This is a genomic window from Brevundimonas sp. M1A4_2e (assembly GCF_053345555.1).
In genome coordinates this window covers 390478-445089 of record NZ_JBKFAI010000003.1, presented here as the reverse complement: position 1 = coordinate 445089, position 54612 = coordinate 390478, and the positions used below count along the sequence as shown (strand labels likewise).

At 69.4% G+C, this 54612-nt stretch carries 54 protein-coding genes (2 of these 54 cut by a window edge); 24 read left to right on the top strand and 30 right to left on the bottom strand.

Annotated features, from left to right (window positions below):
* Both ACLBV5_RS09090 and ACLBV5_RS09085 read right to left on the bottom strand, forming a co-directional pair.
* Positions 1–1462, bottom strand: the 5' portion of a protein-coding gene (locus tag ACLBV5_RS09090) for a M20/M25/M40 family metallo-hydrolase (protein ID WP_447605457.1). It extends 425 nt beyond the left edge of the window; 1462 of the gene's 1887 nt are visible here — the first part of the coding sequence; the start codon lies at positions 1460–1462; the stop codon falls past the left edge of the window.
* Between the two features lie 111 nt (positions 1463–1573).
* Positions 1574–3820 (bottom strand): TonB-dependent receptor, encoded by a 2247-nt coding sequence (locus tag ACLBV5_RS09085; protein ID WP_447605456.1) that lies wholly within the window; start codon positions 3818–3820, stop codon positions 1574–1576.
* A 284-nt stretch (positions 3821–4104) separates the two neighbouring features.
* Here ACLBV5_RS09085 and ACLBV5_RS09080 point away from each other — a divergent pair, with 284 nt between their 5' ends.
* Positions 4105–5496, top strand: a complete 1392-nt coding sequence (locus ACLBV5_RS09080) for a metallophosphoesterase (protein WP_392354731.1) — start codon at positions 4105–4107, stop codon at positions 5494–5496.
* Positions 5497–5512: 16 nt separating this feature from the next.
* Here ACLBV5_RS09080 and ACLBV5_RS09075 read toward each other — a convergent pair whose 3' ends face one another.
* From ACLBV5_RS09075 to chpT, 3 genes are all read right to left on the bottom strand, one after another.
* Complete coding sequence (locus tag ACLBV5_RS09075; protein WP_134582034.1) at positions 5513–6325, bottom strand: CheR family methyltransferase; 813 nt, start codon at positions 6323–6325, stop codon at positions 5513–5515.
* Complete coding sequence (locus ACLBV5_RS09070; protein ID WP_029972356.1) at positions 6322–6714, bottom strand: response regulator; 393 nt, start codon at positions 6712–6714, stop codon at positions 6322–6324. The genes ACLBV5_RS09075 and ACLBV5_RS09070 overlap by 4 nt, the downstream gene beginning before the upstream one ends.
* A 69-nt stretch (positions 6715–6783) precedes the next feature.
* The gene (gene chpT / locus ACLBV5_RS09065; RefSeq protein WP_447605482.1) at positions 6784–7488 is read right to left on the bottom strand and encodes a histidine phosphotransferase ChpT; all 705 of its coding nucleotides are present in this window, start codon (positions 7486–7488) and stop codon (positions 6784–6786) included.
* Between the two features lie 77 nt (positions 7489–7565).
* Here chpT and cysQ point away from each other — a divergent pair, with 77 nt between their 5' ends.
* Positions 7566–8375 (top strand): 3'(2'),5'-bisphosphate nucleotidase CysQ, encoded by an 810-nt coding sequence (gene cysQ / locus ACLBV5_RS09060; protein WP_303684181.1) that lies wholly within the window; start codon positions 7566–7568, stop codon positions 8373–8375.
* 10 nt (positions 8376–8385) lie between these two features.
* Here cysQ and ACLBV5_RS09055 read toward each other — a convergent pair whose 3' ends face one another.
* The 5 genes from ACLBV5_RS09055 to map are packed head-to-tail and all read right to left on the bottom strand — an operon-like array spanning position 8386 to position 11720.
* The gene (locus tag ACLBV5_RS09055; RefSeq protein WP_447605455.1) at positions 8386–9273 is read right to left on the bottom strand and encodes an aldo/keto reductase; all 888 of its coding nucleotides are present in this window, start codon (positions 9271–9273) and stop codon (positions 8386–8388) included.
* Positions 9274–9276: 3 nt separating this feature from the next.
* Positions 9277–9519: a BolA family protein gene (locus ACLBV5_RS09050; RefSeq protein WP_303704973.1), complete on the bottom strand. Its 243-nt coding sequence runs from the start codon at positions 9517–9519 to the stop codon at positions 9277–9279.
* 55 nt (positions 9520–9574) lie between these two features.
* Positions 9575–10141: a GNAT family N-acetyltransferase gene (locus ACLBV5_RS09045; protein ID WP_447605454.1), complete on the bottom strand. Its 567-nt coding sequence runs from the start codon at positions 10139–10141 to the stop codon at positions 9575–9577.
* Entirely contained in the window at positions 10138–10872 is a 735-nt protein-coding gene (gene radC, locus ACLBV5_RS09040) for a RadC family protein (protein WP_447605453.1), read from the bottom strand. The genes ACLBV5_RS09045 and radC overlap by 4 nt, the downstream gene beginning before the upstream one ends.
* Positions 10873–10898: 26 nt before the next feature.
* Positions 10899–11720: a type I methionyl aminopeptidase gene (gene map / locus ACLBV5_RS09035; RefSeq protein WP_025976539.1), complete on the bottom strand. Its 822-nt coding sequence runs from the start codon at positions 11718–11720 to the stop codon at positions 10899–10901.
* A 149-nt stretch (positions 11721–11869) separates the two neighbouring features.
* Here map and ACLBV5_RS09030 point away from each other — a divergent pair, with 149 nt between their 5' ends.
* Positions 11870–12640, top strand: a complete 771-nt coding sequence (locus ACLBV5_RS09030) for a competence/damage-inducible protein A (protein WP_447605452.1) — start codon at positions 11870–11872, stop codon at positions 12638–12640.
* Between the two features lie 180 nt (positions 12641–12820).
* Positions 12821–14122, top strand: coding sequence for an OmpP1/FadL family transporter (locus tag ACLBV5_RS09025; protein ID WP_447605451.1), 1302 nt, complete (start codon positions 12821–12823; stop codon positions 14120–14122).
* Positions 14123–14200: 78 nt separating this feature from the next.
* Here ACLBV5_RS09025 and ACLBV5_RS09020 read toward each other — a convergent pair whose 3' ends face one another.
* Together ACLBV5_RS09020 and ACLBV5_RS09015 are read right to left on the bottom strand one after the other, a co-directional pair.
* A complete protein-coding gene (locus tag ACLBV5_RS09020) occupies positions 14201–15016 on the bottom strand; it encodes a siderophore-interacting protein (protein WP_447605450.1) in 816 nt (271 codons plus the stop codon).
* Positions 15013–15588: a PadR family transcriptional regulator gene (locus ACLBV5_RS09015; RefSeq protein WP_447605449.1), complete on the bottom strand. Its 576-nt coding sequence runs from the start codon at positions 15586–15588 to the stop codon at positions 15013–15015. The genes ACLBV5_RS09020 and ACLBV5_RS09015 overlap by 4 nt, the downstream gene beginning before the upstream one ends.
* Positions 15589–15734: 146 nt before the next feature.
* Here ACLBV5_RS09015 and ACLBV5_RS09010 point away from each other — a divergent pair, with 146 nt between their 5' ends.
* Complete coding sequence (locus ACLBV5_RS09010) at positions 15735–16478, top strand: dienelactone hydrolase family protein (RefSeq protein WP_447605448.1); 744 nt, start codon at positions 15735–15737, stop codon at positions 16476–16478.
* 1 nt (position 16479) lies between these two features.
* Here the strand turns inward: ACLBV5_RS09010 and ACLBV5_RS09005 are convergent, their stop codons facing one another.
* The 9 genes from ACLBV5_RS09005 to ACLBV5_RS08965 all read right to left on the bottom strand — a co-directional run bounded on the left by ACLBV5_RS09005 (position 16480) and on the right by ACLBV5_RS08965 (position 28618).
* A complete protein-coding gene (locus tag ACLBV5_RS09005; RefSeq protein WP_447605447.1) occupies positions 16480–16944 on the bottom strand; it encodes an OsmC family protein in 465 nt (154 codons plus the stop codon).
* The gene (locus tag ACLBV5_RS09000) at positions 16941–17666 is read right to left on the bottom strand and encodes a GNAT family N-acetyltransferase (RefSeq protein ID WP_447605446.1); all 726 of its coding nucleotides are present in this window, start codon (positions 17664–17666) and stop codon (positions 16941–16943) included. Before ACLBV5_RS09000 ends, ACLBV5_RS09005 begins: the two co-directional genes overlap by 4 nt.
* Before the next feature lie 100 nt (positions 17667–17766).
* Entirely contained in the window at positions 17767–18804 is a 1038-nt protein-coding gene (gene trpS, locus ACLBV5_RS08995; RefSeq protein ID WP_447605445.1) for a tryptophan--tRNA ligase, read from the bottom strand.
* Between the two features lie 173 nt (positions 18805–18977).
* The gene (gene murJ, locus ACLBV5_RS08990) at positions 18978–20675 is read right to left on the bottom strand and encodes a murein biosynthesis integral membrane protein MurJ (RefSeq protein ID WP_447605444.1); all 1698 of its coding nucleotides are present in this window, start codon (positions 20673–20675) and stop codon (positions 18978–18980) included.
* 30 nt (positions 20676–20705) lie between these two features.
* On the bottom strand, positions 20706–23408 hold the full coding sequence (gene glnD / locus ACLBV5_RS08985) for a [protein-PII] uridylyltransferase (protein WP_447605443.1): 2703 nt from the start codon (positions 23406–23408) through the stop codon (positions 20706–20708).
* A gap of 150 nt (positions 23409–23558) precedes the next feature.
* Positions 23559–26255: a DNA mismatch repair protein MutS gene (gene mutS, locus ACLBV5_RS08980; RefSeq protein ID WP_447605442.1), complete on the bottom strand. Its 2697-nt coding sequence runs from the start codon at positions 26253–26255 to the stop codon at positions 23559–23561.
* Positions 26256–26350: 95 nt separating this feature from the next.
* Complete coding sequence (locus ACLBV5_RS08975) at positions 26351–27250, bottom strand: aldo/keto reductase (RefSeq protein ID WP_447605441.1); 900 nt, start codon at positions 27248–27250, stop codon at positions 26351–26353.
* A 70-nt stretch (positions 27251–27320) separates the two neighbouring features.
* A complete protein-coding gene (gene maiA / locus ACLBV5_RS08970) occupies positions 27321–27968 on the bottom strand; it encodes a maleylacetoacetate isomerase (RefSeq protein ID WP_303683295.1) in 648 nt (215 codons plus the stop codon).
* Complete coding sequence (locus tag ACLBV5_RS08965) at positions 27965–28618, bottom strand: fumarylacetoacetate hydrolase family protein (protein WP_303683294.1); 654 nt, start codon at positions 28616–28618, stop codon at positions 27965–27967. Before ACLBV5_RS08965 ends, maiA begins: the two co-directional genes overlap by 4 nt.
* Before the next feature lie 137 nt (positions 28619–28755).
* On the opposite strand from ACLBV5_RS08965, the gene ACLBV5_RS08960 reads away from it, so the two are divergent.
* The 3 genes from ACLBV5_RS08960 to ACLBV5_RS08950 all read left to right on the top strand — a co-directional run bounded on the left by ACLBV5_RS08960 (position 28756) and on the right by ACLBV5_RS08950 (position 29779).
* Positions 28756–29100 carry a glycine zipper domain-containing protein gene (locus ACLBV5_RS08960; RefSeq protein ID WP_003167924.1) on the top strand — a complete coding sequence of 115 codons (345 nt, stop codon included), beginning with the start codon at positions 28756–28758 and terminating at the stop codon, positions 29098–29100.
* The gene (locus tag ACLBV5_RS08955; protein WP_134582015.1) at positions 29100–29498 is read left to right on the top strand and encodes a hypothetical protein; all 399 of its coding nucleotides are present in this window, start codon (positions 29100–29102) and stop codon (positions 29496–29498) included. Before ACLBV5_RS08960 ends, ACLBV5_RS08955 begins: the two co-directional genes overlap by 1 nt.
* Positions 29499–29599: 101 nt before the next feature.
* Positions 29600–29779 (top strand): DUF1328 domain-containing protein, encoded by a 180-nt coding sequence (locus tag ACLBV5_RS08950; protein ID WP_025976523.1) that lies wholly within the window; start codon positions 29600–29602, stop codon positions 29777–29779.
* Positions 29780–29865: 86 nt separating this feature from the next.
* Here the strand turns inward: ACLBV5_RS08950 and ACLBV5_RS08945 are convergent, their stop codons facing one another.
* Positions 29866–30654 (bottom strand): metallophosphoesterase family protein, encoded by a 789-nt coding sequence (locus tag ACLBV5_RS08945; RefSeq protein WP_447605440.1) that lies wholly within the window; start codon positions 30652–30654, stop codon positions 29866–29868.
* Complete coding sequence (locus tag ACLBV5_RS08940; RefSeq protein WP_447605439.1) at positions 30654–31637, bottom strand: diacylglycerol/lipid kinase family protein; 984 nt, start codon at positions 31635–31637, stop codon at positions 30654–30656. The genes ACLBV5_RS08945 and ACLBV5_RS08940 overlap by 1 nt, the downstream gene beginning before the upstream one ends.
* Positions 31638–31792: 155 nt before the next feature.
* On the opposite strand from ACLBV5_RS08940, the gene ACLBV5_RS08935 reads away from it, so the two are divergent.
* The 4 genes from ACLBV5_RS08935 (at position 31793) to ACLBV5_RS08920 (ending at position 35740) form a co-directional block, all read left to right on the top strand.
* Positions 31793–32146, top strand: a complete 354-nt coding sequence (locus tag ACLBV5_RS08935) for a YMGG-like glycine zipper-containing protein (protein ID WP_447605438.1) — start codon at positions 31793–31795, stop codon at positions 32144–32146.
* Positions 32147–32274: 128 nt separating this feature from the next.
* A complete protein-coding gene (locus tag ACLBV5_RS08930) occupies positions 32275–32730 on the top strand; it encodes an OmpA family protein (protein ID WP_244093251.1) in 456 nt (151 codons plus the stop codon).
* A 105-nt stretch (positions 32731–32835) separates the two neighbouring features.
* Positions 32836–35043: a protein-disulfide reductase DsbD family protein gene (locus ACLBV5_RS08925; RefSeq protein ID WP_447605437.1), complete on the top strand. Its 2208-nt coding sequence runs from the start codon at positions 32836–32838 to the stop codon at positions 35041–35043.
* 22 nt (positions 35044–35065) lie between these two features.
* Positions 35066–35740, top strand: a complete 675-nt coding sequence (locus tag ACLBV5_RS08920) for a thioredoxin family protein (RefSeq protein WP_312444768.1) — start codon at positions 35066–35068, stop codon at positions 35738–35740.
* A gap of 147 nt (positions 35741–35887) precedes the next feature.
* Here ACLBV5_RS08920 and ACLBV5_RS08915 read toward each other — a convergent pair whose 3' ends face one another.
* Complete coding sequence (locus tag ACLBV5_RS08915) at positions 35888–36364, bottom strand: hypothetical protein (protein ID WP_447605436.1); 477 nt, start codon at positions 36362–36364, stop codon at positions 35888–35890.
* A gap of 166 nt (positions 36365–36530) precedes the next feature.
* On the opposite strand from ACLBV5_RS08915, the gene pgi reads away from it, so the two are divergent.
* Positions 36531–38141 (top strand): glucose-6-phosphate isomerase, encoded by a 1611-nt coding sequence (pgi, locus tag ACLBV5_RS08910; protein WP_447605435.1) that lies wholly within the window; start codon positions 36531–36533, stop codon positions 38139–38141.
* An 83-nt stretch (positions 38142–38224) separates the two neighbouring features.
* Here pgi and ACLBV5_RS08905 read toward each other — a convergent pair whose 3' ends face one another.
* Positions 38225–38689, bottom strand: a complete 465-nt coding sequence (locus ACLBV5_RS08905) for a hypothetical protein (RefSeq protein ID WP_312444776.1) — start codon at positions 38687–38689, stop codon at positions 38225–38227.
* A 240-nt stretch (positions 38690–38929) separates the two neighbouring features.
* Here ACLBV5_RS08905 and groES point away from each other — a divergent pair, with 240 nt between their 5' ends.
* From groES to ACLBV5_RS08890, 3 genes are all read left to right on the top strand, one after another.
* On the top strand, positions 38930–39217 hold the full coding sequence (groES, locus tag ACLBV5_RS08900; RefSeq protein WP_024354450.1) for a co-chaperone GroES: 288 nt from the start codon (positions 38930–38932) through the stop codon (positions 39215–39217).
* Positions 39218–39273: 56 nt separating this feature from the next.
* Complete coding sequence (gene groL / locus ACLBV5_RS08895) at positions 39274–40917, top strand: chaperonin GroEL (RefSeq protein ID WP_025976513.1); 1644 nt, start codon at positions 39274–39276, stop codon at positions 40915–40917.
* 277 nt (positions 40918–41194) lie between these two features.
* Positions 41195–42835 (top strand): leucyl aminopeptidase family protein, encoded by a 1641-nt coding sequence (locus tag ACLBV5_RS08890; protein ID WP_447605434.1) that lies wholly within the window; start codon positions 41195–41197, stop codon positions 42833–42835.
* 14 nt (positions 42836–42849) lie between these two features.
* Here ACLBV5_RS08890 and greA read toward each other — a convergent pair whose 3' ends face one another.
* Positions 42850–43332, bottom strand: coding sequence for a transcription elongation factor GreA (gene greA / locus ACLBV5_RS08885; protein WP_447605433.1), 483 nt, complete (start codon positions 43330–43332; stop codon positions 42850–42852).
* A gap of 47 nt (positions 43333–43379) precedes the next feature.
* On the opposite strand from greA, the gene ACLBV5_RS08880 reads away from it, so the two are divergent.
* The 3 genes from ACLBV5_RS08880 to ACLBV5_RS08870 all read left to right on the top strand — a co-directional run bounded on the left by ACLBV5_RS08880 (position 43380) and on the right by ACLBV5_RS08870 (position 47496).
* Positions 43380–44594: an NAD(P)/FAD-dependent oxidoreductase gene (locus tag ACLBV5_RS08880; protein WP_447605432.1), complete on the top strand. Its 1215-nt coding sequence runs from the start codon at positions 43380–43382 to the stop codon at positions 44592–44594.
* A gap of 72 nt (positions 44595–44666) precedes the next feature.
* A complete protein-coding gene (locus ACLBV5_RS08875; protein ID WP_447605431.1) occupies positions 44667–46319 on the top strand; it encodes a M28 family peptidase in 1653 nt (550 codons plus the stop codon).
* 31 nt (positions 46320–46350) lie between these two features.
* Complete coding sequence (locus ACLBV5_RS08870; protein ID WP_447605430.1) at positions 46351–47496, top strand: serine hydrolase domain-containing protein; 1146 nt, start codon at positions 46351–46353, stop codon at positions 47494–47496.
* Positions 47497–47655: 159 nt separating this feature from the next.
* Here the strand turns inward: ACLBV5_RS08870 and ACLBV5_RS08865 are convergent, their stop codons facing one another.
* The 3 genes from ACLBV5_RS08865 to ACLBV5_RS08855 form a co-directional block, all read right to left on the bottom strand.
* A complete protein-coding gene (locus ACLBV5_RS08865) occupies positions 47656–48237 on the bottom strand; it encodes a YybH family protein (protein WP_134582004.1) in 582 nt (193 codons plus the stop codon).
* Positions 48238–48270: 33 nt separating this feature from the next.
* Positions 48271–49275, bottom strand: coding sequence for an EamA family transporter RarD (gene rarD, locus ACLBV5_RS08860; RefSeq protein ID WP_134582003.1), 1005 nt, complete (start codon positions 49273–49275; stop codon positions 48271–48273).
* Between the two features lie 105 nt (positions 49276–49380).
* Positions 49381–50427 (bottom strand): aspartate-semialdehyde dehydrogenase, encoded by a 1047-nt coding sequence (locus ACLBV5_RS08855; protein WP_025976505.1) that lies wholly within the window; start codon positions 50425–50427, stop codon positions 49381–49383.
* A gap of 149 nt (positions 50428–50576) precedes the next feature.
* Between ACLBV5_RS08855 and zapE the strand changes: the two genes are divergently transcribed.
* A complete protein-coding gene (gene zapE / locus ACLBV5_RS08850; protein WP_303704945.1) occupies positions 50577–51689 on the top strand; it encodes a cell division protein ZapE in 1113 nt (370 codons plus the stop codon).
* Positions 51690–52042: 353 nt separating this feature from the next.
* Here the strand turns inward: zapE and mdh are convergent, their stop codons facing one another.
* Positions 52043–53005, bottom strand: coding sequence for a malate dehydrogenase (gene mdh, locus ACLBV5_RS08845; RefSeq protein WP_253120966.1), 963 nt, complete (start codon positions 53003–53005; stop codon positions 52043–52045).
* 141 nt (positions 53006–53146) lie between these two features.
* Between mdh and ACLBV5_RS08840 the strand changes: the two genes are divergently transcribed.
* From ACLBV5_RS08840 to sdhA, 4 genes are all read left to right on the top strand, one after another.
* A complete protein-coding gene (locus ACLBV5_RS08840; protein ID WP_134582000.1) occupies positions 53147–53572 on the top strand; it encodes an HIT domain-containing protein in 426 nt (141 codons plus the stop codon).
* A 128-nt stretch (positions 53573–53700) separates the two neighbouring features.
* Entirely contained in the window at positions 53701–54162 is a 462-nt protein-coding gene (gene sdhC / locus ACLBV5_RS08835; protein ID WP_312444813.1) for a succinate dehydrogenase, cytochrome b556 subunit, read from the top strand.
* Positions 54159–54554 carry a succinate dehydrogenase, hydrophobic membrane anchor protein gene (locus ACLBV5_RS08830; RefSeq protein ID WP_447605429.1) on the top strand — a complete coding sequence of 132 codons (396 nt, stop codon included), beginning with the start codon at positions 54159–54161 and terminating at the stop codon, positions 54552–54554. Before sdhC ends, ACLBV5_RS08830 begins: the two co-directional genes overlap by 4 nt.
* A gap of 6 nt (positions 54555–54560) precedes the next feature.
* A protein-coding gene (sdhA, locus tag ACLBV5_RS08825) for a succinate dehydrogenase flavoprotein subunit (RefSeq protein ID WP_025976499.1) crosses the window boundary here: on the top strand, positions 54561–54612 show its 5' end (the start). Its footprint extends 1733 nt past the window's final position; only the first 52 of its 1785 coding nucleotides appear in the window; the start codon lies at positions 54561–54563; the stop codon falls past the right edge of the window.

Sequence of the window (54612 nt, the reverse complement as noted above, 5' to 3'; positions counted from 1 at the left end):
ACCAACCGCCCCAGGCCGAACACTCGGCGCGCCCTGACCACAGCGACAGGATGATAGCGGCCACGCCCAGCCCCAGCATCACCGGACTGAACCCGCCGACCAGCAGGACGACGGCGGTCAGGACGGCGAACGCCGCGCCGATCACGCGCGGCCGCGCCCGCCGCGCGCCGGTCAGCAGGACCAAGGCCAGGGCGAGCGCCGCCAGCGCCGCCCCCGCCTCCATCCACGGCAGGCGGCGCAGCAGGGTGTAATAGACGTCGGGCGAGGCGGGGCGGCTCGACATCGGTCCGGCCAGCAGGCGCGTCGCCTGCAGCAGGATGACGCCGCCGGTCAGGAACCACAGCCCGTCCAGCGCGCCCAGACCGACCTGCTTCGCCGTCAGCCCTGCCCCTCGCCGCGCCCGCCAGGCGGCGAAACCGCCCAAGGCCGCCGCCAAAGCCAGCAAGACCCAGCCCGTCGCCTGCTTATGCGCGATCACCCAGCGGCCGAAGATGTCGGCATAGACCAGGTTCTCGCCCCGGCCCGGCAAGCTGGGCGCACGCAGCAAGGCGTCGGCCGCCTCCAGCGCCTGAGAGCCCAGGTGCTGCACCGCGCCCTGATCCAGATTGGCGGGCGTGGCGTTTGCGGCGTGATACTGATCCGGGCGGCCGATGAAGGCCAGGTTCAGGCCGCCGATCCCCCGGTCCTTGGGCACGGTGAAGTCGGTGCCGTTGGGCATCCGCTCATACATGAAGGCGGCGATGGAGGTGGCGGTGGTCCCGCCGTCGGCCTTGGCCGCCGCGCGGCGGAACAGCTGGACCGTCGGCCCGGCCTCGCGCCCGGTCTCGAACATGGCGGCGCGGCCGCCGCCGCCGCGCGCCTCAAGGTTGACCACCGCCCCGATGCGGTCGCGCAAGGGATGGCCGCCGAAGAAGACCCGCGCTCCGTCCAGACCCAGTTCCTCCGCATCGGTCAACAGGACGACCAGGTCGCGCTCGGCCGGGCCGCGCGCCTGGAGCGCCCGCACCGCCTCCAGAATGGCGGCCACCCCGGCGGAATCGTCGGCCGCGCCGGGCGAGCCGACCACGGTGTCGTAATGAGCCATCAGCATGACGGCGGGCTGACTGCGGTCTTTTCCGGGCAGGACGCCGACCAGATTGATCGCCTGATTGTTCGCCGCGCCTGGGTCGCCGCCCGCACGCGCCAGCCGCTTGACCGAGGCGGGCGACAACGGCCCCGCCTGCTCGCTGACCTCCAGTCCCAGCTGCGTCAGCCGTGCGCTCAGATAGGCGCGGACCCGCGCGTGCTCGGGCGACCCGACCGGGTGCGGGGCGCGGGCGATCTGCTCGACGTCGATCATCGCCCGCGCGGCCGAGAAGGCGACGGCGGGCGCGTCCGCCGGTCGGGGCGTCGGCGCCTGGGTGGTCCACACCGCCAGCAAGAAGGCGAGCGTCAGCGATCCGAACAGCAGGGCCAGCCGCATGAGAGATCCTCCCCGATCCGAGCGGCAGTAGGACCAAGCGAACGTCGGATGGCAAGAGGGCGGCGACAGGTCGCCCCGTCGCCGCCCCCCGATGCGATCCGCCTTGGCGGCTTAGAAGCGCTTGGACAGCTCCACGCCGTACATGCGCGGCTCGTTGACGAAGGCCGTCAGGTTGTTGAAGTCGATGGCGCCGATGACATTGGCCTCGTCCGTGATGTTGCGGACATAGGCGGCGGCTTCCAGGCCGCGGTTCAGGTCGCGCCAGCCCGCGCGCAGGCCGCCTTCGAAGTTGGTGTCCTGACGGAACTCGACCGCCTCATAAAGGAAGAGGTTGAAGTCCTTCTGCATCACCCAGTCGGTCGAGGCGAACAGCTCCTGATCGTCGCCGATCGGGCGGACGTAGGACAGGGTCAGGTTGGCCGAATATTCCGGCGCCTGCGGGAAGGGGTTGCCGTCGATGCTGGCGCGGTCGCTGGCGCCCACCTTCACGATGGGATCGGTGATGGTGCACAGGTGGTTGCCGCAGATGGCGACCAGCAGGTCCTTGTCCTTGATCTCGGTGTGGTTCCAGGCCACGCCGCCGGCCAGGGTGAAGCCCGCGCCTAGGTAGATGTCGCCGTCGATCTCCAGGCCGTAGCCCTGGCCCTTGTCGGCGTTGATCAGGCGGTTGGAATTGTCGATGCCGCCGATGGCGGTGAACTGCATGTCCTTGACGTCATACAGATAGGCCGTGGCGTTCAGGCGGGCGCGGCCGTCCCACAGGCGGGCCTTGAAGCCGGTCTCATAGGACATGACCGTTTCCGAATCCGCCGTGGTCAGAACCGGCAGGTTGCGGCCTTGGATCGACGGGCCGCGATAGCCGCTGGCCACCCGGGCGAACAGGTTCAGACTGTCGTTGACCTCATACAGGGCGCTGACGTCCCAGCTGACCTGCTCGTCGCCGACCGAGACCTGGCCTTGCGCATTGGCGGGCGTGCCGACCACGATGCGGCCGTGATAGTCGCGGCTGTCGTCGGTATAACGCAGGCCGCCGGTCAGCTTCAGGGCCTCGGTGACCTGATAGTTGGCCTGACCGAAGACCGACCAGGAGTCCGACTTCTGCACGATGTCGGTGACCTTGGTCGGCATGATGCCGCCGACGCCGTCGAACGTGCCCGAGACCAGGTTGATGCGCTCGTCCCAATAGAAGGCGCCGACCTGCCAGCCCAGACGGCCCGCCCCGTTCGAGGACAGGCGCAGCTCATAGGTGTTCTGCAGCAGGTCGCTGGACAGGGTGCCCGACTCGACCGGGAACGGGGTCTTGTAACCCGCGCCCGCCGGTGCGCCGGCCGAGACGCCGCCGTCGATATCGCCGTCGCCCTGGGACCAGCCCTGGAAGGAGCCGACCACGCCGGTCAGGGTCGCCGGGCCGAAATCATAGGCGACCTGCAACGCCTGGGAGGTGGTCTGCTGCTTCTGGAAGTTGTTGCGGCCGCCGTCATACCAGACCGTCTCGCGGTCGAAGTTGTCGTTCAGCTTGTTCGAGCCCTTGGTCAGGACGTTGGCGCGGTTCATCGTGCCGGTGCCCACATAGTCGCGCGCCTGCAGCGTCAGCAGGGTCGACAGGCGGTCGGTCGGGGCCCAGGCGACGTGGATGCGGCCCGCCACATCATCGAAATTGCCCAGATCCTTGCCGTCCTTCTTGGCGAAGGGGGCGTCATAGGCGTTGTTGATATAGTCGTCGCGGTGGTTCCAAAGGGCGGCGACGCGGACCGACAGCGTATCCGACGCCGGCAGGGTCACAGCCGCCTCGGCCCGGGTCGAACCATAGTTGCCGTAGGTGATCGAGCCGAAGCCGGTGAAGTCATCGCCCGGCTTAACAGTGTCGATCTTGATCACGCCCGCCGGGGTGTTGCGGCCGAACAGGGTGCCCTGCGGCCCGCGCAGCACTTCCAGCTGCTTCACGTCGAACAGGGGGAAGCCCTTCAGATAGACGCTTTCCAGAACCAGTTCGTCCATCACCATCGACACCGGCTGAGACGCCGTGAAGTCGAAGTCCACATTGCCCAGACCCCGGATGTAGAAGCGCGGGGCGTAGCGGCCGTTGGAGCTTTCGACCTGCAGGCTGGGCACCCGGCCCGACAGCTGCAGGATGTCGCCGCCGCCGGCGTTCACGGCGTTCAGCGTCTCGGTGTTCATGGCGGTGACGGCGAAGGGCACGTCGCGGATGCTTTCGCTACGGCGCTGGGCGGTGACGACGATGTCGCCGACCGCGGCGGCCTGCTCGGCCTGAGCGTCGGACGATTGGGCCAAAGCCGGCGTGGAAAGCAGCAGAGCCAAGCCGCTGGCGGAGGCGGCGAGAACCGAGAGACGCGTCATCGAGATATCCCCTTCTTGATGATCTTGGGCGGGTTAATTCGCCGCAGCCCCTAGGCCCGAAGCCGAGCTGTTTCCAGCCCAGAAGCCCCGCCCCGCATGAACCTTTCGCGACAGGGACACAGGCCAAGGGAAACCGGCGTTCAATTCCTTCCCGACCCGGTTGCGACATTGAGCCCCGCGGCAGGACATGCAAAGCAGATCGGCTGCGCCCGACCCTTGCTGAACGCCGCAGGAAAAGCAGATCGGCTGCGCCCGACCCTTGCTGAACGCCGCAGGAGACGCTCATGCCCCCCGTCGCCCCCTCCCGCCGACGTTTCCTCGCAAGCGTCGCCGCCCTGCCCCTGATCGGCGCAACGCCCGCGTTCGCTGGCGATCAGTCCGCCCCGGATGTCGGCCGCGCGCGCGCCCGGGTTGTGGCCCGAGTGTTGGCCATGTCCGACCTGCATTCGGCCTATGAGCGCAGCGCCCAGGTTCTGGCCGCCCTGCGCGCCGAAGTCCGCCGCCAGTCGGTTCCGCACCTGATCGCCCTGGACGGCGACATCTTCGAGCACGGCAACGTCGTCTCGGTGCGGTCCCAAGGCGCGATCGACTGGGCGTTTCTGGCCGCCTTGCCATCCATCGCGCCCACGGTGGTCAATCTGGGCAACCACGACAATGATCTGACGCCGGACTTGCACGCCGTGGTCGCCCGGATGCAGGGCCTGGGGATCAGCGTCATCAGCAACATCATCGACGCGCGCACCGGTCAGCCCTACGCCCGGGCGGCGACCGAGATCGCCTTGGGCCAGCGGCGCCTGCGCATCATCGGCTTCGGCACGAATTCGCTGAACACCTATCCCAAGGACAGCCGCGACTGGCTGTCGATCCCCGATCCGACCGACTGGGCGCGCGCCCACCTGCCGCCGCTTCTGGACGGCGCCGACCTGACGCTGGTGATGAGCCACGCCGGGGTGGCGGGCGACCGGGGGATGCTGTCCGCCCTGCCCGACGGCGCCCTGATGATCGGCGGACACAACCACCTGCTGTTTCAGGAGCCGCTGGGCCGCGGCCTCTACGCCCACACCGGATCGTGGAACAACGCCTATACGGCGGCCGATTATCTCAGCGATGGAAGCGTGCGGGCCCAGTCGCGCAGCGTCGCCCTGGACGGTCCCGCCGACCCGGCTCTGGCCGCCCTGATCCGCGCGACGCTGGCGCAGCATCTGAGCGCGCAGGAACGCGCCGTCCTGGGGAGCAGTCCCGCCGCCCTGTCGCTGGGCGACACCGGCCGCGCCGTGGCCGCCGCCTTCGCCCGCTTCGCCGGAGCCCAGGCGGGCTTTATCGGCCATACGACTCTAGGAACGGGCCTGCCCGCCGGGCCGATCAGCCGCTACGCCTTCGACGCCGTGGTGCGGTTCGACGGCAAGCTGATGGCCGCCGAGGTTCCGGCCGCGCGTCTCAGCGAACTGACCGCCCTGGCCAATCAGGACCGCGTCATGCCGTTCGCGCGACGCACCGGCGACTTTGTCTATGGCGCGGTCCAGGGCGACGAGAAGCGCGATACGATCCGCATCGTCACCACCGACTGGTGCGCCCTGAACCAGCAGGAGTATTTCGGCGTGGCCGATCTGGATTTCACCGAGGTCCCCGGCCCCGGCGTCAAGGCCGTCGCGGCGCAGGGCCTGCTGCAGGCCTGAGCATCATTCCTGAACGTCAGGCCGCCCGGCGATAGGCCGAGGGCGACTTCACATAGAGGCCGCGCCGCCCCGCCACGGGCCTGAAGGCGACGCTATCGCCGTCGGGGCGCTCGTCCGCGCCCAGGAAGAGGCAACCGTCATCGACCAGCCCACGCTCCAGCCCGTCCAGCAGACGCGGCCGGCGCTCCGGCGTCATGTCGCCGAGCACGTGGCGGCAGAAGATGATGTCGAACCGCCCTTCGTCAGCCGGCGCGTCCAGCAGATTGGCGCGCTTGAAGGTGACGGCTGCGCGCAGTTCCGGCCGCGCCCGCCAGTGATCGTCCACCTGTTCGAACCAGCGCAGCATGGTCCGCGCCGACAACCCCCGCTGGATCTCGAAGGAGCTGTAGAGGCCCGACAGGGCCTTCTCGATCGCCTGACGCGACAGGTCGGTGGCCAGCACCTCGACCCGCGCCCCGGCCTCAAGGGCGGCGATGGCCAGCGAATAGGCTTCCTGACCCGATCCGGCGCCCGCCGACCAGATCCGCACCGGCCCGCCGCGCGCCGCCGTCAGGGCGGGCAGCAACTCGCGCTCCAGCACCTCGAACGCCGCCCGGTCGCGCCGGAACCAGGTCTCGGCGTTCAGCAGGGCTTCGATCACCCCCCAGCCGAGCGACGCCACCGGGCGGCTCCACAGGCTGGCCAGCATGGCCTCGACGTTGTGATAGCCTTCACGACGCGCGACCGGTCCCAACCGATGCTCGGCCAGCTGCATCCGCTCTCGCGACAGGCGGTATCCCGCGCGCGAGGCCAGCAGAGCTTGAAGGCGGTCGAAATCCTCCGGCGTCATGACGGCGTCTGAATCGCTCCCACTTCGGCGAGCTTGGACTGCAGGATGTCGCCGTCGAACGGCTTCATAACATATTCGTCCGCCCCGGCGGACAAAGCTTCGGCGATGCGGTCGGCGCGCGTCTCGACCGAACAGAACAGCACCTTGGGCTCCCGCCCGTCCGGCAGGGCGCGCAGACGGCCCAGAAAGGTCATCCCGTCCATGATCGGCATCTGCCAGTCCAGCAGCACCACGTCCGGCATGGCGCCGACGCAGGCCTCCAGCGCCTCGGCGCCGTCAGCCGCCTCCTGCACCTCGAAAGCGAGGTCTTCGAGGATGCGACGGGCCACCTTGCGGATGATCCGGCTGTCATCGACGATCAGACAGGTCTTGGCGTCCACGGGACTCATTCTCGCAAAAAGCGAATAACGACGATATTCACGCCAGAATGGTCTGACGCCGGTTAACGGAAGGTTGGCTTAGTCCGCCAGAGGCAGGCGGGCGATCAGGGCGACGCGGCCGTCCTCGACCGTCGTCTCCAGCCGCCCCCCGGCGTCGCAGGCCGTCAGCCACAGCCAGTAGGGCTGAATCCACTGCCCGGCGAGACCCTCCGTCAGACGCTCGCCCTTCAGCCCGGTCAGGGCCTCGGCCTTGAGCCGCGCCCGTGCGCCCTCGGCCGAACCGATCAGGATCAGCTGTCCGCCTTCGCGACGAACGGCGACCGTGGCCGCTCCGCCCATCGGCAGGGCGCCGACCGTCAGATAGGCCAAGTTCAATAGGGCGCGCGCCTGAAGCTTGGTGAAGACCTCCTCGCCGACGCGCCAGTCCAGCGTCGCCCGCCCGCCGTCGGTCAGGCCCGTCAGCAGACTGTGCAGCTCCGCGCCCGAAAACTGTTCGCTGGAGGTCGCCGCCCCAAAGGCCACGCGGGCGAAATGGACCAGCGCCACCATCTTGGCCGCGCTCTGGCGGATAAGCCCCAGGGCGTCGTCGCGCATGTCCTGGGCGCTGGGGTCGTCCAGAAGGTCCAGACCCGACATCACCGCGCCCGCCGGGCTGATGAAGTCATGGCACAGCTTGGCCGCGATGAAGGCGGCCAGCTCCGCCCCATCGACAGGCAGGCTGGCGACGGGCAGGTCGGCGAGGGAGGGCGATGAAGTCAGGTCGGACACGGCGTTCGGCGGCAAGGTTTGCAAATGGTTAAGGCCAAGGTGGCCTGATTTGCCGGTTCTTGAAACCGGCCGCATGGGTTATCGGGTGCGGCATGACTGTCCCCGCCTCCCCCTCCGCCTTCGCCGAACTTGAAGACGATCTCGTCTCGGGACGGCTGACCGACGCCCTGGCCGACATCGCCGAAGAGGCGGCCCAGCTGATCCTGCCCTACTGGCGCGCCGGGACGACGGCCGAGATCAAGGCCGACGACAGCCCCGTCACCGCTGCCGACCGCGCCGCCGAGGCGCTGATCCTGGAACGTCTGACCGCCCGTTGGCCCCAGGTTCAGGCCGTCGCCGAAGAGGCCGCCGCCGCCGACGGCCTGCCCCCCTCGGTCGGCCAGTGGTTCTGGCTGATCGACCCGCTGGACGGCACCAAAGGCTTCATCCAGGGACGTGAAAGCTACACCGTCAACATCGCTCTGGTGCGCGGCGACGCCGTGGTCGCCGGCGTGGTGACGGCGCCGGCTCTTGCCCTGACCTGGCGCTCCGTGGCGCCGGGCGAAGGCGCCCAACGCCGCGCCTTTGGCGAGGCCTGGAAACCGGCGCGCGTGCGCGAGCGCCCTCAGGACGCCACCGCCCTGGTCAGCCACAGCATCAGCGACGAAGACGCCGAACGCCTGGCCGGCCGCAACGGCTGCCGGCTGTGGCAGGGCATGGATTCCTCGTTGAAGTTCTGCATGATCGCCGAGGGCCGTTACGACGCCTATCCTCGCACCGGCCCGACCTGCGAATGGGATACGGCTGCGGGCCAGGCGGTGTTGGAAGCCGCCGGCGGCCGCGTCGTGGCCGAGGACGGCCGCCCCCTGGCCTACGGCAAGCCGGGCTTTCTGAACGGCCCCTTCTCGGCCATCGGCGCCTGAAGGCGCGGCGTCAGACCAGAGCGTCGACGCGGGCCATCTCGATCTGGGCCGACAGACCGGCCGGCAGGTCGCGCTCCGGCGTCGCCGCCAGCGTTTCCAGTTCCGCCCGGTCGCGCGGTCGGATCAGGACGCTCGACACGCCCGGGTCGGTCAGGGCGTAGGCCAGGCAGATGGCCTCGGCGGTCCAGCCGCGCGTCTGGTGCAGGAAGGCGAAGGAGCCGCGCTGCGTCTCCTCGACCGGCGCCCGCCCGCCCAGGCCGAACAGGCCGCGCTTCTTGGGGGCCCCAGCCTCGGCCGCCTTTCGTTCGGTCGACAGGCTGTCGGGGAAATAGCCGTAGACGAACAGGCTCATCTGCCGCTCCAGCGCGGCCCGCATCCGGGCGCGCACCCGCCATTCGATATTGGCGTGGAAAGGGGTGAACAGGGCGTCGAAGGCGCCGGTCGAGACATAGAGGTCGCTCACCGCCTCATCGCTCGACACGCCCAGCATCCGCACATGGCCCGCCTTACGGATCGCCTTCAGCGCGGTGAGGGCGGCTTGCGGCAGCTCATTCTCGCCGGGGCGGTCGAGCACGGCCAGATCGAACCAGCCCAGCCCAGAGGCGTGCAGTCCCTGCTCGATCTCGCGCCCCAGGCTGATGGGCGAGAAATCACGCCCGACGCCCAGGCTCACGCTGGCGATGACCAGACGGCGCTCGACATGGCCCAGCGCCTCGCCCGCCGCTCGCAGCAGCGCCGGATCGGCGCTGTCGAAATGGTAGGCGTTGATGCCCGCCTCCAGCGCCGCGAAGATCATCTGGCGCACATGCGCCCCGCCGCGCGCCGCCGCATCCGCCCCCAGGCACAGGGTCAGACTGGAGACAGCCGCCCCCGAGACGCCGAAGGGGCGATAGCGCATGGGTCAGCCCGCCTCGGTCGGGGTCGAGGTCTCCAGCGCCAAAGCGTGCAGTTCGCCGCCCATCTTGCCCTTCAACGCCGCATAGACGAGCTGGTGCTGGCGCACCCGGTTCAGACCGCGAAACGCCTCGGACACGATGCGGGCGCGATAGTGGTCGCCGTCGCCGGCCAGATCCTCGATGGCGATGTCCGCGTCGGGGAAGGCCTCGGTCAAATGGGCGCGAAGATCGTCGGCGGACATGGGCATGGGAAAAGCACTCCGGAAGGCGACGGGGCGGCGAACCGGCCCGAGAATGTAAAGCTTACCCGGCCCCGCCGGTCCTGTCAGCCGCCCCTCCGACCGCCTCGGTCGGCCCGCCTTTGACCCGCTCGAACAGGGTGACGACCGAGCCCTTGTAGTCGGCATGGCCATAGGGGCGGTAGCCGACCCGTTCCGCCAGACGGATGGAGGCGGCGTTGTCGGGGGAGATCATGCAGACGGTGCGCGGCTCAGCCCTGTGCTCGTCCGTCCAGGCCAGCGCCGCCTGCAAGGCCTCGCGCGCCATGCTGCGCCCCTGAAAGGCCGGCGCCACGCCCCAGCCGAGCTCCGGCGCATCGAACGGCGGCGTCATGTCGCGACGATAGTCCAGCACGCCGACGCTGCCGACATAGGCGCCCGTCGCCGTCTCGCGGATCGACCAGTTGCCATAGCCCTTGACCTGCCAGTGGCCGACATCGCGCAGCAGGCGGAACCAGACCTCCTCCTCCGACAGGCCGCGCCCCATGATATGGCGGGTGAAATCGGCGTCGGCCCACAGGGCGGTCAGATCGTCCATGTCGCCCACGGCGACCGGCGTCAGCGTCAAACGCTCAGTCGAAAGCACAGTCACATCAGTCCCAGTTGCTTGAAGCTGGCCACGCCTTCGCGGCCGACGATCAGATGGTCATGCACGGTGACGCTGAGGGCGCGCGCCGCTTCGATCACCTGTTTGGTCATGTCGATGTCCGCCCGGCTGGGCGTCGGATCGCCCGAGGGGTGGTTGTGCACGATGATCATGGCGCTGGCCGACAGCTCCAGCGCGCGGCGCACCACCTCGCGCGGATAGACGGGGGCGTGGTCGACCGTGCCCCGGTTCTGGATTTCGTCGAGGATCAGCTGGTTCTTCTTGTCGAGGTAAAGGACGCGGAACTGCTCGCGCGGTTCATGCTGCAGCGACAGGCGCACATAGGCCAGCAGCGCCGTCCACGACGAGATGACGGTGCGCCGGTTCGCCTCCTCCTTGGCCACCCGGCGCGAGACTTCATGCAGGGCGGCCAGGTCCAGCGCCGTCTCGGCGCCCACCCCCTTGGCCCGACCGCGCGAATCCTCGGCCTTGACCGTCATCAGATCCTCGACCGAGGCCGCCAGCACCGCCGCCAGCGATCCGAACCGGGTCAGCAGGGCCTTGGCCACCGGCTTGACGTCGCCCTGCGGCTGGCTGCGGAACAGGAACAGCTCCAGCAGCTCATAGTCGGGCAGATGATGCAGGCCCGCCGTGTGCGCGCGCTCGCGCAGCCGCTCGCGATGACCGGCGTGGTGCGGCTTGGCCTTTGGTTGTTGTTTCGGCGGTTGATCGAGCATCAGCCTCCCCCGAGGGGGAGACTAGCTCAGAATTTCGGGCGGAACAGGCCCTTGGGCGAGGCGGTGAAGATTTCCAGCCCGTCCTCGGTCACGCCGATCGAGTGTTCGCACTGCGACGACAGCGATTTGTCGCGGGTCACGGCGGTCCAGCCGTCCGACAGCACCTTCACCGCCGGCTTGCCCAGATTCACCATCGGCTCGACGGTGAAGAACATGCCCGGCTTCAGCACCGCGCCCTCGCCGCGACGGCCGTAGTGCAGGACGTTGGGGCTGTCGTGGAAGACCCGGCCGATGCCGTGGCCGCAGAAGTCGCGCACCACGCTCATGCGCTGGGCCTCGACGAATTTCTGGATGGCGAACCCGATGTCGCCGAAGGTGTTGCCCGGCTTGATCTGGGCCAGGCCGAGATCCAGCGAGTCATAGGTGACGTCGATCAGCCGCTTGGCGCGGGCGTTGATCTCGCCGACCGCATACATGCGGCTCGAATCGCCATGCCAACCGTCGACGATGACGGTGTGGTCGATGTTGACGATGTCGCCTTCCTTCAGGACCTTGTCGCCGGGAATGCCGTGGCAGACGACGTGGTTGATCGAGGTGCAGACCGTCTTGGTGTAGCCCTTGTAGCCGAGGCAGGCGGGCGTGCCGCCGTTGTCAAGGGTGAACTCGCGCACCAGATCGTCCAGCTCGCCCGTGGTCACGCCCGGCTTCACATGCTCGCCGATCATGTCCAGCGCCTCGGCGACCAGGCGGCCGGCCTTGCGCATGCCCTCGAACCCTTCCGCGTCATAGATGCGGATTTCGTGGCTGCGGACGAAGACGTCGGTTTCCAGGTCGGGGGTCTCGTACATGCTTGGCTTTCGGGGAGGCGCGCTCCGCAATCAGGCGGACCGGGCGAAGAAACGGCTTTCAGGACTTCAGATGGTCAGACTAGCACAAAACCTCAAGCCCGTCAGGATTCGCCGCTGACGCAGGGGCCTTCGTTTCCTATCTAGGGGCCATGTCCAATCTCTCGCCCTCTCCAACCGCCGCCGTCCTGATCATCGGCGATGAAATCCTGTCAGGCCGCACCCGTGACAGCAATATGAACACCCTGGCCCGCTTCCTGGCCCCGCTGGGCGTCGATCTGATGGAGGCCCGGGTGGTCGGCGACCGTCAGGACCAGATCGTCGCGGCCCTGAACGCCCTGCGCGCCGCGCACGACTATGTCTTCACCACCGGCGGCATCGGCCCGACCCACGACGACATCACCGCCGACGCCGTCGGCGCGGCCTTCGGCGTGCCGGTCAGCGAACACCCCGAGGCGCTCGCCATCCTCGAGCGCCGCTATGCGCCCGGCGAGTTCAACGCCGCCCGCCGCCGCATGGCCCGCGTGCCCGAAGGCGGCGTCCTGATCGCCAATCCGGTCAGCGGCGCGCCCGGCTTTCAGGTCGACAACGTCTTCGTCATGGCGGGCGTGCCCAAGATCATGGAGGCCATGCTCGACGACGTGGCGCCGCGCCTGAAGACCGGCTCTCCGGTGCATAGCCGCAGCCTTCGCGTCACCGGCGCGGGCGAAGGCGCGGTGGCCGACATCCTGCGCGCCGCCGCTGAGGCGCGGCCTCACCTGTCCTTCGGCTCCTACCCCTTCGGCTTCAGCGGGGACCATAAGCCCAGCGAGATCGGCACCCAACTGGTCATCCGCGGGAGGAACCAGCCCGAAGTTGACGCGGCGGAACACGATTTATCCGCCGACCTGCGTTCGGCAGGCATCGAAATTGCCCCTACGTAACCTCACTAAGGTGTGAAATTGCGCACCTTTTGCGCCACGCTTTTGCCGGGAAGCCGTCCGACACCAGCCTTGGACGCAACGCTTTCATGACACGGACGCTGTGATGGCGGCGTGGCGGCTCTCCCCGAACAAAGGCCGTCCGCTTTTCAATGGCCGGCCCTCGACATAGGTGAAGCGTAAATGACCCCCAGGAACATGGCCCGCCTCGGCGGCCTGGCTCTGACCACCGTCCTGATGACGGGCGTGGCGGCCCCGGCCCTCGCCGGCTCCTTCTATCTGCAGGAACAGTCCGTGCGCGGCGCCGGCCGCGCCTTCTCCGGCGAGGCCGCCGATCGCGGCGTCGGCTCGCTGTGGTGGAACCCCGCCTCGATCGCGCGCAGCGGTCGCGAACTTTCCGTCGGCCTGCACGCCATCAAGATCGACTCCGAGGTGCGCAACACCGGTTCCTACGTCACCTATCCGGGCGGCGTGGACGTGCCGGTGGTCAACCCGCGCAACACCGAGGTCGACCCGATCGAAAGCGGCCTGGTCCCGAACTTCGCTTTCGCCACCCCGATCGGCGACCGCCTCGCCCTGGGCGTCTCGGTGGCGGCCCCGTACAACTTCACCACCAAGTACGAGCAGGGCTCCTTCGCGCGCTATGACGCCCTGACCTCGGAGCTGCGTTCGGGCGACGCCAGCCTGACCCTGGCCTATCAGGTCAACGACTGGCTGGACGTCGGCGCCGGGTTGAACGCCCAGTACGTCAAGGCCAAGCTGACCTCCGCCATGCCGTCGGTCTCGCCCCTGCTGCCGGACGGCTCCTCCTCGCTGGAAGGCGACGGCTGGGACTTCGGCTGGAATGTCGGCGCCCAGGTCCACAAGGGCCCGTGGGACTTCGGCCTGTCCTACCGCTCCAAGATCGAGCACGAACTGGACGGGGATATCGCCATCGCCCTGACCGGCCCCCTGGCGCCCAACAGCGTCACCACCAGCGGCACGGCCAGCTTCAACACCCCGTGGTTCGCCTCGGCCTCGGTCCGTTACGCCGTCAGCGACAAGCTGACGCTGAACGCTCAGGTCAACCGCATCGGCTGGTCCGAGTTCCAGGCCATCACCGTCGAATATCCGAACGGCGGCGACGTCATCCATCAGAACTACAAGGACGTCACCACCGGCGCCATCGGCCTGGACTACGCCCTCAGCGACAGGACCACCCTGCGCGCCGGCGTCGGCTATGACCCGACCCCGACCCGCGACAGCCTGCGCACGGCCCGCATTCCGGACGCCGACCGCTGGCTGTTCTCGGTCGGCGGCTCGACCGAGGTGACGCCGGGCGTGACCTTCGATGCAGGCCTGACCTACATCGCCTTCAGCGACTCGACGATCCGCGACGACCGCGCCTTCTACGCCGGCACCCCGGCGGCCGTGACCTCGCACCTGCGCGGCGAGGCCGAAGGCTCGGCCCTGGTGGCCTCGATCGGCGCCCGCTGGGCCTTCTGATCTTCGCCTGAGCGCGTTTCACGGCGCCGCCGCCCCCTCCCCCCGCTGCAGGGGGGAGGGGTTTTTTGTGTCTGGCCTTCAGTCCTCGATCACATCGTTCGAGCCGACGCCGCCCAGCCGCCAGTAGCCGGCGACCTTCATCCATTTCGGGTTGAACGGCCGGGCGGCCAGCAGCGCCGCGCGCATCGAGCGGGCGACCGAGGATTCGCAGGCGACCCAGACATAGGCATCGGCCGGGTCGATCCGTTTCGCCGCCGCGACCGCCGCCGCCGTCAGCGCTTCGGCGCGGCCGCGCGGGCCGCCCTTGCGGTGCACCCAGACGATCTCGACGTCCGCCGGACTGGGCAAGCCCAGTTCGCCGGCGACATCGTCGACCTCGATGCAGGCGATCGCGCGCGCGCTTTTCGGCAGTTCCTCCAGACGGCGGGCGATGGCGGGGATCGCCGTCTCGTCGCCGACCAGCAGGTGCTCGGCGAAGCTGGTCGGGACCAGGAAGGATCCGCGCGGCCCGCCCAGGCCCAGCTCGTCGCCAGGCTGCGCGTCCTCGGCCCAGGCGGTGGCCGGACCGCCGTGGCCGACAGCGAAGTCGATAGTCAGCCGACGATTGGCGGCGTCGAACGCGCGCGGGGTGTAGTCGCGCGCCACGGGGCGGGGGTCCGGGAACACCGGCCCGTCTGGCCCCGACGTCGGCAGCGCCAACGGCTCGCCGCGCGGCACGGGGAAGATCTTCACGTGGTCGTCGAAACCGGGGCTGAAGAAGCCCTCCAGCTCGTCGCCGGTCAGCACGACGCGCTTCAGGACCGGGGTCAACTGCTCGACGGCTTGGACACGGGCGCGGCGGAATTTCAGCTCATGCCGCACGCGGCGCGGTTGTCTCAACAGGGCGTTGCTCATGCCTGTCTCACCTTTTCGGCTGCGGCTTCGATCATGTCGGCAAGAGCCTCGACCTGGGCTTCGCTGAGCGGCGGCTCCTGGGTCAGGCGATCATGCATCGCGGCGCGGAAGGCCTCGATAGCCTGGGCGATGCGCGCCGGCCGGTCGGCGCGGCCGCCCAAGGCCTTCATCTTGCGCTCGGCGTGGGCCAGGGCCTCGGCGTTTTCAACCAGCAGGCGACGGCCTTCGTCGGTGACGGCGTAGCGCTTCTTGCCGCCGTCGGCGACGGCGTTCACGGCGCCCATGTCTTCCAGCAGCGCGAGGCTGGGATAGATGACGCCGGGGCTGGGCGCATAGGCCCCGCCCACTCGCGCCTCGATGGCCTTGATCAGTTCATAACCGTGGCTGGGCTTGTCCGCGATCAGCGACAGCAGCACCCAGCGCAGGGCGCCGTGTTCGAACATGCGGCCGCCGCCGCGACGGCCGTGACCTTCGCCGCGCATTCGGCCCTCGCCCGTCCGCCTGGCTTCCGGGCGCATCGTCCGGCCGTAGCCGCCGCAACCCAGGCCGCGCTCAGGTCCGTGCTGGCCCATGCCGTGGCCGCGCCTTCCGATCCTCTTGGATCCTCTCATCTCTTCTTTTCTCTCATTTAGATATATCGGACTGGCAAACAGATATATCTAAATGAGCCAAGCGCAAGACCCCTTCCCTGAAAAGAACGGCGCCCTAGATTGCAGGGATGGACACCATCGCCGCCCGCTGGGCTCGGTTGCAGCCGCATGTGCAGATCGTCGGGCCTGACGACGACCGCCCGCGCCCGATGGTCCTGCTGTTCCACGGTTGCGGCGGTCTGCGCAGCCATCTCCCGCGCTATGCCGAGGCGGCGAAAGCGGCCGGCTGGCGCGCCGCCATCATCGATTCCTATGGTCCGCGCGGCTGGGGCCGGGCGTTGACGCTGACCATGGTGTGCACCGGCGTGCTGTTCCGGGGCTATGAGCGGGCCGGCGATGTCCTGGCCGCCATCCACGGCCTGTCGCAGCGGCCGGACGTGGACGCTTCCCAACTGGCCCTGGCGGGCTGGAGCCACGGCGGATGGGCCATCATGGAGATGATGAGCGAGACGCCCGCGCCGCGCCGCATGGGCGTCGCCGATCCGGGCGCCGTCGACCTGTCAGGCGTCAAGGCCGTGTTTCTGGCCTACGCCTATATCGGCCCTTGGGCCTTCAACCGGATGAAGCCGTGGCGCCGTCACCCGCGCGTCCTGGCCCTGACGGCGGGGCGCGATCACCTGACAACGGTGCGCAACGCGGAACGGGTCAATGCCATGATCCGCGCGGGCGGGGCGCAGGTCGAAAGCTGGGTCGCCGACGGCACCCACGCCTTTGACGAACCGACCAACAACGGGCCGATGCGCCACCACCCCGACCTGACCGAGGAGGCCCTGCGCCGGTTCGGAGCCTTCCTGCAGCAGACCGCAGCCTAGGTCAGCGCGGCTCGATCCTGACCTCGGCGCGGATCGAGTTGGCGATGTAGCAGCTGTCGTGGGCGCGATGGTGCAGCTCGGCGAGGGCTTCCGCGTCCGGCGACGTGTCGCCTGACCAGATGACGGAGGGGCGCAGCGTCACCTCTGTGATCGACACCCTGCCGCGCTCGTCCTGGCCCAACGTCCCCTCGGCGTCGTCGCGATAGCTGTCGACGATGAAGCCATCCTTGCGGGCGTAGGCCAAGAAGAACAGCATGTGGCAACTGGACAGGGCGGCGACCAGGGCTTCCTCTGGATCGACCGCCGTCTCGTCCGACAGGGGCGGCGGCAACAGGGCCGACGGCGCGGACGAACCGCGCACCACGGCCCCGCCGTCGAAGCGCCATTCATGGCCGCGACCGTATTTGTTGTCGCTGAACGGCTGCTCGCCTCGGCGCCATTCGACCGTCGCCCGATGCACGCTCATGTCCGCTCCTCCTGAGCCTCGCCCAGCAAGGTATAGGTCATGCGCGCCCGGGCCTGAAATCCCAGTCCGCGATAGAAGGCGATCGTCGCCTCATGCTCCGCGAAGGCGTGCAGGAAGGCCGCCTCGCCCGAGGCCAGGATCTCGCCGACCACCGCGCGGGACAGAGCCGCCGCATAGCCTTGGCCGCGATGATCCGGGTGGGTGCAGACGCCGCTCAGTTCGGTGAAACCGTCCACCCGCAGCCGCCGCCCCGCCATGGCGACCAGCTGGCCCTCGCGCTTGACGCCGATGAACGGGCCCAGCTTGCGCGTCTGCGAGCGGAAGGGACCGGGCCGCGTCAGGGTCGCCAGCGCCAGCATCGCCGGCGCGTCAGCCTCGTCCAGCACCTCGATGACGTCGTCCAGCCGCGGGCCTTCCAAGCCGAGGGGCGTCAGGGCCGTCGCCGTCATCTGCACCAGGCCGACCCGCGCGGCGATCACGGCGCCGTCGGGCAGGACGTCGACCATCGGCCCGTCCTCGCGCTCGACCAGCCCCCCGCCGGGATGGCGGCGGTCCAGCTCGGTCAGCGCCCGGCGGCTGTCCGGCGTCGCGTCGGCCACCGCCAGGAACACCCCGATCTCAGGGTCGATGCGCACGGCGGCCGCTCCGGAATTCGGCGTGACGAAAGGCGACAGACGCGTGGTCAGGGCGTTGAACACCGCCCGATCGAGAGTATGGCTCATGCCTCGACGCTCTAGGCGCGAAGACGCGGCGACGGAAGCGAGACTCGCATCGCCGCGTCCGAAACCCGCCGCTCAGCCCAGAAGCATCAGCCCAGAAGCATCAGCCCTGCCAGAAGCCGACGATCTTCTTGACCTCGGCGATGGTCGGCTCGGCAATCTCGCGCGCCTTTTCGGCGCCGGCGGCCAGGGCCCGGTCGATCTCGGCCGGGTCGTTCATCAGACGGCGCATTTCGGCGGTGACGTCGGCCATCGACGACACGGCCAGTTCCGCCAGTTTCGGCTTGAAGGCGCCGAAACCCTGGCCCGCGAACTCGGCCAGCACCGCCTCGCGCGTGGTGTCGGCCAGGGCGGCGTAGATGGCGACCAGGTTCTTGGCCTCAGGCCGCCCCTCCAGACCCTCGAGCGTTTCCGGCAGCGGCTCCATGTCGGTCTTGGCCTTGCGGATCTTGTTGGCGATGGCGTCGGCGTCATCGGTCAGGTTGATGCGCGACAGGTCCGACGGATCGGACTTGGACATCTTGGCCGCGCCGTCGCGCAGGGACATCACCCGCGTCGCCGGCCCCTGGATCAGCGGCTCGGGCAGGGGGAAGTAGCCGGGCGCGCCAAAGTCGTTGTTGAACTTCTGGGCGATGTCGCGGGTCAGCTCCAGATGCTGCTTCTGGTCCTCGCCCACCGGCACCTCGGTCGCCTTGTAGAGCAGGATGTCCGCTGCCTGCAGCACCGGGTAGGTGTACAGGCCGACGCTGGAGCGTTCCTTGTGCTTGCCCGACTTCTCCTTGAACTGGGTCATCCGGTCCAGCCAGCCGAGGCGGCCGACGCAGTTGAAGATCCAGGCCAGCTCGGCGTGGGCCGGCACAGCCGACTGCGGGAAGATGACGGCCTTGGCCGGGTCCAGGCCCGAGGCCAAATAGGCCGCCGCGATCTCGCGCGTCTGGGCGGCCAGCTTCTCGGGCTCCTGCCAGACGGTGATGGCGTGCATGTCGGCGACGAAGACGAACAGGGGCGCGCCCGTCTCCTGCAGCTCGGTGAAGCGCTTCAGCGCGCCCAGATAGTTGCCCAGGTGCAGGGCGCCGGAGGCCTGGATGCCGGACAGGATGCGGCGCGGGCCGGTGTATTGGGCCGGGGTCTGGTCAGTCATGATAGCGGATCTCGGAAATCGAAAGGCGGATGTCGGCGCACGGTTTCGCGTGCGAAAGGCGGGCGTGCGGACGCCCGGGGCGGCGGATCAGCCGCGCCATCGTCCGTGAGCGAGAAATCGTCCCGAAAGCGCCATGCCCTCGCGCTTATCGGTTCGGGCTGCGAAGGGCAAGCTCACCGCGACCGCCGCACCAGGCCCTTGACCTCGGCCATCGTCACCGCGCGCGTCAGGAACGCCAGCGCGACATAGGCCAGGCCGCCCGCCGCCACGACCAGCAGCAGGGTGATCTCCTTGGCGCCGTGGCTCGAACCCGCCATCGCCAGCAGGTCGGCGACCGGCGCCTGCAGCATGGGCCGCGCCCACGACGCCGCGCCGACCACCGCCGCCAGCCCCGCGCTGGCCAGGGCGATGCGGCCCAGACGCGAGACGGCGCGCGGGCTGGGCCGGTAGTGCTCGCGCCGCCACAGCGTGGCGCCCAGCAGCAGCACATTGGTCCAGGCCGAGGCGCTGACCGCCGCGGCGATGCCGGACACCCCCATGCCCAGGTTGAACAGGCCGATGGCCAGCACGGCGTTCACCGCCACCGAGATCAGGGCGAAGACCATGGGCCGACGCGTATCGCCCCGCGCAAAGAAGGCCGGGGCCAGGATGCGGATCAGCACGAAGGCGGGCACGCCCCAGCCGAAATGCAGCAGAGCGTGAGCCGTGTTGACGGCGTCGACCTGCAGGAAGGCGCCGCGCGTGAACAGGGCGTCGATCAGGAAGTAGGGCATGGCCATCAGGGCCGCCGCCGCCGGCAGAGTCAGGGCCATGGACAGGATCAACGCCTCGTCCATCGACGCCTGCTGCTGAGCGTGGTCCTTGGACGCCACCGCCGACGACAGCTTGGGCAGCAGGGCGATGCCGATCGCCACCCCGACCAGACCCAGCGGCAGCTGGTACAGCCGGTCCGCCGTCGCCAGCCAAGTGCGCCCGCCGTCGACGAAGCTGGACAGGTTGCCGGAGATGAAGACGTTGATCTGAGTGGCGCTGTTGCCGATGGCGGCGGGAACGGCGGTGATGATGATGGCCTTCACCGCCGGCGTCATTTTCGGCAGGCTGAGGCGGATATTCGCCCCCGCCTTGCGCGCCGCCCACCAGCACAGACCCGCCTGGGCCACGCCCGCGACCAGCACGGCCCAGGAGGCGGCGTAGGCGGCCTCGATCTGATCGCCCTTCACCGGGATGACGGCGGCCAGCATGATCAGGTTCAGCAGGATCGGATAGGCGCCCGAAACGATGAACCGCCCCCTCGCGTTCAGCACCCCGCTGAGCAGGGCGGCGATGGCCATGCAGGGCAGGTAGGGCATGGTGATCTGGGTCAGGATCACCGCCAGCTTGAAGCGGGCCGGATCATCCAGGAAACCGATGTTGATGACCATCATCAGCCACGGCATCGCCAGCTGGGCGACCAGGGTCAGGGCCACGGTGACGGCGGCCACGGCGGCCAGGGCGTCGGTCGCCACCTTGTCGGCCGCCGCCTCCCCCTCGCTCTTCAGCGTCTTGGCGTAGGCGGGCACGAAGGCGGCGGCGAAGGCCCCTTCGGCGAAGATGCGCCGGAACAGATTGGGGAAGTTCAGCGCCGTGTAATAGGCGTCGGCCGCCGGGCCCGCCGAGGCGCCCAGCGCCGCCGTAATGACCAGATCGCGCGCGAACCCGGCCAGACGGCTGAGCAGGGTCATGGCGCTGAAGATGGCCGAGGAGCGCGCCACCCCGCCCGCCTTGGGCTTGGCCGTCGCAGCGGAGGCGGGCGGCTGGACCACCGGCTCGACCGTGGCGTTTGCAGCCGAGATCGGCGCGGCCGGTTCGATGGGGTCGGTCTTGTCGTTCACGGCTGTTCCTGCGCTCGGTCCCGAAACGCCTTAGCGCGCCTGCGAGCCGCTGGATACGGGCGAACGGCCCAGCGCGCCCTCCAGATCCGACACATCGCGCACGCTGGCGCGCACAGGGGTGATGCTGCGCCCGGCGGGGCCTTGCGGCGCGCGATCCAGCACCTCCAGCAGGTCCGCCTTCAAGGCCTCCAGCTTCGCCTTGTCCTTGGGTTTTCGGCCGTCGGCGTCGGTGATGTAGAAGCCGTCCACCGCCCGCTCGCCGAAGCTGGCGACGTGGGCCGAGCGGGTCGAATAGCCGTGCCCCGAGATCGTCCGCGCCAGATCGGCCAGCAGGCCGGGCCGGTCGGCGCCGGACACCTCGACCACCACGGCGCTGGTCCCGGTGTCGGCGTCGATACGCACCACCGGCCGCACATCGAAGACGGCGCGGCGGGCGCTGACGCGCGGCGGCTGCATGGCCGAGGTCCGTGCGCCCTTCAACACCGCCCGCTCCATCGCCTTGACCAGAATGGCCAGCCGTCGCGGCTCGCGCCCGCCATAGGGTTCGCCCGCCCCGTCCTGAATCTCGAACACGTCCAGCGCCATCCCGTCCTCGGCCGTGGCCAGCCGCGCGCCCACCACGTCGGCGCCGGCCATCGACAGCGTGGCCGCCAGATCGGCGAACAGTCCGGGCCGGTCGCGCGCCGCCACAGCCACGCGGGCGGTGGATTCCAGCGGCCCTTCGGCGGGCAGGGCCTCGACCGCCGCCCCCTCGCGCCGCGCCCGTTCGACCAGGGCGGGGTGGTCGGCCAGAGGGTCCTCGCGCGTCACGGCGTCGCCCCGGAACAGGGCCTCGGTCGCCTCGAACAGGGCGCGCATCAACTGCCCCTTCCAGCCGTTCCACACCCCCGGCCCGACGGCGCGGATGTCGGCCACGGTCAGCACCATCAACATGCGCAGGCGCTCTGGATCTCCCACCGCCTCAGCGAAGGCGCGCACGGTCGAGGGATCGGACACGTCGCGCTTCTGGGCGTAGTCGCTCATCAGCAGATGATGGCGCACCAGCCAGACGACCAGCTCGATCCGGCGCGGATCGACGCCCAGCCGCTCGCAGGCCCGGCGCGCGGCGATGGCCCCGTCCTCCAACTGGCCTCGGTCGCCGCCCTTGCCCACGTCGTGCAGCAGCATGGCCAGCATCAGCGCCTCGATATCGGCGATGTGCGGGACGATGGCGGTCGAGGCCGGGTGGTCCGCCTTCAGCTTGCCGCGCGCGATGTCGTTGATGACGCCCACCGCCTGCAGGGTGTGCTCGTCCACCGTATAAGCGTGGTACATGTTGAACTGGGTCTGGCCGACGATCCGCCCCCATTCGGGCAGGAAGCGGCCCAACAGCCCCGTCTCGTTCATGATCGACAGGACACGGTAGGGCCGCTGGCCGTGGGCCAGCACCGTCAGAAACGCCTCGGCCGCGCGCGGGTCGCGGCGCAGGGCGGGCGTCACCAGCGTCAGCGAGCGGATCACGGCGGCGAAGGCGTCGGGGTGCAGGTCCAGGTCCAGCCGGTCCGCCTCGACGAACAGCATCAGCAGCCGCGCCGGATCGCGGGCGAAGACATTGGCCCCCGTCACGGTCAGCCGCCCCTCCTCCACCGCCAGGCCGTCGAAGGCGAGCCTGACCCGGCGGCGGCGGATCAGCCGCGACAGGCCGCGCGCCAACCCTTCCGCCTTCTTCTGCTGGCGCGCCTCCAGCTGGGCCGAGACGGCGCGGGTCAGGGCGCCGACCTCGCGCGCGACCTGGAAATAGCGGCGCATGAAGCGCTCGACCGCCAGTTCGTCGCCGCGCCCGCGCCAGCCCATGCGCCGGGCGATCTCGGGCTGGACGTCGAAGGTCAGCTTTTCCTCAGGCCTCCCGGCGACCAGATGCAGCAGGATGCGCACCCGCCACAGGAAGCCGATCGCCTCGCGGAAGCTGCGCAGCTCGCGCGCGGTCAGCAGGCCCTCCAGCGCCGCCTGCCCTCGCTCGCTGTCCGGCGCCAGCGAGCGGGCGATCCAGAACAGGGTGTTGAGGTCGCGCAGCCCCCCCTTGCCGTCCTTGATATTGGGCTCGACGCGGTAGCGGACGGCGCCGGTTTTCTGCAGGCGCACGTCGCGCTCGGACATCTTGGCGGCGATGAAGGGCCGCGGGTCGGCGCGGGCGACTTCGCTGCGGAACCGTCTCAGCAGGCTTTCGCCCAGGCCTGCATCCCCCGCCAGCACCCGCGCCTCCAGCAAGGTGGTGCGCACCGTCATGTCGTCGCGCGCCAGAGCCAGAGTCTCGCCGATGGAGCGGAAGGCCGAGCCGACCTTCAACCCCAGATCCCACAGGACATAGTGGACGAACTCGACCACCGCCTGGGCGCGCGGACTAATCGCCTGCCCCGGCCGGAGAAACAGCAGATCGAGGTCCGAAAGCGGAGCCAGCACCCCGCGTCCGTAGCCGCCGACCGCCAGCAGGGTCAGCCGCTCGTCCGGGGCCGGATGGACCTGTTCCGTCGCGAACCGCCACAGGGTGGTCAGCAGGGCGTCGGCGGCCTCGGCGTAGAGGCGCGCCGCCTCGGCGCCGTCGGTCGCGCTTTCGGCGCGGCGGGCGGCGCGGGCGCGGTCGGCCTCGAAGCTTTCACGCAAAAGCGCGGTGACGGCGGCGCGCGGGTCCGGCGCCGAGGCGGCGTCGAGAACGGCGGGGGGGAGCGGAGGCGGGGCGGTCACGGCGGGAAGCATAGCACGCCCTCTTATTCCCGCTCATCCCGGCGGACGCCGGGATCCAGTCCTTTGGCTTTAGGCGCGCGCTTAGACATGGGCCGCTCCAGCCTTACCGATGGAGGACGAAGCTCTCACTGGATCCCGGCGTCCGCCGGGATGAGCGGGGTTCTAGCCCTTCGCCATCCCCTTCAGCCGATACAGCGCCTCCAGCGCCTCGCGGGGGGTCAGGTCGTCAGGGTCGATGGCGGCGACGGCCTCGTCCAGCTGGGACCTCATCGGCGGCGGGGGCGGTTCAGCGGCGGCGGCGAACAGCGGCAGGTCGTCCAGGCGGGCGGTCGCCGCTTTTTCATTCTCCAGCCGCTCCAGCACCTCGCGAGCGCGGCCGACCACCGCCGTCGGCACACCCGCCAGACGCGCCACCTGCACGCCATAGGAGCGGTCCGCCGCGCCGGGCGCCGCCTCGTGCAGGAAGACCAGCTCGCCGTTCCACTCGCGCGCCTTCATCGACAGGTTGCAGACGTGGTCCAGCCGCTGCTCCAGCTGCGCCAGCTTGTGATAGTGGGTGGCGAACAGGGTCCGCGCGCGATTGGTTTCGTGCAGGGCCTCGGCCGTGGCCCAGGCGATGGCCAGGCCGTCATAGGTGGCGGTGCCGCGCCCGATCTCGTCCAGCACGACGAAGCTGCGCTCGGACGCCTGGGTCAGGATGGCGGCCGTCTCGACCATCTCCATCATGAAGGTGGAGCGGCCGCGCGCCAGATCGTCGCCCGCGCCGACTCTGGAGAACAGCCGGTCGACCACGCCCAGCTTCATCGACCGCGCCGGCACGAAGGCCCCCGCCTGGGCCAGCACCACCAACAAGGCGTTCTGGCGCAGGAAGGTCGACTTGCCTGCCATGTTCGGCCCGGTGACGATGGACAGGCGCGAGGCCCCGACGCCGTCGCCCGCCAGCGCGCAGTTGTTGGGGGTATAGGGCAGGCCTTGCGCCTTCACCGCCGCCTCGACCACCGGGTGGCGGCCCGCCTCGACGGCGAAGCACAGGCTGTCATCGACGCTGGGGCGCACGGCCCCGACCTCTTCGGCCCATTCGGCCAGGGCGGCGTGGGCGTCCAGTTCGGCCAGAGCCTCGGCTGCGCCCTGCAGCGGCCCGGCCAGACGCGCCACCTCGCGGCGCCAGCCCTCGAAGGTCTCGGCCTCGATGGCCAGGGCGCGGTGCCCGGCCTGGCTGATCTTAGCGTCCAGCTCGGACAGCTCGACCGTGGTGAAGCGCACCTGATTGGCCAGGGTCTGGCGATGGATGAAGGGGCTGTCCGGTCCCGCGCGCAACAGGCCTTCGGCCGCCTTGGCGCTGGTCTCGAGGAAATAGCCGAGGACGGCGTTGTGGCGCACCTTGAAGGCGACGCCGCTGTCGGCGACCGCCTTGGCTTCCAGCTCGGCGATGATCTTGCGGCTGTCGTCGCGCAGGGTGCGGGCGGCGTCCAGTTCGGGCCGATGGCTGGGGTTCACATAGCCGCCGTCGCGCGCCAGATGCGGCGGCTCGTCGATCAGGCCGTCGGCCAGTTCGGCCAGCAGGTGCGACAGCTCGCCCTCAAGCGCCAGTTGGTCGAGGCAGGCCGTCACCCGCGCGGGCGGCCCGGTCAGCGGGTCGTTGGCGCAGGCGGCGAACAGGGCGCTCAGGCCCTGCGCCGTCGTCAACCCCGAGCGGATCGCCGCCAGATCGCGCGGCCCGCCGCGGCCCAGAGCCAGACGCGAGGTCGCCCGCGCCACATCGGCCGAGGCGCGCAAGGCGTCGCGCAGGTCGCGTCGCAGATCGCGCCGCTCCAGCAACCACTCGACCGCATCCAGCCCGGCGTTGATCGCCGCCGGATCGCGCAAGGGCCGCGAGATGCGTTCGGCCAGCGCCCGCGCCCCGCCCGAGGTCACGGTGCGGTCGATGGCGTGCAGCAGACTGCCGTCGCGCTCGCCCCTCTGGGTGCGGTCGATCTCTAAGCTGAGGCGCGTCGCCGGATCGATAGCGAGAAAGCCGCTCTCGCCCGAGCGGCGCGGCGGGGTCAGGGCGGGAATCCTGCCCGCCTGCGTCGTCTCAAGATAGGCGGCGATCAGGCCCAGCGCGGAAACTTCCGCCTCTTCAAAGGCGCCGAAGCCGTCCAGCGCCGAGACGCCGTAGAGGCGCTGCACTCGGTCGCGCGCCCCGACCGGCTCGGCCAGGGCCTGGGGCATAGCCTGAACCACCCCGCCCGAGCCGTCCAGCGCCCCCTTCATCGTCTCGTCCGAGAACAGGCGATCGGGGACCAGCACCTCCGACGGCCGGAACGCCGCCAACGCCGCGCCCAGATCGTTGAGGTCGCAGGCGACCGAATCCACCACGCCCGCCGACAGTTCGACCACCGCCACGGCGGCCCTGCCCTTGCGGATCGCCACGGCCGCCAGCCGGTTGGCGCCGCGCGCGTCCAGCAGCGTGTCCTCGGTCAGGGTGCCGGGCGTCACCACCCGCACGATGTCGCGGTGGACCACAGCCTTGGAGCCGCGCTTCTTGGCCTCGGCCGGGTCTTCCAGCTGTTCGCAGACGGCGACCTTGAAGCCCTGGCGGATCAGCCGCGCCAGATAGCCGTCCATGGCGTGGACGGGCACCCCGGCCATGGGGATGTCCTCGCCCTGGTGCTTGCCGCGTTTGGTCAGGGCGATGCCCAGCGCCGCCGCCGCCTTCTGCGCGTCCTCGAAGAACAGTTCGTAGAAGTCGCCCATGCGGAAGAACAGCATGGCTTCGGGCTGTGTAGCCTTGACCGACAGGTATTGGGCCATGACCGGCGTGGTGCCAGCGTCGGGCTTGAGGTCGGCTTTGGGCGGGTGGAAAAGCGGCGCGTTCATCTGACCCGCAGGGTGGCGGATCGGGACGGCCGCCTCAAGCGCGGGCGGCGCCCCTCATGCACAGGCGAAGGACCGCCTGTGGACAGCTTTGTGGATCAGGCCGCGCTGACGAGGCGCAGGCGCGGGCGCGAGGCCAGGGCGGCGGGGGTCTCGTCCAGCGCCAGGGCGTCCCAGTCGATGTCGGGGCGCGGGGCGTGGGAGGCGGCGATGATGGCGCGCAGTTCGGCCGATGAGGCCACGCTGGCGATGACCGAGGCCACCCCCGGCAGGGTCAGGGCGTAGGCCAGGGCCGCCTGCATCGGATCGACCCGCGCCTCGGCCAGACGGCGGCGCGTGCGGGACAGGGCCATGCCGTGGGCGGCCAGTTCGGGCGGCAGGCTCTCGCGGTTGGCGAACAGCAGGCCCTGCGCAAAGACCGAGGCCAGATGCACTTCAATCCCTTGGCTGGCCAGATCGGCGATGGCGCCGGAACGCGCCGCGCGCTGATCCAGGATGTTGCAGGTCAGTTGCACCACGTCGGGCTGGAAGCGGCGCGCCAGCAAGGCCGGGCCGTCCTCGACCGTGGCGATGAAGCCGACCTTGCGGAAGACGCCGCGATCCTTCAGCGCCTGAAGGCGGTCCCACAGGGCGCGCCCCTCGGCGCCCGCCAGATCGGCGGCGTTCTGCACCAGAACGGCGTCGCCGCGCGGCAAGCCCATACGCTCCAGCGAGCGGCGGGCGCGCGCCTCGACCCGGTCCAGACCGTCGGCCAGGGGCACGGTGCGGACGGTGACGCGGAAGGGCGAGGGGAAGGGCCAGGCCTGGCCCAGCATGCGCTCGACATCGCCTTCGGGCCGGGTGGCCACCCGGCCGATCCCGGCGTCGCCTGCGGTCTGCAGCAGATGGCGCGTCGCCTCCTCCCGCTGGCCGGGCGGCAACGGGCGAGACCGATCAGGCTCGACCACCAGGGCGATGGCGAGTTTGTCGGCCGGAGAGGGCGGAACGGCGAATCTCACGACCCCGATCATCCGTCTCAAAGCTTAAGGGAGATTGACCGAAATCAAGGTCGTTGGTGAACGAAGACGCTTAATCCGCATCCGGCTGGTTTTCCGGCAGGGCGGCGATGAAGGCGGGGTGGACCTCGGCCCGCGCCTCGATCTCCAGCAAGCGGGGGAAGGCCGCCAGATCGACGTGGAACCGCCGCGCCGAATAAAGCTGCGGGATCAGATAGCAGTCCGCCAAAGTCGGCGCCCCGCCGAAGCACCAGCCGTCGCCGTGGCGCACGACCAGGGTCTCGAGCGCCGTGAAGCCGTCGATGATCCACTGACCGGCCCAGGCGTCCACGCCCGCCTGATCGGCGCCCATTCCATCGGAGGTCAGGCCTCGCACCGCCTTCAGAACCCGCAGATTGTTGAGCGGATGGATGTCGCAGCCGATCAACGCCGCCATCGCCCGCACCTGCGCCCGGCCCGCCGCGTCCGACGGCAGCAGGGGCGGCTCAGGATGGGTTTCCTCCAGCCACTCCAGAATGGCCGGGCTCTGGGTCAGCACCAGCCCGTCGTCGGTTTCCAGCGCCGGGACCAGCCCCTGCGGATTGAGCCTGAGGTAGGCCTCGGACTTCTGCGCGCCCGTGCGCAGGTCCAGCGGCGCCTGTCGATACTCCAGCTTTTTCAGATTGAGGGCGATGCGGGTGCGGTAGCTGGTGCCCGAGCGCCAGTAGCCATGCAGGATCATGATTGCACCGTGAAGCTGAGCGGGGGCAGGCCCGCGATGACCGCCTCGACCCGATCGCCGGGGGTCAGGGGACCGACCCCTTCGGGCGTTCCGGTGAAGATCAGGTCGCCGGGTTTCAGCGTCCACAGTTCGGCCGCCTTGGACAGGACGCCGTCGACGTCCCAGATCATGTCCGACAGCCGACTGGACTGACGCACCGCGCCGTTGACCTTCAGCTCAATGACCGCATCCGGCGCGGGCGGCGTCAGACTTAGGGCGCCGCAGGGCGCCGACTGGTCGAAGGCCTTGCCCGCCTCCCACGGCCGCCCCTTGGCTTTCGCTTCCGCCTGAAGATCGCGCCGGGTCAGATCGACGCCGACGGCCCAGCCGATCGGCCGGGCGTCTTCGCCGAGCGCCACGACCAGTTCGACTTCGTAATGCAGGTTCTGCGTCGCCGGCGGATAGGCCGGGTCCGCCCCGTCCGCGACCAGGGCGTCGCTCGGCTTGGCGAAGAAGAAGGGGGCGGGCTTGTCCGGGTCGGCCCCCATCTCGCGGGCATGGGCGGCGTAGTTTTGGCCGACGCACAGGATGCGCCGCACGGGCAGGCGGCGCGCCTCGCCGTCGATCGGCAAGGAAGGCGTCGGAGCGGGAGGGAACAACCATTGGGTCATGGCGCTGTTCTAGAAGCGTGGCGCGCGGCGCGCCAGATGGGAAGCCGCGCTGCAGGAACCTTGATCGTCGGTGTGGCGTTCCGGGCAGGGCTTCTCTATTTAATCGTCAAGCTTACACAAGGAGCGGAGCGCGCATCATGGCCACGTCCAAGGCTCGTGAAGACATCAAGAACGACCTCAAGACCCTTAAGGAGGACCTCAAGGCCGGCGCCCGTGAGGAAACCCAGCGTCTGAAGGAAAAGGCCTCCGAGGCCGAGGCCCGCCTGCGCGAGCAGGGCGAGGAACTGCGCGAAAAGGCGCGCGGCTACTACGACGACGCCAAGGTGCGCGGTCGTGAATATTACGACGACGCCGCCGAGAAGTTCGACGAGGCCCAACGCTATGTCGTCGAACGGGTGCAGGAGCGTCCGATTCAGTCGACGGCCATCGCGCTGGGCGTCGGCGTCGTGCTGGGCTTGCTGCTGGCCGGGCGTCGGCGCTGATGATCGGCCGGGGGCTCATCAACCGCGCGGTGGCGACGTTCGTCGCCGCCGGCGCGGCCTTCGTGTCCATGGTCGCCGTGGGGGCCACGGTCTACTACCTGCTGTTGCTGGTCGTGATCCCTGTGATCGCCGCCGCCCTGACGGCGTTGCTGTTCGCCCTCATCGCGGCGATCGTCGCCCTGGTGTTCGTGCGCCGCGCCCGCGGCGACGACGATGATGAGGAAGACGCAGAGCCTGAGGGCTTGGGCGCTCGCGCCCTGCATCTGTTCCAGCAGCGTCCGGTTCTGGGCGCCGTCGCCGCCCTGGCCGGCGGCTTCATCTTCCTGCGAAATCCCGCGCTGGCGACAATGGTGGCGGCCGCCTTTACCGAAAAAAGCAGGGTTCGCCGTCGGCGCTAACGGAACAGCCAAGCCTCCGCCGCGTTGTTTCAAGCAAGCGGCGCTGACGACGGGAGTGGTCGAAAGCTCGCTCCCGTCAACATCTTAAGGAGGGTTCGCCTATGCTTCGCTGGGCTATTATTTTCTTCATCATCGCCTTGGTCGCAGCCGTTCTCGGCTTCGGCGGCATCTCGGGCATGTCGTTCGAAATCGCCAAATTCATCGCCATTATTGCGGTGATCCTGTTCGTCGTCTCCCTGGTGGTGGGCGGCATCAGGGGCCGCGGCGGACCGCGCATCTAGCGCCCGCTGCTGCTAAAGAAAATCAGGGCCGCGACCTTGGCGTCGCGGCCCTTTTTCGTGGCTGGACAAGCTTCAGAACTAGAACTTCAGGGGCGACGACGCGGCAGGCGCCAGGTCTGATGATCGGCGAACCGCCGCCCGTCCCAGGCCACGGCCGACACCGTCACGGCCTCCTCATCCCATTCGATTCGGTTGAAGCTGGGCGGCGCGCCGCGCTCCCGATGCGACAGGGTCCCGCAGCCGACGGCGTAGGAGCAGTTGTCGCCCACGTCGACCGGCAGGGCGAACGGCACATGGACGTGGCCGGTCACGATCAGGTCGACGCCTGCGTCGGCGAAGATGCGGGCCGCCCGCTCGCCGCGCTTGACCTCGCCGGTCATCGGCGCGCCGATCATTTCAATGAGCGGGTGGTGACAGGCCAGCACCCGCAGGGCGCCTGGCGACGCCTGGCGCAGGGCGTCCGCCGCTCGGCGCGTCTGGTCCAGGTCGATCACCCCCTTGGACCAGTTAAGACGGGCCTGCCAGCCGCGCGCCGTGGTGACCCCGCGGACCATCAGGCGGTCGGAACGGAACTCATGATCGTGCGCAGGGTGGCCCGTCGCCTGTTCAAACGCCCGCCAGGGCCAGAACAGCCGCGCCATCACGTCCCAATAGGGCACGTCGTGATTGCCGACGGTGACGAAGACCGGCTTGGGCAGCGCCCGGATCCATTCCCCGGCCGCCGCGAACTCGGCCGGATAGCCCTTTTGCGTGATGTCGCCGGTGATCAGGGTCAGATTCGGCGCGACAGCGTGGGCGTAATCGGCGGCGGCGGCCACCGCATGTTCATGCTCGCAACCGAAATGAATGTCGGAAAACTGGAGGACGACCCCCACTAGACGCTATCCTCGGCGGCCGCAGGCTTGGGCGCCAGCGCCATGAAGGCGCGCGGCAGGAAGCGCACCGCCGCCTCGCGACCCAACAGCATGGGTTCGCCGTCGATCACCGCCGGGACGCGCGAACGGGCCTCGACCACGATGCGGCGCGCCGGGCGCGTGGTGACGTTGGGATCATGACGCCAGTCGTCGAACAGCGCATGGGCGGCCAGGCGGAAGGCCTGGGCCGCGTCCCCCGTATTCATGGCCGCAGCCTCCAGCCCGTCGTTCTTCTGCATCGCCTTGGAGATCAGCGGACTGATCAGCACCAGCGCCTCGGCCTTTTGTTTCTGGCCGCCGTCCAGGGCATAGCGCACCCGGCCGGAAAAAGCCTTCTTCAGCGCCCGCCGACCATAGGTCCACGCCATCTTCAGCTTGCCCTCGCGAATGGCCTCGCGCGCCGGGGCCCACAGGGCGGGCGAGCCCAGGATGGCCGCGCAATAGAAGGCCTCGCCCTCGACCTCTCCGCCCGCCACAGCCAAAGGCGCCCCTTCCTCCAGCGCCAGGCGCAGCGCCTTCTTCCAGTCGCCGGTGCCGTACAGAGCCTTGGGCAGCATGTTCATCGTCCCGCCCGGCAGGGGCGCGATCAGGGGGCCGTCGGCGCTGGCTCGGGCGGCGACAGACCGCGCCGTCCCGTCGCCCGCCAGGATGAACAGCACGTCCGGCTTGGCCGCCAGCGCTTCGGCGATCTGCTCGGCGATGCGCGCGCCCTCCAGCACCACCACCTCGGCCTCGAGGGGGTATTCGGCCAGGATGGCGCCGGCTTCTTCGGCCGCCTGACCTCCAACACCGCCCGACAGCGGATTGACCAGGATGACGACCCGCTCCAGCCGGGCATCCCCCGTCAGCGGCCGCCGCCCCTGCGCCGCATCGCCGGGCGGCGGCGCTCCGGTTTCAACCGCGTTCGGCGCAGGCGAGGCGTCGTTCTGAGCGTCAGTGTTCATGGGCGGCGAACGCCTGCGCACAAGGGCGGTTCCCCTTCGGCGACCCCACGCCGCGATTCAAAGTAAAGCTTACGCCGTTCGGCCTCGGAACCGCCTTGTTCGCCCTGCGTTATCGAAGCTTCAGGGGTGCCCCCTAAGGGATGAAGGACAGAACCATGAACAAGGCGATCATCGCCATCGCCGGCGCCGGACTTCTGGTGACCGCGTGCGCCAGCGATCCGTACTACGGCGGCGGCGCCGGCTCGAGCCAGGCCGTTCGTCAGGGCGCCGTCGGCGCCGGTCTGGGCGCCGTGGCCGGCGCCATCATCGGCAACAACGTCGGCGGCGGCAACGCAGCGACGGGCGCAGCCATCGGCGCCCTGGCCGGCGGCGCAGCAGGCGCCATCCGCGGCTCCAGCCAGGACCGCAACAACCAGCAGCGCTACCGCGACAATCAGGGCCGCTACTACTACTGCTACGACAACCGCCAGAGCGAGTGCTACTGGGAGAACGGCCAGCGCCGTTACTGAGCCCGGCGTATAGCCTCTGGCGCCCGAAGCGTTTTCGGGACAATCTTGAAAGGGCGATCCGCACGGCGCGGGTCGCCCTTTTTTGCTGAAGGCAGCGCACGCCGCATGGCGCGCGCGAGGGGGCTGAGATGAAGCGTGTTTCCGCAGTCGTTATGATGGCCCTGGGCCTGACCGCCGCCGGTTGCGCCGCCACCAGCGGTTATAAGCAGCGCAGCGATCTGGTCAGCGACCCGTCGGCCTGCGCCGACAGACGGTTCGAAGTCTATTTCGTCCCCGATCAAGCCACCCTGACCGACGCCGCCCGCATGGCCATCGGCATGACGGCGACCCAGCTTCAGGGCTGCCAGATCAAGCACGTCAAGGTGACCGGCCTGGCCGACGCCCGCAGCGGCACGGCGGCCGCCAATCAGAGCATTTCCGAACGGCGCGCCCGCGCCGTCGCCGAGGCCCTGGCCGGCGCCGGCCTGCCCGCCCCCGCCTTCGACATCGAGGCCGCCGGGGCCGACGGCGCGGTCGTGGGCGGGGTCAACGACCCCTTGCGCCGCCGCACCGAGGTGCTGATCGAGGTCGTCGCCCCGCGCTGAGGCCTTGGGCCGTCCGCTGCGGCCCGCCGTCGCGGGCCGTGGCTAGGCGGGGCTAGAGGGTCTAAGCTCGCGCCTTTCCTTTGATCCTGTTTCCGGCTTCCGCCCTTGCGCATCCTGTTTCTGCTCCTGACCTGGCTCGCCCTTGGCCTGACCTCGGCCCTTCCGGCGGCGGCGAGCGTCCCGGCGTCCGAGGTCGCCCTGCGCGACGCCCTGGCGGCCGGGGCCGCGCCGGTCGCCAAGGCCTCCGCTGCGCCGGGCCCCCAGCGCACCGAACGGATCGAGGCGGAACTGGTCCCCATGAGCGCCTGGGCCGTCCCCGGCTCGACCGCCGTCGTCGCCATCCGCCAGCAGATCAAGCCCGGCTGGCACACCTATTGGCGCAATCAGGGCGATTCCGGCGGCCCGACGACCCTGAGTTGGTCTCTGCCTGCGGGCGTCGCGCCAGGCGACATCCTGTGGCCCCTGCCCGAGCGTCAGCGGCTGCAGAGCCTGATGAACTACGGCTATTCCGGCGCCGTCTTCCTGCCCGTCCCGATCGAGATTCCGGCCGACGCCGCGCCGGGCCGCAGCCTTCCCTTGCGCGTCACCGCCCACTTCTACGTCTGCAGCGACGAGATGTGCGTGCCCGAAGACCTTGATTTGGCGCTGGACCTGCCGGTGCGCGAGGGCGCGGCGCCGCTGGACCCGCGCTTCGGTCAGGCGATCCAGGACGTGGTCGCCGCCGCTCCGCGTCCCGCCGGGATCGAAGCGCGCGTCGCCCTGGCCGACGGCCATCTGGTGCTGACGGCCAGCGGCGGCCCGTTGGCGGGCGCCGCGCCCAAGTGGGCCTATTTCCATCCGTTCGAGGGCGGGGTGATCGACCACGCCGCCGCCCAGTCGGGCGAGCGCGGGCCGCAGGGCCTGACCGTGACCGTCGCCGCCGGGCGCGGCCTGACGTCCAATGGGCTGAAGGGACCGATCAGCGGCGTCCTGTCCACCGATCTGGGCGCCTGGGAGATCACGGCCGAGCCGGGTGCCGCCCTCACCGGCGTCACAGGCGACGGCGCGATCGGCGACGGCGAGGGCGCGCAGACAGCCGCCGCCCCCGCCCTGCCCGACTTCGCCAAGGCGGCCCTGTTCGCCCTGCTGGGCGGGCTGATCCTGAATCTGATGCCCTGCGTCTTCCCCATACTGGCGATGAAGGCGGCCTCGCTCAGCCGCGCCGCCCATGACCCAGCCGAGGCGCGCCGCGACGGCCTGGCCTTCCTGGCCGGCGTGCTGGCGACCTTCCTGGTGCTGGCGAGCGCCCTGCTGGCCCTGCGCGCGGGCGGCCAGGCGCTGGGCTGGGGCTTCCAACTGCAGTCGCCGGGCGTGGTGGCCGCGCTGGCCCTGCTGATGCTGGCGGTGGCGCTGAACCTGTCGGGCGTCTTCCACATCGGCGCCGGACTGCAGGGCGCCGGGCACGGCCCGCTGTCGCGCCTGCCCGGCGTCGCGGGCGCCTTCTTCACCGGCGTGTTGGCCGTGGTCGTGGCCGCCCCCTGCACCGCCCCCTTCATGGCCTTCGCCCTGGGCGCCGCCTTGTTCATGCCCTGGCCGATGGCGCTGGCGATCTTCCTGATGCTGGGGCTGGGACTGGCCCTGCCCTATGTGCTGATTAGCCTCAATCCGCGCCTGCTGGCCCGCCTGCCCAAGCCGGGGCCGTGGATGGAGACTCTGCGCAACCTGCTGGCCTTCCCCATGTACGGCGCCGCCCTGTGGCTGGCCTGGGTCTACGGCCGCCAGACCGCCGACGCGCTCGCGCTGTTGTTTGGCGCCGGCCTGATGCTGGCGCTGGCGCTGTGGCTCTATGGCCGGACGCAAGCCGCGCCGGGCAAGGACCGGGCGCCCGCTATCGGCGCTCTGCTGGCCGCGATCGCGGCGCTGGGCCTGGGCGTGCTGGCGGGCAAGGCCCCCGCCGCTTCCTCTGAGAGCGCCGCCGCCTCGCGCCTGTCGTCTCAGCCCTGGTCCGAGCAGGCGGTTCAGGGCGCCCTCGCCGAAGGGCGTCCGGTTCTGGTCAACTTCACCGCCGACTGGTGCGTGACCTGCAAGGTCAACGAAAGCACGGCCCTGTCCTCGGCCCGCACGGCGCAGGCGCTGGAACAGGCCCACGCCGTCTATCTGGTCGGCGACTGGACGCGGCGCGACGACGCCATCACCGCCGAACTGCAGCGCCACGGCCGTTCGGGCGTGCCGCTGTATCTGGTCTATGCGCCGGGCCGGGCCCAGCCGCGCATCCTGCCGCAACTTCTGACCGAAGGCGTCGTCATCGACGCGCTGAAGGACGCCATCGACTGATTTCATCTCTGGGGAGACCGCCATGTTCCGCCTGCTGACCGCCGCTTCCGCCTCGCTTCTGCTGCTCGCCGCCTGCCAGCAGCCGCCTGCCGCATCGCCCGAACGCACTGAGAACGCCGCCGCCGCGCCGGAAGCCACCGAGGCGCCGGGCCCCGGCGAAATGGCCCCCGCCTTCACCCTGGTCGACGCGCAGGGGCAGCAGCGGTCCCTGGCCGACTTCCGCGGCAAGACGGTAGTTCTGGAGTGGACCAACGAAGGCTGTCCCTTCGTGAAGAAGCATTACACCGGCGCCATGCAGGCCCTGCAGCGCGAGGCGACGGCCGACGGGGTGGTCTGGCTGACCATCATCTCCTCGGCGCCGGGCACGCAGGGCTTCGTCGAGGGCGAGGAGGCGCAAGCCTGGAAGGCCAAGCACAAGGCCGCCTTCACCCATCTGCTGCTCGATCCGACCGGCGAGGTCGGCAAGCGCTATGACGCCAAGACCACGCCCGACATGCGCATCATCGACCCGGACGGGCGGCTGATCTACGTCGGCGGCATCGACGACCGGCCGACCAACAAGGTCGAGGACCTGAACGGCGCCAACAACTTCGTCCGCGCCGCCCTGGCCGACGCCAAGGCCGGACGCCCGGTCCAGACCGCTTATGCCGCGCCCTACGGCTGCGCCATCAAATACCCGGAGACAGTCGAGGGGTGATCGCCCCTCTCCAACTTGGCCTCAAGCAGCGCGACGCGCGGTAGGCCCAAAAACCGGCCTCAAGCAGCGCGACGCGCGGTAGGCCCAAAAACCGGCCTCAAGCAGCGCGAAGCGCGGTAGGCCCAAACATCAAGCCACAGCCAGAGGCTACGCCTGGGGCTGTGGCGGCGAAGTGATGACCTCGACATTGTCGTTCAGCAGGTAGGACAGCTCGTCCAGCGCCAGCTTGCGGGCCGAAGCGTCGGCGGCGCTCTCCAGCGCGGCGACCTTCAGCGGAATGTCTTCTGAGATGCCGCGCAGGATGCACTTCAGGTCGTTGTCCGTGCCGCGTTCCTTGAGGATCAGGTGACCCTGCATGTCGCGCTGGGCCAGGTCCGCCGCCTGCCCCTTGAACGCCGCCCAGGCCGCGCCGGTGAAGAAGCCCGAGCGGTCCGCCTCGCCCGAGGCCATCCAGCCGTCGACGATCGACTTCAGCGCGCCCGAACGGGCGACCAGATCGGCGAACAGAGGCTCCTGCGCCACCGACACCGGAGCCGCGGGGGCGGCGGGCGGCAGGGCGGCGGCTTCGGCGACGGCGGGATCGGCCAGCATCAGGGCGACGGCGAGGGCTATTCCGCAGGACATGGCGTGCCTTTCACAAAGGACCGGGGACAATCGGCTTCCGGCTGGAAATCCAGCTTGACCCCATCTCGGATTGAACTCTTCTCGGCCTGAGCCGTAAAGCAGAGCCTGCAAACCCTGGGCCAGAGCGCGGATCGCTTCCGAACACGGCCCCCTATGGGAGACCAAGATGCCGCATGTCGCCTGGACTGAACTGGAGGCCGCCGCCCGTCAGGACGCGCAGTGCCGCATCCAGGACCAGTTCGCCGCCGACCCCGACCGGCTATCGCGGATGACGCTGGACGCGGCAGGCCTGCACCTGGACCTTTCCAAGCAGAGCTGGTCCCGGACCGGGTTCGAAGCCGCCCTGGCGCTGGCGCGGGCCTGCGACGTCGAGGGGCGCCGCGCCGCCCTGTTCGCGGGCGAGGCCGTGAACCTGACCGAAGGGCGGGCGGTGTTGCATCCGGCCCTGCGGGCGCCGGACGGCGCGTCATTCCATGCGCTGGGCGAGCCGGTGTCGGCCGAGGTCGAGGCGGTGCGCGCCGAAATGAAGACCTACGCCCAAGCTTTGCGGTGCGGAAATGAGACAGGCGCCACGGGACGCCGGTTCGAGACGGTGCTTCATATCGGCATCGGCGGCTCGGACCTGGGGCCGCGCCTGATCTGGGACGCCCTGCGTCCGCTGGACCCGGACATCGACCTGCGCTTCGTCGCCAACATCGACCCGCGCGACATGGCCGAGGCCCTGGTCGGGCTGGACCCGGAAACCACCCTAGTCGTCGTCGTCTCCAAGACCTTCACCACCCAAGAAACCTTGACCAACGCCGAGGCCGCCAAGGCGTGGCTGGCGGCCTCCCTGCCGGCCGAGGGGCTGGCCAAACACTTCATCGGCGTCACCGCCGCGCCGGAAAAGGCGCAGGCCTTCGGCTGCGGCCGCACCTTCGCGTTCCGGGACTGGGTCGGCGGTCGCTATTCCCTGTGGTCGGCGGTCAGCCTGTCGTGCGTCATCGCCCTGGGGTGGGAGGTGTTTCAGGCGTTTCTGGACGGCGCCGCCGAGATGGACCGCCACTTCCTCGAGGCCCCGCTAGAGAAGAATGCGCCGGTGCTGCTGGCGCTGGCCGAGATCTACAATGTCGACGGCCTGCATCGCGGGGCCCGCAGCGTCGCGCCCTACGCCCACGCCCTGCGCCGCCTGCCCGCCTTCCTGCAGCAGTTGGAGATGGAGTCGAACGGAAAACAGGTGCGCCGCGACGGATCGGCCGCCGGGCGCCAGACCTGTCCCGTCGTTTTCGGCGAACCCGGCTCCAACGGCCAGCACGCCTTCTTCCAGCAGCTGCATCAGGGACCGCAGGTCGTTCCTATCGACTTCATCGTCGTCCGTCGCACCTGCGAGAAAGCATCGGCGACCGCCCTGTGGGCCAACGCCCTGGCCCAGGCCCAGGCCCTGATGCTGGGCAAGAGCGAGGCTGAGGCGCATGCTGAACTGATCGCCTCGGGCGCCTCGGAAGCAGAGGCCTACCGCCTGGCGCCGCACAAGACCTTCCCCGGAAACCGCCCGTCGACGACCGTTGTGATGGAGCGGCTAACGCCGCAGGCCCTGGGCGCCCTGATCGCCCTTTATGAACACAAGACCTTCGTCGAGGGCGTGATCTGGGACATCAACAGCTTCGATCAGTGGGGCGTGGAACTGGGCAAGGTTCTGGCCAAGGCCCTGTTGAAAGACGTCGCCAGCGGCGCGCCGTCGGCTGATCTGGACCCGTCGACGGCCGCCCTGCTGGGCCGGCTGGCGCCCGCGCGCTGATCGCGCACAGGGCCAAGGACGGCGTCTCTCAACGCAAAAAGGCCCGGTCGCGAGACCGGGCCTTTCCTTAGCGCGCCGTCCGCTTACCAACGGCGGTCGTAGCGGTAGTCGCGATCGCGGCGGTTCTGGTAGCTGCGCCACTCGCCGTGGTTCCTCCAGTAGCGGCCATCGCGGTAATAGCGACCGTTATTGCGTTCATAGCGATCGTTATAATAGCCGTCGCGGCTATTGATGCCGTGCTCACGCTCCCAATGGCCCTGGTTCCGGTAGCAGCGGCCGCCGCGGTAATATTCACAGCCGTCGCCGCGGTTCGAGGCCGCGCCCAGGGCCGCGCCGGCTAGCGCGCCCCCCGCGACATAGCGTCCATCGCCCTGGCCGATCAGCGCGCCGGCGACGCCGCCGACCACGGCGCCCAGAACGGCGTCACGGCCGGTGTTGTCGCGATCGCGGTCACGATAATTCTGCGCGGCGGCCGGGGTCGTGGCCAGCATCGTCACAACCAGAGCAGGGGCGATAGCGCCGGCGCCGATCTTGAACAGGGTCTTCATGGCGGGCTCCTTTCGAAAGCCGGTTGATCCGTTGTGTCCTTTTTAGCGAAGCCTGTCTGAACGACCCCAGGGGCCTCCGTTCATTTTCGCTTCATCCAGGCGCCTAATTTGGCGCCGCCTCGCCCTTGACGCCTGCGGCTCCCCTGCCTAACTCCCGGGTCGTTAGCACTCGGGGAGGGCGACTGCCAAAAGTCGCGGGCTCCGAGGGCTGAAACCAACATCCTAACGGGAGTTACTCAGATGGCGTTTCGTCCGCTCGGCGACCGCGTGCTGGTCAAGCGCGTTGAAGAAGAATCCAAGACCAAGGGCGGGATCATCATCCCCGACACCGCCAAGGAAAAGCCCCAGGAAGGCGAAGTCGTCGCCGTGGGCCCGGGCGTCCGTGACGAAGACGGCAAGTTCGTCGCCCTGGAGCTGAAGGCCGGCGACCGCGTCCTGTTCGGCAAGTGGTCGGGCAGCGAAGTGAAGATCGACGGCGAAGACCTGATCATCATGAAGGAAACCGACGTCCTGGGCGTGCTGTCGTAAGACGCGTCCTGGTTTCCGGTTTCTCGCGTAAAAACATCTAGATAGGAGCAGCCCGCATGGCCGCTAAAATCGTAAAGTTCAACACCGACGCCCGCGACAAGATGCTCAAGGGCGTCAACATCCTGGCTGACGCCGTCAAGGTGACCCTGGGGCCGAAGGGCCGCCACGTCGTGATCCAGAAGTCGTTCGGCGCCCCGCGCTCGACCAAGGACGGCGTCTCGGTGGCCAAGGAAATCGAGCTGGAAGACGCCTTCGAGAACATGGGCGCCCAGATGATCCGCGAAGTCGCCTCCAAGGCGAACGACAAGGCGGGCGACGGCACCACCACCGCCACGGTCCTGGCCCAGGCCATCGTCCAGGAAGGCCTGAAGGCCGTGGCCGCCGGCATGAACCCGATGGATCTGAAGCGCGGCATCGACAAGGCTGTCGAAGCGGTGCTGGAAGAGGTCAAGTCGAACTCCAAGCCGGTCTCCAACAACTCGGAAATCGCCCAGGTCGGCACCATCTCGGCCAACGGCGACGCTGAAATCGGCGACCTGATCGCCCAGGCCATGGCCAAGGTCGGCAACGAAGGCGTCATCACCGTCGAAGAAGCCAAGACCGCCGAAACCACCGTCGACATCGTCGAGGGCATGCAGTTCGACCGCGGCTACCTGTCGCCCTACTTCATCACCAACCCGGACAAGATGGAGGCCGTCCTCGAGGAGCCGCTCATCCTGCTCCACGAGAAGAAGCTGACCTCGCTGCAGCCGATGCTGCCGGTGCTGGAAGCCGTGGTTCAGTCGGGCCGCCCCCTGCTGATCATCGCCGAGGACATCGAAGGCGAAGCCCTGGCGACCCTGGTCGTCAACAAGCTGCGCGGCGGCCTGCGCGTCGCCGCCGTCAAGGCTCCGGGCTTCGGCGACCGCCGCAAGGCCATGCTGGAAGACATCGCCATCCTGACGGGCGGCCAGGTCATCTCGGAAGACCTCGGCATCAAGCTTGAGACGGTCACGCTCGACATGCTCGGCAAGGCCAAGAAGGTCCAGATCACCAAGGACGACACCACCATCGTCGAAGGCGCTGGCGAGAAGGACGGCATCGAAGCCCGCGTCGGCCAGATCAAGCGTCAGATCGAGGACACCACCTCGGACTACGACCGTGAGAAGCTGCAAGAGCGCCTGGCCAAGCTGGCCGGCGGCGTCGCCGTCCTGCGCGTCGGCGGCTCGACCGAGGTCGAGGTCAAGGAGAAGAAGGACCGCGTCGACGACGCCCTGAACGCAACCCGAGCCGCTGCCGACGAAGGCATCGTCCCGGGCGGCGGCGTGGCCCTGCTGAAGGCCTCCAAGGTGCTGGCCGCGCTGAAGGTCGACAACGCCGACCAGACGGCCGGCGTCAACATCGTCCGTCGCGCCCTGCAGGCTCCGATCCGTCAGATCTCGGAAAACTCGGGCGTCGAAGGCTCGATCGTGGTCGGCAAGGTGCTGGAGTCGGACAAGGCCAACTTCGGCTTCAACGCCCAGACCGAAGAGTACGGCGACCTGGTGGAGATGGGCGTCATCGACCCGGCCAAGGTCGTCCGCTCGGCCCTGGCCTCGGCCGGCTCAGTCGCGGGCATCATGATCACGACCGAAGCCGCCATCGCCGACGCGCCCAAGAAGGCCTCGGCCGGCGCCCCCGACATGGGCGGCATGGGCGGCATGGGCGGCATGGACTTCTAAGGAAGTCCATCGTGACGCCCATCACTTAAAGTGGCTGGACCGACTGACGTCGGTCCAGCGGGCGGCATGGACTTCTAAAGAAGTCCGGCTTCTTAAAGCTCAGACGACGGAAGGGCGGGATCGAAAGGTCCCGCCCTTTCTCTTTGGGCTGCGCCTTCCCGATCGCGCGGACCCGGCGCGACAAGGCGTCGCGCCCTTCCGTCAGCGGAGCGGTTGCTCCCACGTGACGGTCCCGCCCATAAAGGCGCCTTCATCGTCACAGAGGGGGCCCTGATCGATGCGCCGCACCACCCGTATTCCGTCCTTCGCCGCAGCCGCGCTGATCGCCGCCGCCGGTCTGAGCGTCGCCGTCCCGGCCGAGGCGCAATCGCGCCGCGCCGCGCCCGTCGCAGAGCGTTCCGATTGGCCCGCCCGCGCCGCCCCGGCTCAGGCGCGCGCCGTGACCTTCGCCGCCGCTGCTGCGCCGTCTGGCTCCCTGGTCCTGCCTCTGGCGTCGGAGGCTGAGCTCAACGCGCGCGGCGCGTCCCTGGACGCCGCCACGCGTCAGGCGATCGCCTCGGCCATCAGCGCCGCCCGCTTCGACTATAAGCCCCGCCAGACCCTGAACCTGCACGGCGTCGGCGGCTGGGATCGCATCCTGATCGTGGGTCTCGGCGAAACGCCGAAAGCCGCCGACATCCAGACCGCCGGGATCGTCGCCGGCCGCGCCCTGAACAGCCAGCCCGGCGCCCTGACGGCCCTGGCGACCGGCCTGTCGGCGGATATGGCGTCGGAGCTGGCGACGGGGCTGGGCATCGGCCACTACCGCTCGGACCTCTATGTCACCACCGGCCGCGACCGTCCGGTGCCCGGCGCCCTGACCGTGGTGGCCGACGACGTTGGCAATGCTCAGGCGCACTATCGTCGCGGCGCGGCTCTGGTCGAGGCCATGGCCTGGACCCGCGACGTGTCCAATGAACCGGCCAACGTCATCTATCCAGAGACCTTCGTCGAGCGCGCCCGCGCCGCCTTCGCCGGCGTGCCGGGGGTCGAGATCACCGTGCTGGACGTGCCGGCGATGCAGCGGCTGGGCATGGGCGCCATCCTCGGCTCGGGTCAGGGATCGGCCCGTCCGCCGCGTATGCTGGCCGTGCATTATCGCGGTCAGGGCGCGCCGTCGGCAGGGCCGGTGGCCCTGTTGGGCAAGGGCATCACCTTCGATTCCGGCGGCATCTCGCTGAAGCCCGGTTCGGGCATGGGCAATATGAAGATGGACATGTCCGGCGCCGCCAGCGTCGTCGGCGCCGTCCTGGCCCTGGCCAAGGGTGGAGCGCCGGTGGACGTGGTCGCCGTCGCCGCCCTGTCGGAAAACATGCCGGGCGGCAACGCCATCCGCCCCGCCGACGTCCTGACCGCCATGAACGGCAAGACCATCGAGATCGTCTCGACCGACGCCGAGGGCCGTCTGGTGCTGGCCGACGCCGTGGTCTGGGCCGACACGACGATGAACCCGGCCGCCATCGTCGATGTGGCCACCCTGACCGGCTCGGTCGGCGGCGCACTGGGCGGCGACTATGCGGGCCTGTTCAGCCGTCACGACGCCCTGGCCGATCAGCTGAAGACGGCGGGCGAGGCGACGGGCGAAACCCTGTGGCAGTTGCCGCTGCACCCCTCCTATGTGCGGGCCACATCTTCGACCATCGCCGATATCAAGAACTCGGGCGACGGCGGCGCGGGCGCGGGCACCGGCGCCCACTTCATCGGCTATTTCGCGCGGCCCGAGACGCCCTGGGCGCACCTGGACATCGCCAACATGGCCTTCGGCGGCGCCAATGACGTCAAGCCGGCCGGTTCGGCGGGCTACAGCGTCCGTCTGCTGGAGCGCTTCGTGCGCGACTTCCAGCCGGTGGCCAAGGAGAAGGGCACGGGCGGCTACTAAAGCCGCCCCCAGCCTCAGCCCTCCTTGATGGCGACGATCTCGACCGACTGGCCCGCGACCGTCGCCTCATCCCCCTCGCGCCGGCCCATCAGGGCCTGGGCCAGGGGCGAGACGTGGCTGACGCTGCTCTGGGCGGGATCGGCCTCGTCCTCGCCGACGATGCGCCAGGTCTGGGTGCGGCCATCCTCGCGCACGATCGTCACCGTATCGCCGAAGCGGACCTGGCCGTCCGGCGGCGCCTCGACCAGCTGGGCCGTGCTGCGCCGCGCCGACCAGTAGCGCAGGTCGCGCGTCGCCCTCGCCATGGCGGTGCGGTCGGCCTCGATGGAGCCCGCCGCCTGAGCCGCCGTATAGGCCGCCCGCGCGGCCGCCAGTTCGGCCTCGATCTGGGCCAGCCCTTGCGGGGTGACGAGGTTGGGATGCGGCGAAATCGGCCGGTCCGGCAGGTCCGCCGCCGTGGCTTCCAGATCTTCTTCTCGGGTAAAGGCGACGCTCATGACCATCAACATAGGCCCCGGCGCCCATTCCCGCTAGGAAGGCGGCGATGACGCCCTCCCCTTCCACAGTCGCCGTGATCGGCGCCGGTCCCGCCGGGCTGATGGCCGCCGAACGCCTGGCGCAGGCGGGCCTGCGCGTGGTCGTGCACGAGCGCATGCCCTCGGTCGCCCGCAAGCTGCTGATGGCCGGGCGCGGCGGGTTGAACCTGACCCATTCGGAACCGCTCGCGCCGTTCCTGAACCGCTACGATGCCGCCGCGCAGGCCCGCATCAAGGGCTGGCTGGACGCCTTTTCGCCCGCCGACCTGATCGAATGGGTCGAGGGGCTGGGCCAGCCCACCTTCACCGGTTCGTCCGGTCGGGTGTTCCCGAAAGCGATGAAGGCCTCTCCCCTGCTGCGCGCCTGGCTGGGGCGGCTGGAAGGGCTGGGCGTCGAGGTCCGTACCCGCTCGCACTGGACCGGCTGGCAGGGCGAGGCCCTGATGTTCGACACGCCCGAGGGCGAGCGGATCGAGCGCCCCGACGCCGTGATTCTGGCCATGGGCGGCGCCAGCTGGGCGAAGCTGGGCTCGGACGCAGCGTGGGTTCCGACGCTGGAGCAGGCGGGCGCCGAAGTGGCCGCCTTCCGGCCCGCCAATGTCGGCTTTGACGTCGCGTGGTCGCCGATCTTCGGCGACCGCTTCGCCGGAACGCCGCTGAAAGGGATAGCGCTGACGCACCAAGGCCGCACCGTGCGCGGCGAGGCCATGATCGCCGCCTATGGGATCGAAGGCGGCGGCGTCTACGCCCTGTCGGCTGCATTGCGCGCGGCGGTGGAGCGCGACGGATCGACCGCGCTGACGCTCGATCTTCGGCCCGACCTAAGCGTCGAAGCGCTGACCCAGCGCCTGTCGAAACCGCGCGGCAAGGACAGTCTGTCGAACTGGCTGCGCAAGGCCGCGCGGCTGGACGCGGCCGCTGTCGCCCTGTTGCGCGAAGGCGGCCCCCTGCCCGCCGACCCCGCCGAACTGGCCGCCCGGATCAAGGGCCTCGCCCTGGCCCTGACCGGGGTTCAGGGCCTGAGCCGCGCCATCTCCTCGGCCGGGGGCGTGACGCTGGACTCGGTGGACGAGCGGCTGATGCTGAAAGCGCGGCCCGGCGTCTTTGCCGCGGGCGAAATGCTGGACTGGGAGGCGCCGACCGGCGGCTATCTGCTGCAGGCCTCCTTCGCCTCAGGCGTCGTCGCGGCCGACGCCGTGCGCGCCTGGCTGGACGGACGCTGAAGCCTTTCGGGGTCGACAGCGGCGCCCTCAGGGGGCAGCGTGGCGCGACCCTCCCAGATGTCGAGCCCGCCCATGACCCTCGCCCGTTCCGCCGCCGTCGGCCTGATCGCCGCCCTGATGTGTTCGACTTCTGCGCTGGCTCAAGCCGGCGCCCAGCCCGGCCGCGTCGACCCGGCCCGGCTGAACGAAGCGACCCGCATGCTGGCTTCCGACGCGTTCGAGGGCCGCGCCCCGGTCACGCCTGGCGAGGACCGCACCATCGAATGGCTGAGCCAGCAGTTCCAGGCGCTCGGTCTCGAGCCCGGCGGCCCGAACGGCTCGTGGGTTCAGGTCGCCCAGGTCAGCCGCACCAGCCAGGACGGCCCCGCCGCCATCAGCGTGTCCGCCAAGGGCCGCACGACCGAGCTTCAGCGCGCCAAGGACGTGATCGTCTCGTCCGACCGGCCGGTGGAGCGCATCAGCCTGACCGATGCGCCGCTGGTCTTCGTCGGCTATGGCGTAGATGCGCCCGAGCGCGGCTGGGACGACTACAAGGGCGTCGATCTGACCGGCAAGATCATGCTGGTCCTGGTCAACGACCCGGACTTCGGCGCGCTCGAAGGCCATCCGGTCGCGGGCAAGTTCGACGGTCAGGCCATGACCTTCTATGGCCGCTGGACCTATAAGTTCCAGGTCGCGGCGGCGCATGGGGCGGCGGGCGTCCTGGTCATCCACGACACGCCGGGCGCGGGCTATCCCTGGTCGACGCTGGAGAATTCCTCGACCGCGCCCAAGTTCGACATCGTCCGCGCCGCCCCGGACAAGGAGCGCGTGGCGGCTCAAGGGTGGATTCAGGGCGCCGTCGCCGAACAGCTGTTCAAGGACGCCGGGCTGGACTTCGCCGCCCTGAAGGATCAGGCGCGCACGCCGGACTTCCGCCCCGTGGCGCTGGACGGGGTGACCATGTCCATCGACTTCGGCCAGAAGGCCGATCGGGTCGAGACGCGCAACGTCATCGGCCGTCTGCCCGGAACGAAATACCCCGACGAGACGGTCATGTTCGGCGCCCACTGGGACGCCTATGGCCGCGCGACGCCCAAGAACGGCGACGACATCTATAACGGCGCCGTGGACAATGCGACGGGCGTGGCCGGGATCATGGAGATCGCCCGCCTGTTCGCCGAGGGGCCGCGCCCCGAGCGCTCGACCGTCTTCATCAGCTGGGCGGCGGAAGAAACCGGTCTGCTTGGCGCCGAATACTACGCCGCCAATCCGGTCTGGCCGCTGGAGACGACGGTCGCCAACATCAACATGGACAGCCTGCTGCCCGGGACCGAGATCGACCCCAACATCGTCGTCATCGGCGCGGGCAAGAATGATCTGGACGACCGGCTGGCGGTTCTGGCCGCGCGCGAGGGACGCCGCCTGATCCCCGACCCAGCGCCGCACGCGGGGGCCTTCTATCGCTCTGACCACTTCCCGCTGGCGAGGAAGGGCGTGCCCGCGCTGTTCGCCGCCGCCGGCTTCACAGGCCACAACGAAGCCAGCCGCGATTACGTCGCCAACCGCTATCATCAGCCGACGGACGAATGGACGCCGGACTGGAAGATGGACGCCGCCGCCGCCGATGTTCAGCTGCTGTACGAAGTCGGCCGCGACCTGGCCAACTCGCGCGACTGGCCCGCGTGGAAGCCGGGCGACGAGTTCGAAGGCGCCCGCAACGCCTCGGCGTCGTCTCGGAAGTGACCCGCAGCCGCCAAAGCGCTAGACCGCACCCATGACCAGCCTCCCCGACCTCCACGGCGTCTGCCCGCCGCGTTTCAATGCGGTGAAGGACGCCTTCGCCGCCAACTTCACTGACGCGCCCGAAGGGCTGAACGAACTGGCCGCGCGTTTCAGCGTGACCATCGACGGCGAGGTGGCGGTGGACCTGTGGGCCGGGTCGGCTGATCTGGCGGGGACCAGGCCTTTCGCCGAGGACACGCTGGTCCCGGTCTTCTCGACCGGCAAGGCGGTGATGGCCCTGATGATCGCGCGCTGCGTCGACAGGGGGCTGCTGTCCTATGAGGACCGGGTCGCCGACCACTGGCCCGCCTTCGGCGCGGCCGGCAAGGACCAGCTGACCGTCGGCCAGATGATGAGCCACCAGTCCGGCCTGCCGGGCTTTTCCGACGGCGTGGAGCCGGCCATCTGGTTCGACCGTCAGGCGGTGCTCGACAGACTGGCGGCCCAGACGCCGCTGTGGGCGCCGGGCGCGGCGTCCGGCTATCACCCGATCACCATCGGCTATCTGGCGGGCGAGCTGTTCCGCATCGTCGACGGCCGGACCATGGGTACGGCCCTGCGCGAAGATTTCGCCCCGCCGTTCGATCTGGACCTTTGGATCGGCCTGCCCGAGGCCGAGCACGGCCGCGTGGCCCAACTGCGCAAGCCCGCCGCGGCGCCGGACCTCGGCGCCATCGACGCGGTCAAGAAGGCCGCCTTCCTGGATCGCGGCTCGGCGCCCGGCGGACGCGGCTCGACCGAGTGGCGGATGGCGGAGATTCCGTCGGCCAATCTGCACGCCACGGCCAAGGATCTGGCGCGGATGATGTCCGTCGTCGCCACCGGCGGCGCGCTCGACCATCGGGCGGTGCTGTCGGAGGAAACGCTCGCCCAGGCCACGCGCGAGCGCATCCACGGACCGGACAAGGTGCTGCCCTTCGACATGAGCTGGGCGGCGGGCTTCACCCGCAATCAGGGCCTGAACATCTTCGGCCCCAACCCCGAGGCGGTCGGCCACTGCGGCTGGGGCGGGTCGATGGCGTTCGCCGACCAGGCGGCGGGGGTATCGGCCGCCTATGTCATGACGCGCCAGTCGCCGCATCTGATCGGCGATCCGCGCGCGTTGAGGCTGATCGAGGCTCTTTACGGCGCGCTCTGAATCTTGATCCGCTCATCCCGGCGGACGCCGGGATCCAGTGAGAGCCACAAACACACGCTTCCGCATTATCCGGGCGCGCCAAACGCTCTCGGTCGAGAAAGAAGCCAAAGGACTGGATCCCGGCGTCCGCCGGGATGAGCGGGGTATAGGCGCGGCCCTCTAGGCCTCCGGCCCCCAGGCCAGTTGATCATGCACGATCAGCCAGCCGTCGACCGTGCGGCGCAGGATGCGGGTGAACAGGCCGCGATGGGTCTTGCCGCCGCGCGTCATCACCGCCCGACCTGAAACCACCGCCGTATTGACGTCGAACTGCATGGTCTCGAACCACTCATAGGACAGCGTCCCCAGCCCGCCGGGCTCGGCCGCGCGGGCGTCCAGCGCCGCGCGCACGCTGTCGGGCCCCTTCAGCGGGGTGTCGCCCAGGAAGACCAGCAGCGGCTCGTCGTGGACATAGGTGGCCATGACCGCGTCGACCTGCCCCGAGGTCCAGGCGGCGGCGGCCGCGTCCAGGGCGTCGCTGACAGCGTCGAAGGTCTCGGCCGTGGTCGGCGGCGCGGCGACGGTCGCCGGGGCGCCGGGGGCGGCGGACGGGGCGGCCTCGCGGGCGACCCCCGCGCGGGCGGTGCGGATCACGTCGTCGCCTCCGCCAAGGGCGCCGCTGCTTTGAGCGCAGGCGGAGGTCCCCCCGGCGATCAGCACGGACACGGCGAGGGCGGAGAGCAGGCGGGAGCGGATCATCATCCCCCTCTCTTTAGGACGGGACGACGCCAGACCTCAACGCGCCGGCGGCGGATTCTCGCCGATGGCGTCCATCCGGTCCTCGGCCGGGTCGTCCAGCAGACCGGGTTCAGGCGCGACAATGGTCTCGGCCGTGGCGGAGGCGCGGCGCACCTTCAGAACGGCGCCGACCGCGAAGACGGCCACGGCGATCCAGATGAAGACGAAGGACGCGATGCGCAGCGGCCCCAGAGCCTCGCCCTGAAGCGCGCCGATGATGAAGACGATGGTCGGCGCCAGAAACTGCAGGAAACCCATGCTGGACAGGGGCATCCGCCGCGCCGCCCAGGCGAACAGGGCCAGGGGGATGACCGTCGCCGGTCCGGCGAACAGAAGCCAGAAGACCGAACCGGCCGACTGGGTGAAGTGGCCTGCGCCGCTGGTTTCGATGTGGATCAGCCAGATCAGCCCCGGCAGGGCCAGCAGCAGGCACTCCAGAAAGAGGCCCGTCTGGGCGTCGACCGAGACGCGTTTGCGGATGACGCCATAGGCCGCGAACGTCAGCGCCAGGATGATGGACACCCAGGGCGCATGACCCAGGGCGATGGTCTGCAGCAGCACCCCGACCGCCGCCAGAGCCATGGCGATCTTTCCGGCCCAGTCGATCTTCTCGCGGAACAGCCAGGCGCCCGCCGCCATGTTCAACAGCGGGTTCAGATAGTAGCCGAGCGATGCGTCCAGCGTCCGCCCGTTGTTCACGGCGATGATGTAGGTGGTCCAGTTGCCGGCGATCAGCACAGCGGATAGGGCCAGCCATCCCAGCACCTTCGGCTGGCGCAGCACGGCCATGACCTGCGTCCACTGGCGCGACAGCATGACCAGCAGCGCGGCCCAGACCAGGCCCCAGACGGCCCGGTGCCCCATGATCTCCCAGGCGTCCGCCCCCTGCTGGCCCATCTGCTGGAACACCAGGGGCACGAACCCCCAGATCAGGTAGCAGAATACGCCCGCCCCCAGGGCGGCGCGGGCTTCGGACGCAGGAGGAGCAGACGACGCGCTCACGCTGGAAACCTTTCGATCCCCGCCGCATCGCCGAGGCGGCGGGGTCATGGAGTGCTCAAACCGCCCTCAAGCAGCCTCGCGCCGCGCGCGAGGCGTTAGGGCTTCTTAGACCGTCAAAGTGCGATAGCCGCTCGACGGGGTGATGACGCCGGTCTCGTCCAGCAGTTGGGCGATCTGCACGGCGTTCAGGGCCGCGCCCTTGCGCAGGTTGTCGGACACCACCCAGAACGACAGGCCGTGCTCGACGGTCGGGTCCTTGCGGATGCGCGACACATAGACGGCGTGCTCGCCCGCCGCGTCGACCGGGGTGATGTAGCCGTCGTGTTCCTGCTTATCGATGACCTGGACGCCGGGCGCCTCGCGCAGGATTTCGCGCGCCTCGTCCGGCGCGATCGGACGGTCGAACTCGACCGTCACCGCTTCGGAGTGCCCGACGAAGACCGGCACGCGCACGCAGGTGACGGTCAGCTTGATCGAGGGATCGAGCATCTTGTGCGTCTCCTCCCACATCTTGGCCTCTTCGTCGGTATAGCCGTCGTCGCGGAACGAGCCGATGTAGGGGATGACGTTGAAGGCGATCTGCTTGGGGAACTTCTTGGGCGTGGCGTCGCCCAGGCCGTAGATGGCCTTGGTCTGGTTCCACAGCTCGTCCATGCCTTCCTTACCGGCGCCCGACACGGACTGGTAGGTCGAGACGACGACGCGCTTGATCTTGGCCGCGTCGTGCAGCGGCTTGAGCGCCACCACCAGTTGGGCGGTCGAGCAGTTGGGGTTGGCGACGATGTTCTTCTTGCGCGCCAGCTTGGCGTCGTCCGGGTTCACTTCCGGCACGATCAGCGGCACGTCCGGGTCCTGGCGGAAGGCCGAGGAGTTGTCGATGACGATGGGGCCGGCCTTGCCGATCTTCTCGGACCACTCGCGCGACACCGCGCCGCCGGCGCTCATCAGCACCAGGTCGACGCTGGAGAAGTCGAACTGTTCGATGTCCTCGCACTTGATGGTGCGATCGCCGAAGGAGACCTCGACGCCCTTGGATTTTCGGGAGGCGATCGCGTGCATTTTCTCGACGGGAAAGTTCAGTTCTTCGAGAATGGCCAGAATTTCCCGGCCGACATTGCCGGTGGCGCCTACGACGGCGACGCGATAGCCCATGATGAAATCATCCTTTGTACGGGGGCGTTTGGGAGAAACGCTTCTGCATTTGGGTCCTTCGCAGCCGTGAAGCAACCGGAATCCTCCAAATCGACGCCGGAAACGGCGACCGCCTTTCCCCGGCCCTGTCGGGGGGCTATCTGCTGGGCATGACCTCCCGCATCCGCAACGCCTACGACATCCGCGTGGAAGAAGGCGTGATCACGCCCGAGCCGGCCCAGGCCGCCCTGATCGGCGCGCTTGAACGGCTGGAGACCGACCTGTCGAAGAAGGGGCTGTTCGGCGCCCAGCCGGCCGTGCGCGGCATCTACATCTGGGGCCCGCCCGGACGCGGCAAGTCCATGCTGATGGACCTCTTCTATTCCTCGACGCCCGAGCAGAAGAAGGTGCGGGCCCACTTCCACGCCTTCATGGCGCGCATCCACGACCTGGTGAAACAGTGGCGCGACGGCACGGCGCGCAGCCGCAAGGAGGTGTTTGGGACCAGCCGGGGCGACGACCCCATTCCGCCGATCGCCGCCCTGATCGCCTCCGAGGCCCGGCTGCTGTGCTTCGACGAGTTGCAGGTCACGGACATCGCCGACGCCATGATCCTGGGCCGTCTGTTCGAGGCCCTGTTCGAGAAGAAGGTGGTGCTGGCCGTCACCTCGAACCGCGCGCCCGAAGACCTCTACAAGAACGGCATCAACCGCCAGCTCTTCCTGCCCTTCATCGACATCCTCCGTCAGCGCTGCGACGTAGTCGAGACGGCCGGCGCCCGCGACTTCCGCCTGGACCGCATGGCCGGGGCCAAGGTCTGGTTCTCGCCGCTGGACGCCGAGGCGCGGCAGGGCTTCGAGACCCTGTGGTCGGACCTGAAGGGCGGCGAGACGGAGGAGCCCATCGCCCTGCCGGTGCTCGGCCGCGAGGTGAAGCTGGAGCGTACGGTCGGCGCCATGGCGCGCGCGACCTTTGACGAGCTATGCGGCCGCCCGCTGGGGCCGCAGGACTATCTGGCCGTCGCCCGGCGCTTCCACACCCTGTTCCTGGCTGACGTGCCCCTGCTCAGCCCGGCCAACCACCACGAGGCGCGCCGTCTGGTGACGCTGGTGGACGCCCTCTACGAGGCCAGGACCCGCCTGGTCGTCCTGGCCCAAGCCGCTCCGGAGGCCCTCTATGTCGAAGGCGTCGGCGCCTTCGAGTTCGAGCGGACGGTGTCGCGCTTCAACGAGATGCAGAGCGAGGACTGGCTGGAGCAGCGCCAGGAAGCCGAGGCGGCCTGAGCCTCCCCCTTCCGCTCATCCCGGCCGAAACGCAGCCCCCCATCCTCCGTCATCCTCGGGCTTGACCCGAGGATCGGGCCATCCACCTGTTCGCGGCGTCCTATAGCCCGCGCCCTGTCCGCCCTCCCGCCCGCTGAACGCTCGATCCTCGGGTCAAGCCCGAGGATGACGGCGAGGCAGGGGTCAACGCAGGTGGGCGAACACGCCCACGAAAAAGGGCCGCACTCGGAAATGCGGCCCTTCTCATTTTTAGTCCGGCCGCGGTCAGAAGGCGTCGCCTTCTCGACCCGACGCGGCCTGATTGGCGCTCAAGCAGCGCGGCTCCGCGAGCCGCGCGATAGCGCCCGCCGGCCTTAGGCCAGCGAGGAGTCGATATCCTTACAGGCCTGGATCAGGCCCTGGACCGAGGCGACCGACTTGGCGAACATCGCCTTCTCATCGTCGTTGGTGGTGAACTCGACGATCTTCTCGACGCCGTTCGCGCCGATCATCGCCGGAACGCCGACGTAGAGGTCCGACAGGCCGTACTCGCCCGACAGCCAGACGGCGCACGGCAGGACGCGCTTCTGGTCCAGCAGGTAGGACTTGGCCATGGCGATGGCGGATTCAGCCGGGGCGTAGAAGGCCGAGCCGGTCTTCAGCAGGGCGACGATCTCGCCGCCGCCCTTGCGGGTGCGCTCGACGATGGCGTCCAGGTCGGCCTGGCTCAGGAAGCCCGCCGCGACGGCGTCCGGCAGCGGCAGGCCGCCGACCGTCGAGTGGCGCACCATCGGCACCATGTCGTCGCCGTGGCCGCCCAGGGTCCAGGCGTGGATGTCCTGCACCGACACGCCGGTCTTTTCAGCCAGGAAATAGGCGAAGCGGGCCGAGTCCAGCACGCCGGCCATGCCGATGACCTTCTCCTTGGGCAGGCCCGAGAACTTCTGCAGGGCCCAGACCATGGCGTCGAGCGGGTTGGTGATGCAGATGACGAAGGCGTTGGGCGCGTGCTGCTTGATGCCCTCGCCGACGGCCTTCATCACTTTCAGATTGATGCCGATCAGATCGTCGCGGCTCATGCCCGGCTTGCGCGGCACGCCGGCGGTGACGATGCAGACGTCGGCGCCCGCGATGTCGGCGTAGTCGTTGGCGCCCTTCAGGGCCACGTCCTGACCGAAGACGGCCGAGGCTTCAGCGATGTCGAGGGCTTTGCCTTGCGGCGTGCCTTCGGCGATGTCGAACAGGATGACGTCGCCCAGCGCTTCGCGCGCGGCCACATGGGCCAGGGTTCCGCCGATCATTCCGGCGCCGATGAGGGCGATCTTCGCGCGAGCCATTCAGGTCTCTCCAGTCGATATTGCGTGTGCGAAACGGTAGTCGCTGGAACGGCGGTCTAGACCTGTCGGCGGGTCGCGGCAAGCGTTCGGGGATACGGCTTTCGTCGTTGCGCCCCCCGCCGGCGGCTGTCACGGTTCCCCATGATCTCGCCTTTAGACTTCCGCGCCGATCCCGCCTTTGAGGCGGCCTCCGTCTTCGCCGCCGACTGGCCGCTGTGCCAGATCCGCTTTCAGGACGACGCCCGTTTCCCGTGGTTGATCCTGCTGCCCCGCGTGGCCGGGGCGGTGGAACTTGAGGATCTGTCGCCGGACCAGCGCGCCCTGCTCACCGAAGAAATCGTGCGGGCCGGGGCCTTGGTGCGCGAACTGGGCGCTCTGCGCGATCAACCGGCGGACAAGCTGAACGTCGCCGCCCTGGGCAATGTCACCGCCCAGCTTCACATTCACGTGGTCGGGCGTCGCCGTGACGATCCGCTGTGGCCTGACCCGGTCTGGGGGCGGCCGGGGGCGGTTCCGTGCACGACGGCGACGCGCCAAACGGCGCTGTCGCATATCGCGGCCTTTTGATTGGCGTTCGCAGGCAGAACTTGACGGGAATCGGCCCGCTTCGTTGACACCCCCCCGTCCGCGTCACTAAAGCCTGTTGCACTGCAATCCGGCCCTGAAATTCCTCGGGTTTTTTGAGAATCATTCGCATGTCGAACACTCCCCCGGCTGCGGGCGAAACTGGCGACCGGACGGGCCGCTACGTCCGTCACCCCAACGGGCACGTCGCACCGATGTCGCCCTTCACCGATATCTGGCGCTGGCACATGACCATGGTCGCGTCGATCCTGTTCCGCGTCACCATCGGCGCGGCCAGCGTGGGCGCGGTCCTGCTGCTGGGCTGGGTCGCCGCCGCCGCCTCGGGGCCGGACGCCTTCGCCTCGGTCGCCGCCGTCTCGGGCTCGCCGTTCGGCCTGTTCATCTGGTTCGGCCTGACGTGGGTGCTGTTCTCCTTCCTGCTGAACGGCGCCCGCCACCTGATCAACGACGCGGGTCGCGGCCTGACCATCAAGTCGGCCAACCTGCTGGCTCAGATCGCCGTCTGGGGCCCGATCGTCCTGGCCGTCCTGTTCTGGGTCGTGCTGTTCGCTGCTGGAAAGGTTTCGCTGTGAGCGCCGCCCCCAAGTTCAAGAACAATGTGAAAATCTCCGAGCGTCACGGCGCCTCGGAATGGAAAGTCGAGAAGCTGGCGCTGCTGGCCCTGATGCCGCTGGGCCTGTGGGTCCTGTCGTCGGGCTTCACCCTGGCGGGCGCCGATTACGGCGCGGTCGTCGCCTGGTTCGGCAGCACGCTGAACGCCGGGCTTGCGGCCGTGACGGCGGCGGTCTTCTGCCTGTTCGCCAGCCTGGCCTGGAAGGTGATCATCGAGGACTACCTCCCCGCCGGTTCCCGCTCCGGCCTGATCCTGGTTTCGAACCTGGTCTTCCTCGTGCTGGCGGCCGCCAGCATCTTCTTCATCGTGCGTCTGGCGCTGGGCTCGGCCCCGCTGCCGGCCGGAGTCTGATCCGCCATGGCTGCTTACGAGCTTATTGATCACGAATACGACGTCGTCGTCGTCGGCG

What these genes read in the sequence shown, in the direction of transcription:
- ACLBV5_RS09000 (WP_447605446.1), bottom strand. Translation starts at nt 17,666, where the DNA reads ATGAGCCATACTCTCGATCGGGCGGTGTTCAACGCCCTGACCACGCGT.
- zapE (WP_303704945.1), top strand. Translation starts at nt 50,577, where the DNA reads ATGACCTCCCGCATCCGCAACGCCTACGACATCCGCGTGGAAGAAGGC.
- groL (WP_025976513.1), top strand. Translation starts at nt 39,274, where the DNA reads ATGGCCGCTAAAATCGTAAAGTTCAACACCGACGCCCGCGACAAGATG.
- ACLBV5_RS08940 (WP_447605439.1), bottom strand. Translation starts at nt 31,637, where the DNA reads ATGAACACTGACGCTCAGAACGACGCCTCGCCTGCGCCGAACGCGGTT.
- trpS (WP_447605445.1), bottom strand. Translation starts at nt 18,804, where the DNA reads ATGACTGACCAGACCCCGGCCCAATACACCGGCCCGCGCCGCATCCTG.
- ACLBV5_RS08840 (WP_134582000.1), top strand. Translation starts at nt 53,147, where the DNA reads ATGATCTCGCCTTTAGACTTCCGCGCCGATCCCGCCTTTGAGGCGGCC.
- ACLBV5_RS08915 (WP_447605436.1), bottom strand. Translation starts at nt 36,364, where the DNA reads ATGTCCTGCGGAATAGCCCTCGCCGTCGCCCTGATGCTGGCCGATCCC.
- ACLBV5_RS08950 (WP_025976523.1), top strand. Translation starts at nt 29,600, where the DNA reads ATGCTTCGCTGGGCTATTATTTTCTTCATCATCGCCTTGGTCGCAGCC.
- ACLBV5_RS08930 (WP_244093251.1), top strand. Translation starts at nt 32,275, where the DNA reads ATGAAGCGTGTTTCCGCAGTCGTTATGATGGCCCTGGGCCTGACCGCC.
- map (WP_025976539.1), bottom strand. Translation starts at nt 11,720, where the DNA reads ATGTACGAGACCCCCGACCTGGAAACCGACGTCTTCGTCCGCAGCCAC.
- ACLBV5_RS09020 (WP_447605450.1), bottom strand. Translation starts at nt 15,016, where the DNA reads ATGAGCAACGCCCTGTTGAGACAACCGCGCCGCGTGCGGCATGAGCTG.
- ACLBV5_RS08965 (WP_303683294.1), bottom strand. Translation starts at nt 28,618, where the DNA reads ATGACCCAATGGTTGTTCCCTCCCGCTCCGACGCCTTCCTTGCCGATC.
- ACLBV5_RS08935 (WP_447605438.1), top strand. Translation starts at nt 31,793, where the DNA reads ATGAACAAGGCGATCATCGCCATCGCCGGCGCCGGACTTCTGGTGACC.
- mdh (WP_253120966.1), bottom strand. Translation starts at nt 53,005, where the DNA reads ATGGCTCGCGCGAAGATCGCCCTCATCGGCGCCGGAATGATCGGCGGA.
- ACLBV5_RS09025 (WP_447605451.1), top strand. Translation starts at nt 12,821, where the DNA reads ATGACCCCCAGGAACATGGCCCGCCTCGGCGGCCTGGCTCTGACCACC.
- maiA (WP_303683295.1), bottom strand. Translation starts at nt 27,968, where the DNA reads ATGATCCTGCATGGCTACTGGCGCTCGGGCACCAGCTACCGCACCCGC.
- ACLBV5_RS09015 (WP_447605449.1), bottom strand. Translation starts at nt 15,588, where the DNA reads ATGGGCCAGCACGGACCTGAGCGCGGCCTGGGTTGCGGCGGCTACGGC.
- ACLBV5_RS08960 (WP_003167924.1), top strand. Translation starts at nt 28,756, where the DNA reads ATGGCCACGTCCAAGGCTCGTGAAGACATCAAGAACGACCTCAAGACC.
- ACLBV5_RS08920 (WP_312444768.1), top strand. Translation starts at nt 35,066, where the DNA reads ATGTTCCGCCTGCTGACCGCCGCTTCCGCCTCGCTTCTGCTGCTCGCC.
- ACLBV5_RS09030 (WP_447605452.1), top strand. Translation starts at nt 11,870, where the DNA reads ATGTCCAATCTCTCGCCCTCTCCAACCGCCGCCGTCCTGATCATCGGC.
- ACLBV5_RS09050 (WP_303704973.1), bottom strand. Translation starts at nt 9,519, where the DNA reads ATGCCCATGTCCGCCGACGATCTTCGCGCCCATTTGACCGAGGCCTTC.
- ACLBV5_RS08890 (WP_447605434.1), top strand. Translation starts at nt 41,195, where the DNA reads ATGCGCCGCACCACCCGTATTCCGTCCTTCGCCGCAGCCGCGCTGATC.
- cysQ (WP_303684181.1), top strand. Translation starts at nt 7,566, where the DNA reads ATGACTGTCCCCGCCTCCCCCTCCGCCTTCGCCGAACTTGAAGACGAT.
- pgi (WP_447605435.1), top strand. Translation starts at nt 36,531, where the DNA reads ATGCCGCATGTCGCCTGGACTGAACTGGAGGCCGCCGCCCGTCAGGAC.
- greA (WP_447605433.1), bottom strand. Translation starts at nt 43,332, where the DNA reads ATGAGCGTCGCCTTTACCCGAGAAGAAGATCTGGAAGCCACGGCGGCG.
- ACLBV5_RS09085 (WP_447605456.1), bottom strand. Translation starts at nt 3,820, where the DNA reads ATGACGCGTCTCTCGGTTCTCGCCGCCTCCGCCAGCGGCTTGGCTCTG.
- ACLBV5_RS09010 (WP_447605448.1), top strand. Translation starts at nt 15,735, where the DNA reads ATGGACACCATCGCCGCCCGCTGGGCTCGGTTGCAGCCGCATGTGCAG.
- ACLBV5_RS08905 (WP_312444776.1), bottom strand. Translation starts at nt 38,689, where the DNA reads ATGAAGACCCTGTTCAAGATCGGCGCCGGCGCTATCGCCCCTGCTCTG.
- ACLBV5_RS08855 (WP_025976505.1), bottom strand. Translation starts at nt 50,427, where the DNA reads ATGGGCTATCGCGTCGCCGTCGTAGGCGCCACCGGCAATGTCGGCCGG.
- radC (WP_447605453.1), bottom strand. Translation starts at nt 10,872, where the DNA reads ATGCTCGATCAACCGCCGAAACAACAACCAAAGGCCAAGCCGCACCAC.
- ACLBV5_RS08955 (WP_134582015.1), top strand. Translation starts at nt 29,100, where the DNA reads ATGATCGGCCGGGGGCTCATCAACCGCGCGGTGGCGACGTTCGTCGCC.
- ACLBV5_RS08865 (WP_134582004.1), bottom strand. Translation starts at nt 48,237, where the DNA reads ATGATGATCCGCTCCCGCCTGCTCTCCGCCCTCGCCGTGTCCGTGCTG.
- mutS (WP_447605442.1), bottom strand. Translation starts at nt 26,255, where the DNA reads ATGAACGCGCCGCTTTTCCACCCGCCCAAAGCCGACCTCAAGCCCGAC.
- ACLBV5_RS08870 (WP_447605430.1), top strand. Translation starts at nt 46,351, where the DNA reads ATGACCAGCCTCCCCGACCTCCACGGCGTCTGCCCGCCGCGTTTCAAT.
- ACLBV5_RS09070 (WP_029972356.1), bottom strand. Translation starts at nt 6,714, where the DNA reads ATGAGTCCCGTGGACGCCAAGACCTGTCTGATCGTCGATGACAGCCGG.
- glnD (WP_447605443.1), bottom strand. Translation starts at nt 23,408, where the DNA reads ATGCTTCCCGCCGTGACCGCCCCGCCTCCGCTCCCCCCCGCCGTTCTC.
- groES (WP_024354450.1), top strand. Translation starts at nt 38,930, where the DNA reads ATGGCGTTTCGTCCGCTCGGCGACCGCGTGCTGGTCAAGCGCGTTGAA.
- ACLBV5_RS09075 (WP_134582034.1), bottom strand. Translation starts at nt 6,325, where the DNA reads ATGACGCCGGAGGATTTCGACCGCCTTCAAGCTCTGCTGGCCTCGCGC.
- ACLBV5_RS09080 (WP_392354731.1), top strand. Translation starts at nt 4,105, where the DNA reads ATGCCCCCCGTCGCCCCCTCCCGCCGACGTTTCCTCGCAAGCGTCGCC.
- ACLBV5_RS09005 (WP_447605447.1), bottom strand. Translation starts at nt 16,944, where the DNA reads ATGAGCGTGCATCGGGCGACGGTCGAATGGCGCCGAGGCGAGCAGCCG.
- ACLBV5_RS08875 (WP_447605431.1), top strand. Translation starts at nt 44,667, where the DNA reads ATGACCCTCGCCCGTTCCGCCGCCGTCGGCCTGATCGCCGCCCTGATG.
- sdhC (WP_312444813.1), top strand. Translation starts at nt 53,701, where the DNA reads ATGTCGAACACTCCCCCGGCTGCGGGCGAAACTGGCGACCGGACGGGC.
- ACLBV5_RS09055 (WP_447605455.1), bottom strand. Translation starts at nt 9,273, where the DNA reads ATGCGCTATCGCCCCTTCGGCGTCTCGGGGGCGGCTGTCTCCAGTCTG.
- ACLBV5_RS08880 (WP_447605432.1), top strand. Translation starts at nt 43,380, where the DNA reads ATGACGCCCTCCCCTTCCACAGTCGCCGTGATCGGCGCCGGTCCCGCC.